Annotated in this window: 41 protein-coding genes, 2 tRNA genes, 2 pseudogenes and 1 other annotated feature; of the genes and pseudogenes, 21 read left to right on the forward strand and 24 right to left on the reverse strand. The window is 58.5% G+C overall.

What is annotated here, in order from left to right:
- Positions 1–1,334 (forward strand): glycoside hydrolase family 3 protein (locus tag BN1130_RS03495; protein ID WP_042040359.1); only part of this gene is annotated, 1,334 nt, incomplete at its 5' end.
- Positions 1,335–1,458: 124 nt separating this feature from the next.
- Positions 1,459–3,636, forward strand: coding sequence for a carbohydrate-binding protein (locus BN1130_RS03500; protein WP_232301920.1), 2,178 nt, complete (start codon positions 1,459–1,461; stop codon positions 3,634–3,636).
- A gap of 94 nt (positions 3,637–3,730) precedes the next feature.
- On the opposite strand, the gene BN1130_RS03505 is transcribed toward BN1130_RS03500, so the two are convergent.
- The 8 genes from BN1130_RS03505 to BN1130_RS03540 form a co-directional block, all read right to left on the reverse strand.
- On the reverse strand, positions 3,731–4,342 hold the full coding sequence (locus BN1130_RS03505) for a LysE family translocator (protein ID WP_042040361.1): 612 nt from the start codon (positions 4,340–4,342) through the stop codon (positions 3,731–3,733).
- 189 nt (positions 4,343–4,531) lie between these two features.
- Entirely contained in the window at positions 4,532–7,831 is a 3,300-nt protein-coding gene (gene mscK / locus BN1130_RS03510; RefSeq protein ID WP_042040363.1) for a mechanosensitive channel MscK, read from the reverse strand.
- Positions 7,832–7,977: 146 nt separating this feature from the next.
- Positions 7,978–9,390, reverse strand: a complete 1,413-nt coding sequence (pykF, locus tag BN1130_RS03515) for a pyruvate kinase PykF (RefSeq protein ID WP_042040364.1) — start codon at positions 9,388–9,390, stop codon at positions 7,978–7,980.
- 307 nt (positions 9,391–9,697) lie between these two features.
- Positions 9,698–10,909: a transporter family protein gene (locus BN1130_RS03520; RefSeq protein ID WP_052448167.1), complete on the reverse strand. Its 1,212-nt coding sequence runs from the start codon at positions 10,907–10,909 to the stop codon at positions 9,698–9,700.
- 80 nt (positions 10,910–10,989) lie between these two features.
- A complete protein-coding gene (locus BN1130_RS03525; protein ID WP_042040365.1) occupies positions 10,990–11,649 on the reverse strand; it encodes a hypothetical protein in 660 nt (219 codons plus the stop codon).
- 7 nt (positions 11,650–11,656) lie between these two features.
- Positions 11,657–12,334 carry a C39 family peptidase gene (locus BN1130_RS03530; RefSeq protein WP_042040366.1) on the reverse strand — a complete coding sequence of 226 codons (678 nt, stop codon included), beginning with the start codon at positions 12,332–12,334 and terminating at the stop codon, positions 11,657–11,659.
- A 53-nt stretch (positions 12,335–12,387) separates the two neighbouring features.
- On the reverse strand, positions 12,388–13,491 hold the full coding sequence (locus tag BN1130_RS03535; protein ID WP_042040367.1) for a FapB/FapC family functional amyloid domain-containing protein: 1,104 nt from the start codon (positions 13,489–13,491) through the stop codon (positions 12,388–12,390).
- 123 nt (positions 13,492–13,614) lie between these two features.
- Positions 13,615–14,196, reverse strand: a complete 582-nt coding sequence (locus tag BN1130_RS03540; RefSeq protein ID WP_232301921.1) for a FapB/FapC family functional amyloid domain-containing protein — start codon at positions 14,194–14,196, stop codon at positions 13,615–13,617.
- A gap of 366 nt (positions 14,197–14,562) precedes the next feature.
- Between BN1130_RS03540 and BN1130_RS03545 the strand changes: the two genes are divergently transcribed.
- Entirely contained in the window at positions 14,563–15,864 is a 1,302-nt protein-coding gene (locus tag BN1130_RS03545; protein ID WP_042040368.1) for a sigma-54-dependent transcriptional regulator, read from the forward strand.
- 98 nt (positions 15,865–15,962) lie between these two features.
- On the forward strand, positions 15,963–16,151 hold the full coding sequence (locus tag BN1130_RS03550) for a hypothetical protein (protein ID WP_042040369.1): 189 nt from the start codon (positions 15,963–15,965) through the stop codon (positions 16,149–16,151).
- Positions 16,152–16,255: 104 nt separating this feature from the next.
- Here the strand turns inward: BN1130_RS03550 and ggt are convergent, their stop codons facing one another.
- Entirely contained in the window at positions 16,256–18,037 is a 1,782-nt protein-coding gene (gene ggt, locus BN1130_RS03555) for a gamma-glutamyltransferase (protein WP_042040370.1), read from the reverse strand.
- Between the two features lie 136 nt (positions 18,038–18,173).
- Between ggt and BN1130_RS03560 the strand changes: the two genes are divergently transcribed.
- The gene (locus tag BN1130_RS03560; protein ID WP_042040371.1) at positions 18,174–18,770 is read left to right on the forward strand and encodes a GDSL-type esterase/lipase family protein; all 597 of its coding nucleotides are present in this window, start codon (positions 18,174–18,176) and stop codon (positions 18,768–18,770) included.
- 106 nt (positions 18,771–18,876) lie between these two features.
- Here the strand turns inward: BN1130_RS03560 and rdgC are convergent, their stop codons facing one another.
- On the reverse strand, positions 18,877–19,788 hold the full coding sequence (gene rdgC / locus BN1130_RS03565) for a recombination-associated protein RdgC (RefSeq protein ID WP_042040372.1): 912 nt from the start codon (positions 19,786–19,788) through the stop codon (positions 18,877–18,879).
- Positions 19,789–19,968: 180 nt separating this feature from the next.
- Between rdgC and BN1130_RS03570 the strand changes: the two genes are divergently transcribed.
- The 3 genes from BN1130_RS03570 to BN1130_RS03580 all read left to right on the forward strand — a co-directional run bounded on the left by BN1130_RS03570 (position 19,969) and on the right by BN1130_RS03580 (position 25,493).
- Positions 19,969–20,397, forward strand: a complete 429-nt coding sequence (locus BN1130_RS03570) for an N-acetyltransferase (RefSeq protein ID WP_042040373.1) — start codon at positions 19,969–19,971, stop codon at positions 20,395–20,397.
- A 114-nt stretch (positions 20,398–20,511) separates the two neighbouring features.
- A complete protein-coding gene (locus BN1130_RS03575) occupies positions 20,512–21,738 on the forward strand; it encodes an exonuclease SbcCD subunit D (RefSeq protein ID WP_042040374.1) in 1,227 nt (408 codons plus the stop codon).
- Positions 21,735–25,493, forward strand: a complete 3,759-nt coding sequence (locus BN1130_RS03580; protein ID WP_042040376.1) for an AAA family ATPase — start codon at positions 21,735–21,737, stop codon at positions 25,491–25,493. Before BN1130_RS03575 ends, BN1130_RS03580 begins: the two co-directional genes overlap by 4 nt.
- Positions 25,494–25,775: 282 nt before the next feature.
- Here BN1130_RS03580 and crr read toward each other — a convergent pair whose 3' ends face one another.
- The 4 genes from crr to cysK all read right to left on the reverse strand — a co-directional run bounded on the left by crr (position 25,776) and on the right by cysK (position 29,769).
- Positions 25,776–26,285 (reverse strand): PTS glucose transporter subunit IIA, encoded by a 510-nt coding sequence (gene crr, locus BN1130_RS03585; RefSeq protein ID WP_005906805.1) that lies wholly within the window; start codon positions 26,283–26,285, stop codon positions 25,776–25,778.
- Positions 26,286–26,328: 43 nt separating this feature from the next.
- Entirely contained in the window at positions 26,329–28,056 is a 1,728-nt protein-coding gene (gene ptsI, locus BN1130_RS03590; RefSeq protein WP_042040377.1) for a phosphoenolpyruvate-protein phosphotransferase PtsI, read from the reverse strand.
- A gap of 45 nt (positions 28,057–28,101) precedes the next feature.
- Positions 28,102–28,359, reverse strand: coding sequence for an HPr family phosphocarrier protein (locus BN1130_RS03595; protein WP_005303128.1), 258 nt, complete (start codon positions 28,357–28,359; stop codon positions 28,102–28,104).
- Between the two features lie 441 nt (positions 28,360–28,800).
- Positions 28,801–29,769 carry a cysteine synthase A gene (cysK, locus tag BN1130_RS03600; RefSeq protein ID WP_042040379.1) on the reverse strand — a complete coding sequence of 323 codons (969 nt, stop codon included), beginning with the start codon at positions 29,767–29,769 and terminating at the stop codon, positions 28,801–28,803.
- Between the two features lie 276 nt (positions 29,770–30,045).
- On the opposite strand from cysK, the gene BN1130_RS03605 reads away from it, so the two are divergent.
- Entirely contained in the window at positions 30,046–31,167 is a 1,122-nt protein-coding gene (locus BN1130_RS03605) for a beta-ketoacyl-ACP synthase III (RefSeq protein WP_042040380.1), read from the forward strand.
- Between the two features lie 81 nt (positions 31,168–31,248).
- Here BN1130_RS03605 and tsaA read toward each other — a convergent pair whose 3' ends face one another.
- Positions 31,249–31,953 (reverse strand): tRNA (N6-threonylcarbamoyladenosine(37)-N6)-methyltransferase TrmO, encoded by a 705-nt coding sequence (gene tsaA, locus BN1130_RS03610; protein WP_042040381.1) that lies wholly within the window; start codon positions 31,951–31,953, stop codon positions 31,249–31,251.
- Positions 31,954–32,123: 170 nt separating this feature from the next.
- Between tsaA and BN1130_RS03615 the strand changes: the two genes are divergently transcribed.
- Positions 32,124–32,513, forward strand: a complete 390-nt coding sequence (locus BN1130_RS03615; RefSeq protein WP_042040382.1) for an MAPEG family protein — start codon at positions 32,124–32,126, stop codon at positions 32,511–32,513.
- A 60-nt stretch (positions 32,514–32,573) separates the two neighbouring features.
- On the opposite strand, the gene rcsF is transcribed toward BN1130_RS03615, so the two are convergent.
- The 3 genes from rcsF to cydD form a co-directional block, all read right to left on the reverse strand.
- Positions 32,574–32,945, reverse strand: coding sequence for an Rcs stress response system protein RcsF (rcsF, locus tag BN1130_RS03620; RefSeq protein ID WP_042040384.1), 372 nt, complete (start codon positions 32,943–32,945; stop codon positions 32,574–32,576).
- Positions 32,946–33,069: 124 nt separating this feature from the next.
- Positions 33,070–34,800, reverse strand: coding sequence for a heme ABC transporter ATP-binding protein/permease CydC (gene cydC, locus BN1130_RS03625; protein ID WP_042040385.1), 1,731 nt, complete (start codon positions 34,798–34,800; stop codon positions 33,070–33,072).
- Positions 34,793–36,562 (reverse strand): heme ABC transporter permease/ATP-binding protein CydD, encoded by a 1,770-nt coding sequence (cydD, locus tag BN1130_RS03630; protein WP_042040386.1) that lies wholly within the window; start codon positions 36,560–36,562, stop codon positions 34,793–34,795. Before cydD ends, cydC begins: the two co-directional genes overlap by 8 nt.
- A gap of 201 nt (positions 36,563–36,763) precedes the next feature.
- Here cydD and BN1130_RS03635 point away from each other — a divergent pair.
- Together BN1130_RS03635 and BN1130_RS03640 are read left to right on the forward strand one after the other, a co-directional pair.
- Positions 36,764–36,837 (forward strand) — tRNA-Gly (locus BN1130_RS03635).
- Positions 36,838–36,931: 94 nt separating this feature from the next.
- A tRNA-Gly gene (locus BN1130_RS03640) sits at positions 36,932–37,006 on the forward strand.
- Positions 37,007–37,188: 182 nt separating this feature from the next.
- Here the strand turns inward: BN1130_RS03640 and arcA are convergent.
- Positions 37,189–37,908 carry a two-component system response regulator ArcA gene (gene arcA / locus BN1130_RS03645; RefSeq protein ID WP_042040388.1) on the reverse strand — a complete coding sequence of 240 codons (720 nt, stop codon included), beginning with the start codon at positions 37,906–37,908 and terminating at the stop codon, positions 37,189–37,191.
- 775 nt (positions 37,909–38,683) lie between these two features.
- Here arcA and BN1130_RS03650 point away from each other — a divergent pair.
- Entirely contained in the window at positions 38,684–39,163 is a 480-nt protein-coding gene (locus BN1130_RS03650) for a putative 4-hydroxy-4-methyl-2-oxoglutarate aldolase (RefSeq protein ID WP_042040389.1), read from the forward strand.
- A 3-nt stretch (positions 39,164–39,166) separates the two neighbouring features.
- Here BN1130_RS03650 and BN1130_RS03655 read toward each other — a convergent pair whose 3' ends face one another.
- The gene (locus tag BN1130_RS03655) at positions 39,167–39,649 is read right to left on the reverse strand and encodes a hypothetical protein (protein WP_042040390.1); all 483 of its coding nucleotides are present in this window, start codon (positions 39,647–39,649) and stop codon (positions 39,167–39,169) included.
- A gap of 156 nt (positions 39,650–39,805) precedes the next feature.
- Here BN1130_RS03655 and BN1130_RS03660 point away from each other — a divergent pair, with 156 nt between their 5' ends.
- Positions 39,806–40,201, forward strand: a complete 396-nt coding sequence (locus BN1130_RS03660) for an META domain-containing protein (protein ID WP_042040391.1) — start codon at positions 39,806–39,808, stop codon at positions 40,199–40,201.
- A gap of 137 nt (positions 40,202–40,338) precedes the next feature.
- Here the strand turns inward: BN1130_RS03660 and aceK are convergent, their stop codons facing one another.
- A complete protein-coding gene (gene aceK / locus BN1130_RS03665) occupies positions 40,339–42,114 on the reverse strand; it encodes a bifunctional isocitrate dehydrogenase kinase/phosphatase (protein WP_042040392.1) in 1,776 nt (591 codons plus the stop codon).
- A gap of 155 nt (positions 42,115–42,269) precedes the next feature.
- Between aceK and BN1130_RS03670 the strand changes: the two genes are divergently transcribed.
- The 7 genes and pseudogenes from BN1130_RS03670 to BN1130_RS22085 all read left to right on the forward strand — a co-directional run.
- Positions 42,270–42,962 carry a tRNA/rRNA methyltransferase gene (locus BN1130_RS03670; RefSeq protein ID WP_042040393.1) on the forward strand — a complete coding sequence of 231 codons (693 nt, stop codon included), beginning with the start codon at positions 42,270–42,272 and terminating at the stop codon, positions 42,960–42,962.
- 67 nt (positions 42,963–43,029) lie between these two features.
- Positions 43,030–43,164, forward strand: a sequence feature (Thr leader region).
- Between the two features lie 25 nt (positions 43,165–43,189).
- Positions 43,190–45,682 carry a bifunctional aspartate kinase/homoserine dehydrogenase I gene (gene thrA, locus BN1130_RS03675; protein ID WP_042040394.1) on the forward strand — a complete coding sequence of 831 codons (2,493 nt, stop codon included), beginning with the start codon at positions 43,190–43,192 and terminating at the stop codon, positions 45,680–45,682.
- A 40-nt stretch (positions 45,683–45,722) separates the two neighbouring features.
- Positions 45,723–46,691, forward strand: a complete 969-nt coding sequence (gene thrB / locus BN1130_RS03680; protein WP_157013884.1) for a homoserine kinase — start codon at positions 45,723–45,725, stop codon at positions 46,689–46,691.
- The gene (thrC, locus tag BN1130_RS03685) at positions 46,688–47,962 is read left to right on the forward strand and encodes a threonine synthase (RefSeq protein ID WP_042040396.1); all 1,275 of its coding nucleotides are present in this window, start codon (positions 46,688–46,690) and stop codon (positions 47,960–47,962) included. Before thrB ends, thrC begins: the two co-directional genes overlap by 4 nt.
- Before the next feature lie 117 nt (positions 47,963–48,079).
- On the forward strand, positions 48,080–48,481 hold the full coding sequence (locus BN1130_RS03690; RefSeq protein WP_042040397.1) for a YybH family protein: 402 nt from the start codon (positions 48,080–48,082) through the stop codon (positions 48,479–48,481).
- Positions 48,482–48,844: 363 nt separating this feature from the next.
- Positions 48,845–50,419, forward strand: coding sequence for an ATP-binding cassette domain-containing protein (locus tag BN1130_RS03695; RefSeq protein WP_042040399.1), 1,575 nt, complete (start codon positions 48,845–48,847; stop codon positions 50,417–50,419).
- Between the two features lie 46 nt (positions 50,420–50,465).
- Positions 50,466–50,639: pseudogene (locus BN1130_RS22085) on the forward strand (IS481 family transposase); the annotation flags it as partial.
- A gap of 81 nt (positions 50,640–50,720) precedes the next feature.
- Here the strand turns inward: BN1130_RS22085 and BN1130_RS03700 are convergent.
- The 3 genes and pseudogenes from BN1130_RS03700 to BN1130_RS22550 form a co-directional block, all read right to left on the reverse strand.
- Positions 50,721–51,857, reverse strand: a complete 1,137-nt coding sequence (locus BN1130_RS03700; protein WP_157013882.1) for a tetratricopeptide repeat protein — start codon at positions 51,855–51,857, stop codon at positions 50,721–50,723.
- A gap of 47 nt (positions 51,858–51,904) precedes the next feature.
- Complete coding sequence (locus tag BN1130_RS22090) at positions 51,905–53,347, reverse strand: hypothetical protein (RefSeq protein ID WP_157013883.1); 1,443 nt, start codon at positions 53,345–53,347, stop codon at positions 51,905–51,907.
- Between the two features lie 380 nt (positions 53,348–53,727).
- Positions 53,728–53,945 (reverse strand): annotated as a pseudogene (locus tag BN1130_RS22550) (BCCT family transporter); the annotation flags it as partial.

Consider the following 53,945-nt stretch of genomic DNA (forward strand, 5'->3'; position numbering starts at 1 on the left):
TGCTGGTGGGGGAGTCCACCACCGGGCCCGGCAACCTGGCCCTCGGCGTGGCCGAGACCGGACAGGGCACAGAACTCATGTATAAAACCATGGCCGAGGAGATGCGCTTTGCCGGGTTCAACTGCATCCTTGGACCCTGCTGTGACGTCAACTTCAATCCCAGCTCTCCCATCATCGACAGCCGCGCCTTCGGCGACCGACCGGCCAAGGTGGCACTGCACTCGGCGGCGGCGGTGCGCGGCCTGCACCAGGGCGGGATCTGCGGCAGCGGCAAACACTTCCCGGGTCACGGGGATACCCATGGTGACACCCACAGGGAGATCCCCAGGGTCGACAAGTCCCTGAATGAGCTGCGCGAGCAGGATCTGCGCCCCTTCCAGGCGGCCATCGATGCGGGGGTGGATCTGATCATGACCAGCCACATCCTCTACCCGCAGATAGATGCTCAACACCCGGCCACCTTGTCATCGATCATCTTGCAGGATCTGCTGCGCGACGAGATGGGCTTTGAGGGCATCATCATCTCCGACAGCATGAACATGGGCGCCATCGTTCATCACTACTCCCCCGCCACGGCGGCGGTGCAGGCGCTCAAGGCAGGCATCAACATGATCATGCTCTCCGAGGAGCATTACGATCACAGCGACTCCTACCTCGACAAGCAGTTCGCCATGATCCACGGCATCATGGCCGCGGTGGCGGCGGGGGACTTGGACGAGGCGCTGATCGATGCCGCTCTGGCGCGTATCGTCGCCTTCAAACTCGCCAAACTGGTGCCCATGGCGCTCTATCAAACCATCGACATGGCCGCGAGCCAGAAGGTGGCCAACACTTGCGCCAACCAGGCGTTGACCTGGCTGCGTCAGGTGCCAGAGCTTGGCGAGGGGCCACTCCATGTGCTCAATGCTACACCGGCCGCCAGCTATCACAACCTCACCAATCCCCGTGGCATAGGCCCCAATCAGCGCGAACCTGCCTTCGATCACTTCCTCGCAGCCCTGGACAACGGCACTCGCCTGGTGCGACCCCTGACCCTGGATCAGCTTGGGGCGGTGGGAGATGGCTGGCTGCTGGTGGTGACCGAAAATCACCCTCTGCCCGGCGAAGACTTCGCCCAAGAGGAGGCTCAGGCCCTGGTGCGCCGACTCAGCCTTGACGTCGAGAAACTGATCGTGGTGGCGCTGCGCAGCCCCTACGACCTGCTCGGTTATCCGGATGTGCGCTACTACCTGTGCAGCCACTCGGCCCGCCCCGAGAGCGCTCGCGCCGCGGCGCAGGTATTGAATGGCACCCTGGTGACCCAGCAGAGCCGGGCGGTGAGCCTGGTCAGTTAAGTTTTTGCTTTTCCCGCCATGAGAATGGCGGGGGATTTCTCCTAGGAGTCTGTGGTTGGGAGCTCATGGGCGATTGCCCAGTTATTAATGGACTAATACGAGGGTTCGGGATTTGAAAACCACCATGAAAATAGTGTCGGCAACCGTGTTGCTGGTATTGGCTGCCCCCGCCTTGGCGGCGAAGGGCGGTACCCAGGATTTCCTGGATGCACTGCGCAACTTTGAATCAGGTATCAATCCGGCACTGGCCGATTTCTATCTGCAAAACCTCGACAACCCCGTCTACACCTATGCCCAGGTGACGGCGCCGGGTCGTCTGGTGCGGGATTGCTCCACCGGCACCATGCTCTCCGAGCCGACCACCATCAGCGGCTTCTTCAACAAGCTGGGGGTGGGCAATATTTATAACTCCTCCACCCCGACGAATGCGGCCATGTTCAGGACCATGCAGTACAACTCCTTGAACGCGTGGGGCTTTATCGGTTATCAGTTGGGTGAGGCCGTGTTGATCGATGCCGGCTACTACAGTCCGAAACAGGTGACGGTAGATGGCAAGGAGTACGACAGCTTCTACATGTTCGTGCCGGATTCCACCTGGGCGGGTTGCAAGACCGAAGCCCTGGCCGAGATCGAGGGCTCGGGCGGCAACAAGGTCTATGTGACCGATGTCAACCGCTGGCAGGGCACCTTCGTCGGCAAGAATGGCATCAACTCCCTGGCCGACTTGCGCCTGCCCGAGAAGCAGGAGCTGGTGATGCGCGATGCCATGCACTTCAACTATCAGGTGATCAGCAAGCTGCTCAAGGACGCCAACATGACCTGGGCCCAGGCCCTTGCCAAGAGCTGGCCCGACACCGATGACAATGGTCAGCCTATTCAGGTGCAGGCCACCATGTCCGGCATCCTGGCCGCGGCGCATCTGCGTGGCGCCTGGGGCGTGGGCTCCCTGCTCACCAAGAACCAGATCACCTGCGATGAACTCGGTACCTGCATCACCAAGTACGTCTACAAGTTTGGTGATTACAACAGCCTGTTCGATACACCGGGCAACAGCACGACCCAAGGCTCGCCCTATGATGAGGTGCTGACGGCGGGCTGGGGCAATGACACCGTCATCACCGGCGGTGGCAAGGATCAGATCCTGCTCAACGAGCAGGCGAACGGTTTGACCACGGTCAACGACTTCACGGTCGGCGACGATCTCATCGTATTGCGTGGCTGGAGCATGGCCGAACCCTTGGCCGATCTGGTCATTGGCGATGTAGCCGATGGCGCCGAGTTGCAATTCGCCGGTCAGCGGGTGGTGCTCAAGGGAGTCAGCGCGGCCTCTGTGCAGGCCAATCCGGCCGCGGTCATCACCAAGTCCGACATCTATACCCTGGCCTGGAACTCGGGCAAGCAGGTGGTGCAGGGCTTCGATCCGGCGGTCGACAAGATAGCGGGCAGTGCCGGTATCGGCTTCAAACACCTGAAAGCCTATGAGACGGCCACCTCGGTGGTGATGGGCCCGCAGGCGGAAGATGGCGGCATCTACTCCTCCTACGAGCTGGTGGGACTGACCCTCAACGACATCAGACCCGAGATGTTCAGCAATGTCACCGGCAGTTACGATCGCCTCGGCTACATAGTGCCGCTCAGCTCGCTGAACTGGGGCTGGAACATGACGCTGGTGGCCAATCGCTTCGATCCGGCCAAGACGGTCATCACCACTCCGAGCAATCAGCCGGTGCCCTTCTCCGGCATCAAGCTGACTCAGGAGGGGAGTGATGTGGTCATCACCCTGGTGGAGCCTTATGCCAAGGGCGATGCCAAGAAGATAGTGCTGAAGAACACGGCGGTGAACACCATCACGGCCGCCAACTTCGCCGGCTTTAGCGGTAATTACAGCGAAGCCACCATCGACATCCCTGTCTTCTTCGACATCAGCGTCAACATAGGGGCGGGCGGTACTGTCTCCCCTGCACCGGCGAACGGCATTTTGAAAGGAAAAGGCGGCACCAACTTTACCGTCACCCTGCTGCCCAATACCGGTTACAAGGTGAAATCCCTGAGCGTCGATGGGGTGGCTCAGGCCGTGGCCGGCAGCTACACCTTCAATGCCTTGAATGGTGCTCATAGCCTGTCGGTCAGCTTCGAACCTGGCAGCAGCACCACCTGCCCGGCGAACTGGGCAACCGGCTCCGTCTACACCACGGGTAACAAGGTGACCTACAACGGCAATATCTATGAGGCCAAGTGGTGGAGCAGCGGTAACCTGCCCACGGCCGGGGATCCCTGGAAGCTGATTGGCCCCTGCAGCTAAGGTGGCATCAACCAGCATCAGGTGATGGCAATCACCCCTATGAAACAGGCCCCGCTTCGGGGCCTGTTCTTTTTGATGGCGTTGCCGCAGGGGCTTATCCGAGCTGTGCCAGCAGCTCGCCGAGCACCGGCACCACCGAGAGGACGAGCAGGAGTGCCATGGTGTAGTTGAACCACCGGCGGGCCTGGTCATGTTGTAGCCAGCGTTTTAGCAGGGAGCCAAACAGCATCCAGATGCCGACACTGGGGAAGGAGACGATGAAGAAGGTGAGGGCTATGGTGAGATTCTGGCTGTAAAAGCTCGCACCCACAGTGGTGAATGCGGCAATGGCGCCGGTGGCAACCACCCAGGCCTTGGCATTGACCCACTGGAACAGGGCCCCCTTGATGAAGGAGAGCGGTTGCTGTTGCTCCTTGCCCGTCGCCATCCCGGCCGAGCGGGCGATCAACCAGGCGAGATAGAGCAGATAGAGGGTGCCTGTGACCTTGATAAGCAGATGCAGGTCAGGCCACAGGCGAAACAGCTGGCCAAAGCCCAGGCCAACCAGCAACAGCATGATGGCGAAACCGACGCAGATCCCGGCCAGCAGTGGCAAGCTTCTCCTGACACCGAAATTGAGCCCCGAGGTCATCACCATGATGTTGTTGGGGCCGGGGGTGATGGAGGATGAGATGGCAAACAGCACCACGGCGTAGAGGTAATCCATGACAGCATCCTTTTAATAGTCCTTTTTGAATCCATTAGATGGGGGCCCATTTCGCAAATGCAATGGTGGCGCCTGTCCTGGCATTGATTGCTGAGGCGCGGGCAAGCCATGGCATGACCCGCTGAACGGCCACAAAAAAGGGAGGCCCTGCAGCAGGGCCTCCCTTGGTCAGTGATCCACCCGTCAGGATCAGACGGCTTTGCCATCTTCACGGGGGAGGGCGGGGTGAGAGGCAATCTTCTGCTCGTCCCCTTGCAGGTTCTTGATATAGACATCCATCTGGTTGAAGGAGATGTCTATGCCATTCTCCTTGAACAGGCGGTCTATGGTGCGGTTGAGCTCATCGATGGCGGGGTTGCGATCGCCGAGTTCACTCACGAAGAAACGCAGCTCATGATCCAGGGTGCTGGCGCCGAAGGTAAGGAAGTAGACCAGGGGTTCGGGATCCTTGAGCACCCGACTGTTCTCCTGGGCAGCCTGCTTCAGCAAGGTACGGGTCAGCTCCAGATCCGAGCCGTAGGCAACCCCGACCCGGGCGATGACCCGGGTGACGGTATCGGACAGGGACCAGTTGATCAGCCGCTCTATCATCAGCTGCTGGTTCGGGATGATCACCTCTTTGCGGTCAAAGTCGGTGAGGGTGGTTGAGCGGATCCGGATCTTGTTGACCGTGCCGGATATGGTGCCAATGGTGACCGTATCGCCGATCCGCACCGGGCGCTCGAACAGTATGATGATGCCGGAGATAAAGTTGGAGACTATCTGCTGCATACCAAAGCCGATACCGACCGAGAGCCCCGCGGCCAGCCACTGCAACTTCTCCCACTGCATGCCGAACATGGCCAGTGAGGTGAGGGTACCCACCCCAATCAGCACGTAGTTGAGCATGGTGGTGATGGCGTAGGCCGAGCCCTGGGCCAGCTTGAGTTTGGAGAGTACCAGCACCTCCAGCAGACCGGGCAGGTTGCGGGCCAGGGACCAGGCGACCCCCAGCAAGAAGAGGCCGGTGAGGACATCGCTCAGGCTGACGGGATATAGCACGGCATTGGCGCCAGTTCCCTCACTCTTGTGCCAGAGCACCACGCTATCGAGGTAAGTAAATACCGCGATAAGATCGGACCAGAGCCAGTAGAAGGCGACCCCGAAGATGCCAAGCAGCACGATGCGGGTCAGGCGCAGGGATTGCTGGCTCACCTCTTCCAGTGCCATGGGTTGCTCTTCGATGGCGTCGCCCCCTTCCGCATCTTCTTGCGCCCTGTGCTCACGCTTGGCCACGGCACGGCGCCAGGCGAGACGGCGGGCTGCCAGTTCCAGACCGCGCAGGGCGGTACGATAGACCAGGCTCCATATCAGCAAGAGATAGAACGACTCGATGAGCCGGCCGGTCAGCTTGAGTGCCGTGTAGTAGTAACCAAACAGCACCAGGCCTATCAGCACTATGGGGGTGAGCAGTAGCAGGAAGGAGAGCATCGACTGCAACATGCTGACACCGCTCTTGATCCTGGCCCTGAACAGGGGATAGAGCATCCAGGCGGTGGCGCCCAGCAGGATCAGGGTCAGCGCCTGGCCCAGGGCGTCATTGCCCAGGGTCGAGGGCTCGATCACGGCCTTGGTCGACAACATGATGAGTGGCATCAAGGTGAACCAGAGATAGCGAAAATGCTTGCGCTTGCTCGCCAGCTCTTCCCTGGGCAGTCGGAAGTGACTCTCGGCGATGCCCCCCGGGCGCATGACCCCGAGATAGACGCTAAATACCAGATAACCCAACGCCAGATTGAGGGTGATCTGCATGGTCAGGTTGATGCTGAGCAGACCATTGTAAGCGAGCAGCAGCCCGGCGGCGCAGATGAAGAGGGCGCCCGGCAGGGAGAGCAGGGTCATCATCAGCAGCGCCTTGGGAGTGTGCAACTGGCTGTCCTGACGGAAACGACCAAGATCCTTGTTGATATTCTGCAGGCGGGTCTTGATGGCCTGACGCTTCCACAGCAGCAGCCAGCCGATGACCAGCAGCGGCAGGGCCAGCAGGCTGACGGCAACCAGCACATCCAGCCAGGCCTTGGGGGTCAGGGTCCAGTCGCTGATCTGCTTGGCCACCTGGCTCGGCCAGGAGAGGAGCCATTTACTGTCGATTGGCTTGTTGCTGCTCACCCAGAAGATGTGTTGCTGCAGGGTCAATTCGATGGAGTTATAGATCCGTTTGATCTGCTGCTGGGTCAGCTGCAGGCTGATGGCGTTGGTCAACTGCGCATCGAGCTGGCGATTGAGCTGGTCGAGCAGCGAGATGCGGGTGTCGAGCAGGAGGGAGAGGTTCTCCCTGTCTTCGGCACTGACGGCCAGGCCACTGGTCTCGATCAGCTTGTCGAGGAACTGGTTCTTCTGGAACAGCTGATCCCGCTGCTGGCTCAGTTCGAATTGGGCAAGGTGCAGATCGGCTATCTGCTCCTCCAGGTTGCTGACCGCACTGGTGGGGGCCGCCTCCAGTTGCTGATAGAGCTGATACAGGATGCGGGAGAGCAGCAGGTTACCCTTGAGCATCTCAACCTGTTCATTGAGGTTGCGCTCGGTCTGAGTGCCCCGTTCGAGCCAGCTCTTGGCCTGCAGGTTTTTCTGCATCAGGGTGTTGAGATTATTGGTGGCGGAGATCAACTGCTTGCTGAGCTGGTGATTGGCCTCCTGCTCTTTCTGGATCAGCGGGTTGTTCAGACTGGCGACCAGCTCGCCAGTCTGCTCTGCGGTTTTTTCAGTGTTGCCGAGGCGCTTGCTACTGACTTCATTTTGCAAGGACTGCAGTTTCTGCTCTTCCAGTGCCAGGCGAGCGTTTTGATAATCCCGTTGCTTGACCGCGAGATCCTGCATGCTGGTTCTGTTATCCAGCTCCTTTTGCAGGTAGGCGAGTTGCAGGTCGAGCAGTGCTTGCTCCGCGTTGAGCTTGCCCCGTTCGGCACTGCTCACGGCATCCCCGGCATTGAGGCGGGAACGGATCTCCTGGCTACGTTGATACGCCTTGCTCATGGTGCTCTGGGCACGTTCTGGCAGGGTTTGCAGGTTGGTTATCTGGCTGGCAATGGTGCCGAGGGATTCCTGGGCATCCTGCATGCTGGCCATCACTTCTGGCTGGCGGCTCTCGAGTGCCTCCAGGCTCATGGTCGCATATTCTTGTGCGATCTGCTCCGGGCTCTTGCTCTTGTTTAGTTCATCGATCTTTGCCGAGATCTCCTTGAGATCCGAGGGGAGCGTCCTGAGACGTTGGCTCTGTATCTTGGCCTTGGCATTCTCCTTGTCGATGCTGTCGAGCAGGGAGAGGGTTTCACTGAGAAACGTCTTGTCAGCCTGTTGGCTGACCGTCAGGTTGTCCGATTTGGAGAGGGTCTCGAGCTGGCGCTGGATCGTTCCCTGTTGGGGAAGATCCTGAGCCAGGGCCTGGCCCACGGCGAGGGTGGAGAGCAGGCACAACAGAGTGGCGACTCGTTTGAACGTGAGTGAGAGCATAGGGGTTCCGTTGGTGACCATATGACGGGATGGGTCCGATCACTGATAAATTGCGCGAGATTCTAGCACTCGCCTCGGTCATCAAGCAGAGGGGATGATAAAAAAAAACGGCGCCCGCAGGCGCCGTTTCATCGGTTCAGCACGGATTAGAGTACGTGAACGGAGGCAGTGTTGGTGGTACCGCTCGGTACCAGGGCACCGGAGACCATGACGACCACATCACCCTTCAGACCCATGCCGCTTTGCAGCGCCGCGTCTTTGCCGATGCGATAGAAATCGTCGGTGGAGGCGATGCTGTCAACCACATGAGCCACCACGCCTTTGGTCAGCACCAGCTGGGCAGCGGTCTTCTTGTTGGTGGTGATGGCCAGGATCCAGGCTGTCGGGAAGTACTTGCGAATGGCCTTGGCTGACTTGCCGCCTTCGGTCGCGACCAGGATCAGCGGGGCATCCAGCTTCTGGGAGGTCTCGACAGCGCCCTTGCAGACGGCTTCGGTGATGCGCAGCTTGTTGCTGTCATTGGCAGCAGACAGGTTGGACGGCATCACGGCGTCGGTACGTTCGCAGATGGTGGCCATGATGGTCACGGCTTCCAGCGGGTACTTGCCCTTGGCAGACTCACCGGACAGCATGACGGCATCGGTACCATCCAGGATGGCGTTCGCCACGTCACCGGCTTCGGCGCGGGTCGGACGCGGGTTCTTGATCATGGAATCGAGCATCTGGGTCGCGGTGATAACGACTTTGCGAGCCTTGTTGCACTTGGCGATGATCATCTTCTGGGCGAAGATCACTTCTTCAACCGGAATTTCGACACCCATGTCACCACGGGCGACCATGATGCCGTCGGAGACAGCAAGGATCTCGTCGAAGTTGTCCAGGCCTTCCTGGTTTTCGATCTTGGAGATGATCTGGATGTTCTCGCCACCGTGGGCTTTCAGGTGCTCACGGATTTCCAGCACGTCTTCTTGCTTGCGGATGAAAGATGCAGCAACGAAATCAACGCCTTGCTCACAACCGAAGATGAGGTCGCGCTTGTCTTTCTCGGCCAGGGCTGGCAGCTTGATGGAGACACCCGGCAGGTTGACACCCTTGTTCTCACCCAGGTCGCCGTTGTTGAGCACCTTGCAGATGACGTCACGCTCGGTGATTTCGATAACATCCATGCCGATCAAGCCATCATCAACCAGGATACGGTTGCCGACGCGCAGGTCGTTGGCAAAACCGGCATAGGTCACGGCGACCTTGTCTTGATTGCCGACTACGGTCTGATCGATGGTGAAGGTGAAGGTCTGGCCGGCGACCAGAGAGACATCGTTGCCACCTTCCAGCTTCATGGTACGGATTTCCGGACCCTTGGTGTCGAGCAGGATAGCGGCTTGCTGGCCGGTTTCTGCCATGACTTCGCGCAAGTTGTTGATGCGGCCGCCGTGTTCGGCGTAGTCACCGTGAGAGAAGTTCAGGCGCATGACGTTCATGCCGGCATCCAGCATCTTGGCCAGCATTTCTTTGGATTCGGTCTTGGGACCTATGGTGCAGACGATTTTGGTCTTTTTCATGTCAGTCTTCATGGTTAAGGAGTTTCCGCCGAGTAATATACACCAGTTTCTGGATACTTTTTATGATCCAGAAACAACGTTTTGAGCCAAAAATGCCTCATTTTGCGCGATAACGTTTTCGTAGCCATAAGATTTTAGGGCCTAAAATAATGGCGTTTTTGGGGTCTAGCCCATACATGACAGATGCGTCACGGATCTGGCTGATGGGGAGTATGTAGTTAAATGACTAGCTGGCCCGACCTCTCCCCAGGCCGGCGAAAGCGTACTTTCCCCGGCCTGGGTGGGTGCGATAACCGCGATGTTGGTGCTAGAAACGATAGGGGAAACGTATCCCTATGTTGTAATCAGGAGCATCAGTCGTCAGCCCTGCCGACCAGTTGACGGCCATGGAGAGCTTGTCTGTCATGGCCCAGGTCGCCCCCATGCCAAAGCTGGCGGCATTGGCATCAGACCCCGTGACTTTCTCCATGGGGAAGCCTTCGGCGCCTTGCTCGGATTCTTGGGTGATGCGTTGGTTGATGTTGAATGAGAGGCTGAAACGCTCGTTAAGGGCAAAGGCAACCCCCAGACCATATTCGTACCAGTCACCAATCTGTATGCTGCCGGGCTGATCGCCAGGCAGATAGGAGACATCGTCAAAGTCGCCTTTGAGGCTATGGCCATAGTTCAGGTTGGCAAACAAGATGGCAGGGTCCAGGGTTCTGACCACGGAGAAGCCGGTAGAGAGTTGCCATAGGCCGTTGCCGGTGGCGAGCTCTTTGGGGGTGATCAGGTTGCCAGACTCCGATGTATCCACTCCTATGCCATAGGGATCTCGGCCGGTCGGTGCCTTGGCCCGTATGTTCCAGACCAGATCGGGCCAATTTTCATCCTCCGCCAGCACCCGATAGTAGACAGCCATGCTCAGATCGCCCAAGCCGCCATCCGTGACACTCTGCTCTTCGAAATCGCGGCTGGAATTCTCCTTGCCCGTGGTCTGGTAGTTGGTGCTGCGCAGCATGTAGGGTACGGCCAGCTCCAGTTGCCAGCGATCGTTGAGGGTATAACGAGTGACGAGATCGGCGACCCATTGATCGGAACGTACCCGATCGAGATTGATCTCGCCGAGGAAGATGGCATCAAGGGCAAGGAAACCACGCAGGGCCAGGTCTTTGCGGTTGTAATGCTGATAGGAGAGCCCGAAGTCCAGCACCCAGGCACGATCGAACACATTATGCTGCTCGATCATCAAGTCTTCCGTGCTGCGCCCCGCCTCCGGGGTACGGCGAGTCGCTTCATTTTGGGGGGCTGATGCGGTGGCGGCCGTACCAGCCACGGCCCCCGTGGCGGCGGCTGTGCCCGCTGTCTTGCTGGTTTTAACGGCCTCCAGACGCGCTTGTAGCTGATGAAGCGCCTGATTTTGCTGGATAAGTTGTTGGCGTAGCAGATCGAGTTGCTGTTGCAGTGCCTCTTCTTCCGCACTGGCCGCCCAGCAGCTGAGCGGTGCCAGCGCAATCAACACCATGGCAGACTGTTTCATCGGATCCATCCTTGTTGTTTATTGTCTTTGTATCAGCGCCATCCAATGGAGCAGAATCAATCAGCAAGGGTTTACTTACTTTAACGGGAGAGCCAGATCCGAGTCTGATTGAGTGCCCGTAAACCATCTCCTCTGACGCGATTAAGCTGCAATAAGCCCCGGCTGAAGTTGTCTCCTCGCAGACTCTGTTCCAGTTGAACATGCCCATCGGCCGAGTTTAGTTGCAGTCCCGCATAATTTCCCGAGACCCGGTAGCTAGCCGTACCAAGAGATCCCTGACTTTCATAATTGCCACTGTTTACGCTCTGGCCCGTCACCGGTGGCGCTGTCAAGGTGATGCCGGTCTGGTTGACCGAGCTATTACCACTACCTTGAAGCTGCACCACTTGAACCAGACCCGAGCCATTGATGTTGCTGGCGGCAGGCGCGGACACAGCCGCTTTTGCATCATTTTTGATGCGGATGTCGAGATTGGGGTGATTCTGGATGACGCTCAGGGTCAGATTCATGGCTGCCGTCTGCTGTGCCTGAGCGGTGGTCAGGGTCGAGATAAACTCGATGCCGAAATAACGGATCCCCTGAGGCCCGGCGTAACGACCGCGCAGATTGGCGAGTTCACTGTCGCCAAGCTCGGGAGCGAAATGCTCCGACAGGTTGGCCAGTGGATCCGAGGCTGCCAGCGCAGGGCCGGTCATGCCTGCAAGCAAGCAGGCGAGCCAAACGGAATGTAGGTTGCTCATAACTGCCTCACATTAGCTCCCTGTGCTGAAAACCAAACTCCAGCAGGGAGGTCTCGTTGATGGGCGCAAACAGGCCATCTTTTCCTCGCACTGACAGAGGGGGGGATGGATTGGCCAGGGGAGCGTCCGGACGATATCCGGATCCAATCACCGCCAGCAGGATCCCGTTCCAGCTCTTCTTGAACTCATCAAACGAGATAATGCGATTTCCCAGGGCGGGATCGGCCAGATAGACGCGATCTTGTCGATCAATGGCGCGCAGTACGGCGAAGTGCTGATAGCCACGAATATTGAGTAACACTATGGTCGGCACTCTCACCTGGCGCAGCTTCTCGTCACCAAGTCGATAGCCCCTGACCCGCATGCCGAGCATTTGCAGATACTGCTTCATGTCGAGCATGGAAAATCCATAACGCTGTACCAAAGCCGGATCGGCCATGGCCATCATGCCATCCATGACCCAGCGTTCATTGGTCACCTGGCCGTAGGAGTAACGCAATATGGTTGCCACGGCAGCGGCGCCGCAGCTGAAATCCGTATGTTGACGCTCGATATTGGCGAAGCGCCGTTCCATGATGCTCTGCACCGGCTTGTTGAAGTCGCCAAGGGCCGGGAGATGTTCCCCTATGGGCAGATTGGCCGCCCAGGCACCCTGACAGAGACACAAGATTAGTAGCCAGCGCATCGTCTCCTCCTCGCGTGTAAAAAAGGGGGCCTGAAGCCCCCTGTGCAGACTGATTACTTGGCGAAACCTGCGGCCAGCGAGAGGTTGTTCGCTTGCAGATTGTTGGTGCCAGATGCCACGTTCACCCCAATGTTGCCCACGGCGCCATTGAAGGCCCCACCATTGATGTTGGCGTGGTTGAAGGTCTCACGACTGGTGTAGGTGTTGACCACAGGAATGTAGCCAGACACAGAACCGCTCAGCTTGATATCACCCTCTTCCTCGAACTCGAACTTGCCAGGGTTTTTCTTGTTATCGTTATCGAAGTCGATATGACCAAGCTGTTTTTGTGCCCCGGGGTTGTGATCCCCGTCTATCCATACTTCCGGATAGACATCATTGGACTGCTTGCTATCGCCCTCATAGCTGCCATGAGCGTTGAGCTTCAGGTAAACAGGGTTGTAGGCCACTGTTTTGGTTGCACTCAGGCTGGTGTTGGAGGTGGCGTTGTGGGATACGTTCTGGCTATTGGCGACTGTGGCCACGGCCATGTTGCCAGTGGAGACAGTGGCGGCCATGTTATTGGCCTGGACGTTACCCGAGCCGGAAACCACGTTCACCCCGATATTGCCTGCAGCGTCTTTGAAGGCGCCATCGCCGATGCCAGATTTGTTCTGATGACCCATGTTGGTGGTCAGGTTATGACCGGCACTCTGATCGGAGAAGATCTCTGCATCAGATGATCCACCGGCAGAACCGCTTTGGCCCGGGTAACCACGACCCATGACGAACTCGGCGTCAACTGAATCGTAGGCTGCAAGGGAGGCGCTGTTGCCCTGCACGTTGGAGTCACCGGCGGCCACGTTGGCGCCGACGTTACCTGCCGCCCCTTTGAAGGAGTTATCGATCTGGCTCTTGTTTTCGGTTCTGTAGTTGGAGGTGCCAATCATAGAACTGGATTGCTGGTTATCCACCACCGCCATACCCAGCTTGTTGACATTGATGGATCCGCCGACGTTGACCCGTCCTTCATATTCAACATCCACTTCAACCTTGACCTTCTTGGTCAGGGTGGCGCCCGTTTCGTCCCTGTCACCGCCTCTTTCATTGGCGAATGCGGTACCCGACATGGCCATGACGACCGCGGCGGCTAATGAGCTGTATATAAGTCCACGCATAATGAGTCTCTCCATTGAGCTTGCCATGGGGGCCTCACCTGTGACTCCTGTATCCGCGCTCCGATCTCTTGAGCATCGGGCATGGCGGTGAAGTGTCAGGTTTAACCTCCTGTCCCTGCGGCATCAAGGCGATGCCGTTACTGCACCTGTCAAAGGCAGGGAAACCATGTTTACCGCTTGATTCCCTAGTCCCGTGACCTGATTGACCTGAATGACTCCCTTGCTTCCTGCGAGGGCGTTGCCATCCAGATAAATACTGCTTGTCGTATTCGCCGGTACCTTGCCAGTGGGCAATGTCGCGACGCTGGTACTGAGATTGATATCGGTCACCGCGCCTACCCCAGTGTCATCCCCAAGGGATAGTGCAAATGCGTTTACCTGTTGATTGGCTTCCCCTGCTCCTTGGTTGATGCCAATGAGCCCCTTGCTTTGGGTCAGTGCGGAGTCGTAAATGGCAACGCGCTGGTTTCCATTGAGGGCAGAGATAGCCTGGGTTTGCTGACTGAACTGGATGATGGCAGGACCCGAGATTGCGATGGCGGCAAGATTTCCTTGTTGGTTATTGTTGCCGGACACCATATTCACCCCCATGCTTCCTCTGATATTACTCAGAGCCTGCTGGCCTAAATTGACCTGGTTTTCAGCTCTGGTTGGGGCTGTGAATAGCAATAAAACATAAGCAGCCAATGCAATATATTTTTTCACTCTTTCTCTCCATGCGATAAGAGGGGCGAAAGAGGTAAAGCAATGCTTGTGCCACAACGTAAGCTATTGTTTTTTAATTTGTAATTTATTGTTTGTTATGTCATTTAATCTCACCAGTGAGATATGGTTTTTTTTATAATGAATAAGCTTTTGTTTATTTTGGAATTTATTGTTTCTCAGTATTAAATCTCGATTCTCATTGTTGTTGTGTCATGAGCCTATATCCGGAGTAGGTTATAGTTATCCCGTTTCAGTTCATCTAAATGGTGCCGTTTGATATCAGATTTTTTATTTCTACCTGTATACCGATAGCAAGGTGGTTGCAGGTTAGCGTCACAATCGGCACGAGCGACAGGAGGGTTCAACATGCAGGAGGAAGCACTGCTGGTTATCAATCCGTGTGCTGCGTTGGAGTCGTTGCTTGCTCAGGGGGAGTGGCGTTTATCTCGGGCCCGCTCGTTGAGCGCGGCGGAGGAGAAGTTGCATCATGGTAATTTCCCTCTGGTATTAGTGGCGATTGTTCCACAGCAGAATGAGGCCCTGCGTGCGCTCATTGCCCAGCACCCAAACCGTCTCTGGATAGGGCTGGTCGATAGGGATCTCTTGGCATCTGAGCCGGTGCGCAATCTGCTGGCGGCCTGTTTTCATGATTTTCATACCTTCCCATTGGATCCGACCCGCCTTTGTCACAGCCTGGGTCATGCCTTGGGAATGGCTCGACTCATCGAACGGCAGCGACCCAAATTGCCAGACAAGATGCGGTGTATTCAGGGACAAAGTGACGTCATCCTCCGGCTCAGGGAGCAGATGGGCCGTCTGCAACACTGTCGTCTGCCGGTGCTGGTGACAGGGCCAAGCGGTACGGGCAAGGAGCTGGTGGCGCGCGAGCTGCACTACGGCATCTTTGGGGAAGAGAGCCCCTTCGTGGCAGTCAACTGTGGCGCCATGCCTCATCAACTGATCCAGTCCGAGCTGTTTGGTCATGTGAAAGGGGCTTTCACAGGGGCTCAGGCTCACAAGATTGGCAAGATAGAGGCGGCCGATGGTGGCACCCTGTTTCTTGATGAGATTGGCGAGCTGCCCCTGGAGGATCAAGTCACTCTACTGCGCTTCTTGCAGGAGCAGTGTATCGAGATGGTCGGCAGCCACGCCTCGCGTAGCGTCGATGTCAGGGTGATAGCCGCGACCAATATAGATGTAGAGCAGGCGGTTGCGCAGGGGCGTTTTCGTGAGGATCTCTACTATCGATTGAATGTCGTGCGTCTGAGAACCCCTGCGCTGCGGGATCGCAGAGATGATGTGCAACTGCTCGCGGATGAGATACTGGCAGAGGTGCGCGGTGCGCGGCCGCTGGTCTTTTCTCTGCAGGCGCGTCATGTCATGCAGGCTTATGGCTGGCCCGGCAACGTGCGTGAGTTGCACAACAGGATACAGCGTGCCGCCGTCATGTGCGAAGGCTCGCTCATTGAAGCGCAGGATCTGGAGCTTTCCCACACTGATACCCTGCTGTTTGATGGTTCGCTCAAGGCGGCTCGCGAGGCGGCCGAGCGCCTGGCTTTGCAGCAAACACTCGCCCGTTTTCCCGATCGCCTTGAGGAGGTTGCCCGCCAGCTTGCCATCTCTCGGGCAACCCTCTATCGCCTGCTGGATAAGCACGACCTGCTGTAACACTGCCGTCACAGGGGAGAGGCATCATCATGAGGTAACCTTGAGGGTGTGCTGCAACAGGCTCCCCAATCAGAATCCGCGTCATACAGGAGCCTCCCATGGCCTGGTATCTTGCTAGCCTGTTTGTCTTGTTGTTGACCCTGCCCTGGTGGCCGCTGCCCAATTGGTCCGTGGCGCCCGTCCTCCAAGGGGATATGCAGCCCGCTGCCATGGAGCGTATCGAGCGCCAGCACTGGCTGCTGGCCCAGACAACCGCCCCGGCCGCATTGACCGCCAGCAACCCCTGATGCCTTTGACCTCCCGATAAACAGCGAGGCCACCCTTTGGGTGGCCTCGTTGGTATGGGGTCTCGTTAGCCCGCATGATGCATGGATGGGGTCATGATCCTGCGTCACTCACCCTTGGCTATCCCTTCCCGGCGCGGATCGGCGGCGCCAAACCAGCCCAGGGCATTGCGCTCTACCCCCTGCAATCCGGAGGTTTGCTCGTTCAGCACCACCTCATGACCCCGGGCCCGCAGTGCATCGACCACAAACTGAGGGGTACGTCCCTGCTCCAGCTCGGTGGGGCCATTGCGGCTGCCGAAGTTGGGCAGATTGATGGCCTGCTGCAAGTTGAGCCCCCAGTCCTGAGTGCCGAGCAGCGTCTTGCCCACATAGTTGATGATGGCCGAGCCACCTGGAGAACCCAGGCTCATCTCCAGTTGTTTGCTCTTTTTATCAAAGACCAGCAAGGGCGACATGGAGGATCGCGGCCGCTTGCCTGGCTCGACCCGGTTGGCGACCGGCAGTCCGGCGGCGCCCACCGAGGTGAAGGAGAAATCAGTCAGCTCGTTGTTGAGCAGATAACCATTCACCATCAACCTTGAGCCAAAGCCGTCTTCGATGGAACTGGTCATGGAGACGGCCATGCCTTGTTCATCGACGATGGAGATGTGGCTGGTGGAGGGCAACTCCGGGGTCGCATCCAGGCCACGGGCAATGGCCATGGGCGGTGTGCCGGGTTTGGCCATGCCCATAGACTTGTCGCTGATAAGTGCTCCACGCTGCGCCAGGTAGCCCTTGTCCAGCATGCCAGCCACCGGCACGCTGACAAAATCCATGTCTGCCACATACTGGTTGCGATCGGCGAAGGCGAGGCGCGCCGCTTCGCTATAGAGGTGAATGGCTTGCGGACTGGCGCTCAGTTGGCCATCGGCGCCCTGCACGGGTTTGAGGGCTGCCATGTCACGGCTCTCCAGCATGCCGAAGATCTGTCCCAGCGCCAGGGTGCCGGAGGAGGGGGTCGGGAAGCCACAGACTTCACTCTGGCGATAATCGAAGCAGAGACCCTCCCTGAGCTTGGCCTGGTAGCTGGCGAGATCGCTTGCCGCCAGCACCCCCGGGTTATCCGGGTGCTGATGCACCTTGGCGACCATGGCGTCGGCGAGCGGGCCGCGATAGAAGGCGTCGGGCCCCTCACTGGCCAGGGTGCGCAATACCTTGGCCAGGGCCGGGTTGGTGAGCCGGGTCCCCACAGGCTTGGGTGTGCCATCGGCCTGATAGAAGTAGGCGCGGGCCTCCTTGTCCCTGGCAAGATAGGGCTCCTTGGCCAGCAGGGTGCCCAGTCGTGGACTGATGGCAAACCCTTGCTCTGCGAGGGTGATGGCTGGCTCGAACAGGCTGGCCCAGGGCAGCTTGCCATACTGCTGATGGGCCAGGGCCAGCGCGCGTACCGTGCCGGGTACCCCGACAGAGCGTCCGCCGACGACCCCCTCATAGAAGGCCATCGGTTTGCCATCCTTCATAAACAGCTGGTCGGTGGCGGCCGCTGGCGCCGTCTCCCGGCCATCCACGGCGCTGACTCGTTGGCCGTCCCAGACCAGCATGAGGGAGCCACCCCCTATGCCGGAGGATTGCGGCTCGACCAGGGTCAGCACCAACTGTACGGCGATGGCGGCATCCACCGCCGAACCACCGGCCTTGATCACCTGATAACCGGCGTCCACCGCCAGCGGGTTGGCGGCGGCGACCATGAAGGATTTGCCTTGCCAGCCCTGCTTGTCGGTCCAGCCACTGGCGGCCTCGGGGGCGAGCAGGGTCTGGGGGGGCACTGAATAATGGAAGGCTTCCTGAGAGGCGCAACCGGCGAGCAGGCCGAGGGCGACCAGCAGGCTGAGGGGTTTGAGGAACATGACACTCTCCTTGTCTGTTTTTCCTACAGGGATAAAGAATGTGGCACAATCGAGGCTCTATGGAAAGTTTGTCTTTATACTCAAGTGGTTACAAATCTATCAATGAACCAGGGTGGCGGTGGTCAGGGAGGAGAGGATGAGAAGAGGCGTGATAGGGCTGCTCTGCCTGCTGTTGGCCGGTTGTGGTGAGCCCCAGTTCAGACCCCTGGCGGCCGGGGAAACCATACTGGCCTTTGGGGACAGTCTGACCGAGGGGCGGGGTGCGAGTCCCTCGCAGAGCTACCCCAGTGTGCTGGCGAGTCTCAGTGGCCGCCCCGTCATCAATGCCGGGGTGTCGGGGGAGCTGAGCCAAACGGGCCGAGCACGGCTACCGGCCTTGCTGGCAGAGCACAGACCGGGCCTGGTGATCCTGCTGGAGGGGGGCAATGACATCTTGCGAAACAGTGGTGAACCCGCGCTCAAGGCCAATCTCGCCGCCATGATAGAGGCGGTGCAGGGCAGCGGTGCCCAGCTGCTGCTGGTGGCCGTGCCGCGCAAGTCGCTGCTGAGTGACGGCGCTCCCCTCTATGGCGAGCTGGCGGAACATTATCAGCTGGTGCTGGACGACAGCAGCATAGGTGAACTGCTGCGCAGTCCGGGTCTCAAGTCCGATACGGTGCACCTCAATGGCGAGGGATACAGGGTGCTGGCCGAACGGCTCCATGGTTTGTTGCAGGATCGCGGCGCCCTCTGAATGGGCTCGGTTGCCAGGCGCTGCCGATTTCATGGACAAAAAAACCGCCCGAGGGCGGTTTTTCATCATCTGGTCGAGGGTTTGCGACAGATACTGGCAAGTGCGCTCAGATGGACTGCTCTTCACCACCTAGCACCGCGAACAGCGCCGGGATGAACTGGGCCAGCTCGGCGGTCACCAGGGCGAAGTCGGCATCCAGACGAGCGGCCGGATCCTCGCTGGTCACATCGTCGTTCTGCTCGCGCAGCTCCTCGCTGAACTTGAGGCGCTTGATGGAGAGATCGTCCCCCAGCACGAAGCTCAGGGTCTCCCCCCAATTCAAGGCCAGCTTGGTGACCAGCTTGTCGTTGGCGAGGTGATTCTTGATCTCGTCAGTCATCAGATCCTGCTGCTTGCAGCGGATGATGCCACCATGTTCCATGGCGCTGCGCAGCTCTGCTTCATCTTCCAGGGTGAAGGGGGCGGGCAGGTTCCCCTCGCTGAGCCACTCGGTCATGGTGATTTCGGGCGGATTCTTGAGGGCTACCGGCACCACCGGCAGGGTGCCGATGCTCTTGCGCAGCAGGGCCAGCAGATCGTCAGCCTTCTTGGCGGAGCCTGCATCGACCACCATCAGGTTATCGGCCGGGTTTATCCAGGCGAAGGTCTGGCTGGTGCGGCTGAAGGCGCGCGGCAGCAGGGTATGCATTATCTCCTCTTTCAGCGCCTCCTTCTCTTTCTTCTTCAGGGCGCGGCCCTGCTCGAATTCGATCGCTTCCACCTTCTCGGCCAGCATCTCCTTGACCACGTTGCCGGGCAGCATCTTCTCTTCCTTGCGGGCGCAAAGGAGGATGTGGCCAGCGGCCGAGTGGGTCAGGGTGGCGCCGAACTTGCCGAGGGGCTTGACCCAACCGAACCGGGAGATGTCCTGGCTGCCACAGGGGGTAAAGGCGCAGGCCTCAAGCTGGGTCTCCAGCTCGTCGACACTCAGCTCGAAGGGGCGGGTAAAGCGATAAATCTGCAGGTTTTTAAACCACATGGCGTCCTCGGTCGTAAAGATTGTCCGGCGGGCATTGTACTGCAAAGCGGCGCTTTGTGATCGACCAATCACTCCGGTGAGAAAAATCGGACGGCGCTCACAGGCCAGGGTGCTGGCCGAGCAAGGGGCAGTCGAGGTCTCCTAGACTGCCAGAGTTGGCTGACGGATAAGGATGAAGAGATGCTCAGAGCGAGTCGGGCGCAGGACATGGATGCCATTATGGACATCTGGTTGCTGGCTTCCCTGCAGTCCCACGATTTTGTCGATGCCTCCGTCTGGTGGCAGGCTCAGGAACTGCTGCGCAGCCGTTACCTGACCCGGGCCGAGGTGTGGGTCTATGAAGACGATGGCGAGCTGCAGGGATTCATCGCCCTGGTCGACGATTATCTGGCCGCTCTGTTTGTGCGCCCGGATAGCCAGGGGCGGGGCATAGGCCATGCCTTGCTGCAAAATGCCAAGACCCAGGTCACCAGCCTGCATGCCAGGGTCTTCACCGAGAACGATCCTGCGGTGCGCTTCTACCGCCAGCATGGCTTCGTCATCGATGGCGAGGAGCCGGATCCCCTGACCGGTCATGGCCAATACCGGATGCACTGGTTCGGGGCTTGAGCCGTTTTTCTTTATGGCACCCTTGAGTCCCACCCTTGCCGAACAGGCATGGGCTAAGGCACCATGACGTCAATATGGGCGCCTGACGCCTTCGCTTAATTGAGCCGCAACGCCATGAAAATCCTGCATACCGCCGATTGGCATCTGGGCCATCAGCTCCATGGCCATGAGCGCCGTTTCGAGCATGATGCCTTCCTCGACTGGTTGGCCGATACCATCAAGACGCGGCAGATAGATGCCCTGCTGGTGGCCGGGGATCTGTTCGATACCGCCAATCCCCCCGCCAGTTCCTGGCAGCAGCTGTATGGCTTTCTGGCAAGATTGCGCGCCGATATGCCCAGGCTCAACCTGGTGCTGGTCGGTGGCAACCATGACTCCCCCTCCAAGCTGGATGCCCCCCATGAGTTGCTGCGGGCCTTCAACTTGCATCTGGTGGGCAGCATCAGTCGGGATGAGGGTGGGCAACTGGAAACTGACCGCCTGCTGGTACCACTGCATGACAGGGAGGGCAAGGTGGCCGCCTGGTGCGCCGCCGTGCCCTTCTTGCGCAGCAGCGACCTCAGACCCGAGGCCTTGGGGGAGGGGCAGGACAGGCTGATCGAAGGGGTGCGCCAGATCTATGATGAGCTGCTGGCCGAGGGGCGGGCCCGCTGCGAGCCCGAGCAGGCCCTGATCGCCATGGGCCATGCCTATCTGGCCGCGGGTCAGCTCTCCGAACTGTCCGAGCGGCGGGTGCTGGGTGGCAACCAGCATGCCCTGCCTGCCGACATCTTTGCCGGTGCCGATTACACGGCGCTCGGTCACTTGCATCTGGCCCAGCGTCTGGCCCCCGGCGTGCACTACAGCGGCTCGCCGCTGCCCCTCTCTCTCAATGAGGCCAACTATCGTCATCAGGTGCTGGAAGTCACACTGGAGGGTGGCAAACTGGTGGCGGTCGAGCCCATCTTGGTGCCACGAAGCGTCGAGATGATACGGCTGCCCGAGAGCGAATTGCATGTCGCTCTGGAGGCGATCGCGGCGCTGGACCTGGCCGATGCCCCCCAGCAGGCGCAACCATTCCTGGAGGTGAGGCTGCTGCTACCCAAGCCAGAGGCCCGCATTCGCGAGCGCATCCTCGCCGCTCTGGCGGGCAAGCCGGTACGCCTGGCCAAGATCAGCACCCGCTATCAGGGCAGCGGGCAGGGGCTGGCCGATGGCGGCCAGCGGCGGCGCCTGGATGACATCGCGCCTCAGGAAGTCTTTACCCTCTGCTATCAACGTCAGTTCGAAGGGGAACCAAGCGAGGCGCTGCTCGCCTCCTTCGACGAGATCCTCACTCAGGTCAGGGAGGCGAAGTCATGAAGATCTTATCCCTCGCCGGGGAGAACCTGGCCAGCCTGACCCAGGCTTTTCACATCGATTTTGACAAGGATGCCCTGGGCGCTGCCGGCCTGTTTGCCATTACCGGCAATACGGGCGCGGGCAAGAGCACTCTGCTCGATGCCATCTGTCTGGCGCTCTATGACAGGATGCCGCGTTTGATAGGAATGCGTCAGAATGTCGAAAAAATTGGTCGAGCGGATGAAGACGAAAAAGAAAAATTAACAGCAAATGATGTTAGAAACATCCTCAGTCGCGGCCACGCCAGCGGTTTTGCCGAAGTGCAGTTTCGCGGCTGCGACGGCCGCGTCTATCTGGCCCGCTGGGCGGTGCGCCGGGCGCGTAATCGCTCCGAAGGGCGATTTCAGACCCAGGAACGCAGCCTGACCGACGTGGCGTCGGGCCAGGTGTTTTCCGGTAGCAAGCGCGAGCTGCAAGAGCGGATCGACGAGTTGGTTGGGCTCTCCTGGGAGCAGTTCCGCCGCGCAGTCATCCTGCCACAGGGGGAGTTTGCCGCCTTCCTCAAGTCCGATGCCAACGAACGCTCCGCCTTGCTCGAGCGCATGACCGGCACCGAGCTCTACTCAGCCATCTCGGTACAGACCTATGAGCGGGCCCGGGCCGAGCAGCAGATGCTGGCGACGCTGAGGGAGCGGCTTGGCGACATAGCGCTGATGGACGAGGCAACGCGCACGCAGTGGGCCGCGCAGCAGCAGAGTCTCTCCGCCAGCCTCACGCTCGCCCAGCAAGAGCGCCAGCTGTTGCAGGATTTGCGCGATCTCAACGATCGTATCGCTGCCCTGCGCCAAGCCTGTCTGGAGGGGGAGGCCTCACTGGCGGATGCCGAGGTGGCTCATGCTCAGGCGGCGCCCGAGCGAGAGGCGTTTGGCCGCGCCGAACAGGCTCAGGTGGCCCGCGCCGACCACGACGAGCTAGCCCGTCTCGATCTGGAGGCGCAGCAGCAGGAGCGGCTCATCGACCAACTGAGGCCCGAGCTCGAACGGGCCGAGCAGGCGCAGCAGCAAGCCGCCCAGCTCGAACAGCAGCTTATTACGCAAAGAGCGGCCGCCGAGCGGGAGTGGGGGGCGTTGCAGCCCGAATTCAAGCGGGCGCAAGATCTTGATACCCGTATCCGGGAGAAGACCAGCCAGTTGCAGGAGATCCAGCAGCAGGGCAAGCCGGCGCGCGAGCAGCAACTCAAGCTGCAGCAGGAGTGGCAGCAACAAAACGAGCAGAAGCAATCCCTCGAGACGCGCCGTCAGCTGCGAGCAAGCTGGCTCGAGGAACGCAAGGGGATGGCCCCCTTGGCCCGTCAGTGGCAGCCCTTGCTGGCCGCCATGCAAGACTGGGCCGAGAGCCGGGGGCAGTTGCAGCGCGTGATCCAGCGTCGTGCCCAGGGAAGCGAGACGCTGTGCGAGCTCAATGCTCGCCTGGAGCAGGGACAGCAGGAGCGCGATCGCGGGCAACAGGAGTGCGCGGCCTTGCAACGGCAGCACGATGAGTTGCAGGCTCAGGAGTGGGACGCTCAGGTCGCCAGGGCGCAGGAGTTGCGCCAATCCCGGACCGAGCAGTTGGGGCAGGTGCGCGCATTGTTGGCGCTGACGCAAGAGGGCCGCCACCACAGCGAACAGCAGGCGCGGCTGCAGCAAGAGACGAGCCTGCTCGAGCAGCAACTGGCACGGCTGGCCGCGCAACATGGGGAGCGGGAACCCGAGCTGGCACGGCTCGTCATCCAGCGTGATGAGGCGCGCCATGCCCTGGAGCGGGCCCGTGCCGTGGTCAGTTTCGATCAGCATCGCCATGTGCTTCAAGATGGTATTCCGTGCCCGCTTTGTGGTTCAGAGGCTCACCCTTACCGCCAGAGTCAGCCTCAGGCTGCGGGTATCCTGGCCCAGCAGAGCGAACGGGTTCACCAGCTGGATCTCGAATGTGAGCGGCTCAACCGTCAGCATCTGCAAGGGGAGATCGAGCGCGCCGAACTGACCCGTCAGCTGGCCGCCCACCAACAACGTCATCCCGAGCTGGCCGCGAGAGCCACACAGCTCAATCAACGCTGGGGAGAGCTGGGAGGGCGCAAGCTGCTGGGGCACGACCTGCCGACTAACCCCAGTCCAACCGAATGGGGCGAATGGCAGACGCAACTGCTGACCCAGGAGAAGGCTCTGGCGCTGAGCCTGGCGACTGGCCTGGCGCAGTTGCAACAAGCCCAGCGGGAGCAGCAGCGACTGGCGGAGCTGCGGGATCAGCTGACCAGACTCAATGTTCGTCAACAGCAGTGTGAACAGCAGCTGCACGAAGCCGAGCGCCAGAAGATAGCGCTGGAGGGCGAGCTGAAGGCGCTGGCCGAACAGGAAAGCGCCCTGGCACAGCGACTGGTGCAGGGGGAGGCGCGGCTCGATCAGCAGATGGGCGTCGAGCCCTGGCGCCAATGGGCGGAGGCGGCGCGTTGGCAGGAGTGGCAACAGACTTGCGAGGCCTATTTGCAGAGCCAGAGCGAGTGGGAACAACTGGGCAATGAGCTTGCCAGCCTGACCCCCATCCTCAGTGCACAGGCGGTGCGGGTGCAGAGTCAGAACGATCTGCTGCACAAGCTGACGCTTGACTATAAAGAGGGCGATCAGCAACGCCAGGTGTTGCTGGCCAGCCGCGAGGCGTGCCTCGATGGTCGCGCCATCGCCGTGGTGGAAAGTGAGTGGCAGCAGCGATTGCAACAGGGGGTCACTCAGCTCGAGGAGGCGATGGCTGCCCTGCATGCCTCAAGGGAGCGTCAGACCGAGCTAAAGACCCGGTTGACCCATCTCGAGCAGGACAGGCAGCTGAGTCGCCAGCGGCAGCGTGAGGTGCAGGGGCGCTGGTCGGCCCGGGCCAGCGCGTTGGGCATCCCGGAAGATGATCTGCGCCAGCTGCTGGCCATCACGCCGGATGAGCTAAAGGCTCGCCGTATCGCATTGCAGCGCCTGGACGATGCCCTGGCCGAGGCACGTACCCGGCTCGGCGAACGCCAGCGGGCACAGGCTCAGGAAGAGGCGAAGCTGGCGCGCTATCGCGTGCATCATGGGGAGTTGGCGGCGCTGAGTGCCGAGGCCCTGAGCCAGCGGCTTGCCGAATGTGAGACCCGCTGCCGCGAGCTCGATGAGCAGCTGTTTGAGTGCCGCAGTCAACTTGCCCAGGCCGAGGTGGCTCGCCAGAAGGCGGGTGAGCTGCAGGCGGCGTCACAGCATCAGCAGGGGGTGGCGGATCATTGGCAACAGCTGTCGGATCTCATCGGCCAGGCCAATGGTGCAAAATTCCGTACCTTCGCCCAGAGTCTGACCCTGGAGCGCTTGCTGCTCGAGGCCAACGCCCAGCTGAGCGACTTGTCACCACGTTATCGGCTGGAGCGGGTACCGGGTACCGATCTGGCGCTGCAGGTGGTCGACCTCGACATGGGAGATGAGGTGCGTTCGGTCGACTCCCTCTCAGGCGGCGAGAGCTTCCTGGTCTCCCTGGCTCTGGCCCTGGCGCTCTCCAGCCTCTCCTCGAAGCAGACCCAGATAGAGTCGCTGTTTATCGACGAGGGGTTCGGTACCCTGGATCCGGACAGCCTGGACCTGGCCCTGGCCAGTCTGGACTCCCTGCAGGCGGCGGGGCGCCAGATCGGCGTCATCTCCCATGTCCAGACTCTGGTTGAGCGCATCGGGGTACAGATCCGCATCGAGGCCCTGGGTGGGGGAGAGAGCCGGGTAGTCTTGCCCTGAATGGTTGCCAGCCGCGACGATTGCTGGATCAACATGGCGTAGTGGAGGTGGAAGTGGAAGTGGAAGTGGAAGTGGAAGTGGAACCGTGGAGCAATGCGCCGGTTTGCCATCAGGGATGCCAAACCGGCGGTGTGACTCCCACAGGCTGGCATCCGTGCTGTCTGGGGGGAAGGTGGGAAGTCGGGGAGCCATGTCGAGTGCTAGCCTGGTTGGGGCTTGGCGAACAGATATAAAAAAACCGACGCCTTGGCGTCGGTTTTCATCGTCAGGCCTGGGCCAGACTTATTTCTTGATGCGGATCACCGGGGTCTCACCGACGGTCACGGCACCAGTCATCTTGATCAGCTCTTTGATCTCATCCATGTTGGAGATGACAACCGGCGTCAGAGTAGACTTGGCTTTCTCTTCCAGCAGGGCCAGATCGAACTCGATGATGGTGTCGCCGCGTTTGACCTTTTGGCCTTCCTGGGCGATACGAGTGAAGCCTTCGCCTTTCAGTTCAACGGTATCGATACCGAAGTGAACGAACAGCTCGATACCAGTGTCAGACTCCAGCGAGAATGCATGGTTGGTCTCGAAGATCTTGCCGATGGTGCCGTCGCAAGGGGCAACCATCTTGTTACCGGCTGGCTTGATGGCGATGCCGTCACCAACGATCTTCTCGGCGAATACTACGTCAGGCACGTCTTCGATGGGGACGATCTCGCCAGACAGGGGGGCAAAGATTTCGATGCCGCCGGTGTCAGAGCTGTCATCGGAAACTAGCTTCTTCAGTTTATCGAACAGACCCATAGTAAAAGCTCCTAAAGATGATTATCGCTGTTTGCAGCCGATCTTAGCAGACTGCTTTCTGCTTTATAAAGTTATCTACACAGGCTTCGATTTCGGCGGCGGTGGCATAGCTCAATGCTTGATCTGCCATGGCCTTCACATCTTCGAAGTTAGTGTTGCGAATGAGCTTCTTGATGCGCGGTACAGAGATGGCGCTCATGGAGAATTCATCCAGACCCATACCCAGCAGCAGCAGGGTGGCGCGTTCGTCACCAGCCAGTTCACCACACATGCCAGTCCACTTGCCTTCGGCGTGGGATGCATCGATCACCATCTTGATCAGCGTCAGGACGGAAGGCGACAGCGGGTTGTACATGGCGGAAATCATTTCGTTACCACGGTCGACGGCCAGGGTGTACTGGGTCAAGTCGTTGGTACCGATACTGAAGAAGTCCACTTCCTTGGCCAGATGATGAGCCATCACGGCGGCGGCTGGGGTCTCAATCATGATACCCACTTCGATGGATTCATCAAAGGCTTTACCGTCGGCACGCAGTTCGGCTTTGAGCTGTTCCACGGTGGCTTTGAGGCTGCGGAACTCTTCAACCGAGATGATCATCGGGAACATGATGCGCAGTTTGCCGAAGGCAGAGGCACGCAAGATGGCCTTCAGCTGAGCGTGCATGATCTCTTCGCGATCGAAGAAAATGCGGATGGCACGCCAGCCCAGGAAGGGGTTCATCTCTTTCGGGAAATTCATGTATGGCAGTTCTTTGTCGCCGCCAATGTCCATGGTACGGACGATGATCGGCTGATCCGGCATGGCCTCTGCCACTTCTTTGTAAGCCTTGAACTGCTCGTCTTCGGTCGGCAGCGCATCGCGATCCATGAACAGGAACTCGGTGCGGTACAGACCGACGCCCTCGGCGCCATTGCGGATGGCACCCTCGGTATCCTTGACGGTACCTATGTTGGCGCAGACTTCGACCTGATGACCATCAAGGGTGATGGCGGGCAAGTCTTTGAGCTTGGCCAGCTCATCTTTCTCGGCCTGGAACTGGGCCTGGAACTTCTTGGCGTCGCTCAGCTGCTCCGGGCTCGGATTGATGATGACCTGGTTATTGATGGCATCCAGCACCAGCATGTCGCCATTGTTGACTCGACGGGTGATGTCATTGGTGCCCACGATGGCCGGCAGCTCGAGGGAGCGGGCCATGATGGAGGTGTGAGAGGTACGGCCACCGATGTCGGTGACAAAACCCAGCACATATTTCAAATTGATCTGGGCAGTTTCAGACGGGGTCAGGTCGTTGGCGACCAGGATCACCTCTTCGTCTATGGTGCTCAGGTTGACCACGGCGATGCCCAGTGCGTTCTTCACCAGACGGGTGCCGATGTCACGGAAATCGGTGGCGCGCTCACGCAGATAGGGGTCATCCAGGTCGGCCATCATCTTCGCGTATTGCTCGATGACCTCAAAGATGGCCTTGTCAGCATGGGCCTTGTTGTCCTTGATGAAGGATCTGATATCCCCTTCCAGCTCCTCATCTTCGAGCAGCATGATGTGGCCTTCGAAGATGGCCTCTTTTTCCTCACCAAAGGTGCGACCTGCCATCTCTTTGATGGCTTCCAGCTGGGTAGCTGACTTGGTGCGAGCTTCGAGGAAGCGGTTGATCTCGGTATCTATCTGTTCGGCAGAAATCTTGCTCTGATTGATAACGATTTCATCTTCTTTGAGAAGAAGCGCCTTGCCGAATGCGATGCCGGGGGACGCAGGAATGCCAGATATCATAATCCTTCCTATTAAAACGACTGTGGGGGAGGAGTGTGAGCCGGATTACTCCAGCTCGTCCATCAGGGCGACCAGCTTCTCAACGGCTTTCTGAGCGTCCGGGCCATCGGCCTGGATGGTGACGTTGGTACCCTTGGTCAGACCCAGAGTCTGCAACTTGAACAGGCTCTTGGCGCTGGCGGACTTGCCACCGGAGACCACAGTGATCTCGCTTTGGAATTCTTTGGCTTCTTTCACGAATTGCGCTGCCGGACGGGTGTGCAGGCCGTTTTCAGCAGTGATAACTACAGACTTCTCGTACATGGTTCACCCCATATTATTGATATTTTATAGTCTGAAGGCCGCTTTGAGGCTGCTCTTTCAGACCGTTTAAGTATGCATATGTTGTAAAGTAACGAAATCAGACCTGCAATAGCTTAATCCAGGTCAATTTTCTGTTCAGTATTTGTAGTCTTGGTCGGATTTCCTGGAACGCTGTGCTGCAAGCCGCGCTATACCTAGCTTGTCGTTATTTTATAACGAAAAATAACACTTTGTTACTTTGTGAAACCTGACCCGCAAAAAGTGCGTGACGCCGCACAGGATATGAGATTTATCACAGAATGTCTGCTTTTTTTGTGGCGCGCTTATTTGTTATTTTACCCCAAAAAATAAGGGGGTCGAGTGGCGCTGTTTGGCGATAAGTTTAGCGCAAACAAAAATGGCGCCCACTGTGGGCGCCATTTTTATGGAAAACAACATCATTTACTGTTGCAGCTCTTGTTCACTGAACACACCCGCAAACAGGGCGCTGGAGAGATAGCGCTCGGCAGCACTCGGCAACACGACCACTATGGTCTTGCCTGCAAATTCGGGCAGTTCTGCCAGACGGGCGGCGGCCACGACGGCGGCGCCTGAGCTGATCCCCGCCAGAATGCCTTCCTCTTCCATCAGGCGGCGAGCCATCTCGATGGCATCATCGCTACTGACTTGCTCGACTCTGTCCAGCAGGGCCAGATCCAGGTTGCCCGGGATGAAGCCGGCGCCGATGCCCTGGATCTTGTGGGGACCAGGCTTGATCTCTTCTCCAGCCAGTTTCTGGCTGATGACTGGGGATTCGCTTGGCTCGACCGCGACCGAAATGATGGCCTTGCCCTTGGTCTGCTTGATGTAGCGGGAGACCCCGGTGATGGTGCCGCCGGTACCGACCCCGGCCACGAACACATCGATGTCGCCATCGGTGGCTTCCCAGATCTCGGGGCCAGTGGTCTGCTCGTGGATCTCGGGGTTGGCCGGGTTTTCAAATTGCTGCAGCAGTACAAACTTGCCTGGTTCGGATTCGAGGATCTCATTGGCCTTGGCGATGGCGCCCTTCATGCCAAGCGGCCCCTCGGTCAGCACCAGATTGGCACCGAGGGCCTTGAGCAGCTTGCGGCGCTCAAGGCTCATGGTGGCTGGCATGGTGAGGGTGATGGGATAGCCACGGGCCGCAGCCACGAAGGCCAGAGCAATACCGGTATTACCGCTGGTGGGCTCGATGATCTCTTTGCCCTTGGTCAGTACACCGCGCTTCTCTGCATCCCAGATAAGGTTGGCGCCGATGCGGCACTTGACGCTGAAGCTGGGGTTACGGCTCTCGATCTTGGCCAGCACTCGGCCTTTGGTAACACGGTTGAGACGAACCAGCGGGGTCTGACCTATGGTCTGGCTGTTGTCCTCAAAAATCTTACTCATGGTGCTATCCCTGTTTGTTACGGCGATGAAACAAGATTACTCTGAGATTCCTGAATGAGAAGTGACGTTTTGTTATAACAATATGTTATTACAAGATATAGAGCTTATACCCTCTTATCTGAATTAATCGCCGACCATCATCCGATGGTCAGTTATAACGAAACCCTGAACGATAGCAGAGTGTCGCGCGCTGGCGCCTGTTCTTCCGTCGGCCCGGCTCTGCCTCACCTCGACCCTACCCGATAAGCCGGGACTGCACCCGGCACAGGAGCAAAGATGACCCAGATAGTGATCAGTGGCAGCGGCCTCTATACCCCGCCCCACGCCGTTAGCAACGAGGAGCTGGTCCAGGCCTTCAACCAGTATGTGGATCTCTACAACGAAGAGAATGCCTCCGCCATCGATGCGGGCCAGCTCGATGCCAAACAGCACTCCAGCAGCGATTTCATCGAGAAGGCCTCCGGCATCAAGAGCCGCTTCCTGGTGAGCCGGGAAGGGGTGCTGGATCCCGACATCATGCAGCCGCTCTTGGCCGAGCGCCCCGATGAGCAGCCCTCCATCATGGTCGAGATGGCGGTTGCCGCCGCCGAGCAGGCGCTGATCGCCGCCGGTCGCAAACCCGAAGAGATAGACCTGGTTATAGTGGCTGCGTCGAACATGCCGCGCCCCTATCCGGCACTGGCTATCGAACTGCAGCACTATCTTGGGGCAAGCGGCATGGCATTTGACATGAATGTGGCCTGCTCCTCCGCCACCTTCGGCATCAAGACGGCGGCGGATCTGCTGGCGGCAGGGACGGCCAGGCTGGCCCTGGTGGTCAATCCGGAGATCTGCTCGGGTCACCTCAATTTTCGCGACCGTGACAGCCATTTCATCTTCGGCGATGCCTGTACCGCCGTCTTGCTGGAGCGGGAGACCGATTGCCAGGTAGCGCAACCCTGGCGGCTGGTGGGCAGCACGCTGACCACCCAGTATTCAAATAACATCCGCAACAACTTCGGCTTCTTGAACCGGCTCAGCCCCCGCACCCGTTATGGCGACGACAAGCTGTTTCGCCAGCAGGGGCGCAAGGTGTTCAAGGAGGTATTACCCCTGGTCTGCGACCAGGTTGAGAGACAGTTGGCGGCTCAGGGCTGGCAGGCCGGGGAGCTTTCCCGCCTCTGGCTGCATCAGGCCAATCTCACCATGAACCAGTTCATTGGCCGTAAATTGCTGGGCCATGACGCCAGTCAGGAGGAGGCTCCCGTCATCCTGGACCGCTACGCCAACACCAGCTCGGCGGGCTCTGTCATCGCGTTTCATCTTCATAACCAGGATCTGCCCAGCGGCGCCCGCGGGGTGCTCTGTTCATTTGGCGCCGGTTACTCCATCGGCAGCCTGCTGCTCGAGCGGGGATGATCCGGCGCCTGAGTCGACTGTTTCAGCGCAGCAAAAGGGGCCCTCGATGGGCCCCTTTTTATCAGGCAGAGATCCTGAGAGTCAGATTGCCTCGATGGAGAGGACCTCGCACTCGGGCTCTGTGATACGAAAACGCACCTCGAGGTCGAACAGGCGCACCCCGTACAGTTTCTCATCGGCTTTGCCTCGCTTGTAGGTGGGGCGGGGATCCTGTGCCAGCACTTCGGCGATCAGGGTCTCAAGCTCGGGATGCACTTGCTGCAAGGCGGACAGCGCCGCCCGGGCCTGCTCGGCAAAGTGCACCGAGAGCAGCCCTTGGGGCGCGTCAGGGGCAAAGCCTCCCCGGGCATCGGGCAGGCTGTCGGCATAGGGGATGTAGGGTTTGATATCGACGATGGGGGTGCCGTCGAGCAAGTCGACGGCACCGAGCTCGAGCCAGAGTTTGCCGCGTGCGCGGCCGACGCCAAGCAGTTCCACCACGGAGAGACCCAGCGGATTGGGGCGGAAGGTGGAGCGGGTGGCGAAGACGCCGACGCGCTCGTTCCCGCCAAGGCGAGGCGGGCGCACCGTCGGGTGCCAGCCCTGGGCCATGGTCTGGTGGAACACGAAGCTGAGCCAGAGGTGGGAGAACTGCTCTATGCCGCGCAGCACATCGGGCTGATCGTAGGGGGGCAGCAACTCGAGCCGGGCGCGGGCCGATTTGACCAGACCGGGCTGGCGAGGGATGGCGAACTTCTCCTTGTAGGGGGAGTGGATCACCCCCAGGGTATCTATCTCAAATTTCACGCGGCGCGCCCCTGCATGGTGGAAAACCGGGGCAATCTAGCATAATCCGCCGATAAAGGCATGGATGCGGCAGGAAGCCTGGCCCGGCGCTGGGCGCCATTGGCGCAAGCACCGGACCCGGCTATAGTGCTGGCACCGCTGATCCCCAGATCCTGCTTCGAGGAGTGCCCATGATCATTGCCCCTTACGCCGCTTTGCTGGCTTGCCTGTTCATCTATCTGAGCCTGAGGGTGGTGCGGCTGCGTCACCGCTTCCAGGTGGCGGTGGGAGATCATCAGGAGCCGCTGCTTACCCGTGCCATTCGCGCCCATGGCAACTTCGCCGAGTATGTGCCGCTCTGTCTGCTGCTCATCTTCTGCTTCGATGGCCTCGGTGGCCCCATTCCCCTGATCCATGGCCTCTGTCTGTCGCTGTTGCTGGGTCGCGCTTTGCATGCCTATGGCATCAGTTCGCCAAAAGAGAATTTCAAGTTCAGGAGCAGTGGCATGGTGATGACCTTCATCGCCCTGCTGGGAGCGGCACTGGGCATCTTGGCGCTGACCCTGATAGACCTGCTGTGATCGCGGTCTCGATAAGGGGGAGGGGGAATGCAATCACCCCGGCGAGGCCGGGGTGAGGTGTCATTTCTGTTCGGCCACCTTGAGGGCCTGGCCGTAGCAGATGACCTGCTTGAGGCAACCGGGGATGTCGCTGTACTCGGCACACTTGTCGATGGCGATGCCATTGCCACCCATGTCCGCAGCCCGGCGCCGGGCCAGAGTGCGCGCTTCCCCGGCGTTGGGGACGGGCTGGTTGGCATCGGTTTGGCAGGATTCGCCCTCGACGGTGCCAAGGTAGAGATAGTTCAGCTCGGCAAGATCGGCCTGCTCATAAATGGTGACACTGCCCGGTTTGAAGTACTCGTCAAAGTTCTCCTTGTCCAGGTTGCTATTGAAGGCGTAGTTGGCGCAGCCGGAGGCGAGCAGGGGCATCATCAGGATCAGGGGTTTCATGTCGATATCTTGTTGACCAGTGAGGCAAACATTATAGGGGCCAGTCGCCACCGGCGACCAGTCCCTATTTCTCGGTGTGTGACCAGGATGGCGACGCCAGTCACCCGCTGGGTCCCTCAAAGAGTCAGACCGGCGCCAGGCGTCGATGCAGGCTCTGATAGTAATCATCGGCCAGCAGTGCTTGATGCGGGGCACACAGACGGATTTGACCCTCCTCCATCAGCGCTATCCTGTCCATCTGCTCCAGGCCAATCAATCGGTGGGAGATGAGCAGCATGGCGCGATCGGCACCCAAGCGCATCAGCAGCGCCATGATGTCGCGCTCGGTCTGGCTGTCGAGCCCCTCGGTCGGCTCATCCAGCAGCCAGAGCGGGGCATCATGCAAGAGGGCACGGGCAATGCCGATGCGGCGCCGCTCCCCACCAGACAGGGGGCGGCCACCGTCGCCGAGCCAGGCATCCAGCCCCGTCTCATCTTCTAGCAAGGCGCCAAGCCCGACCTGTTGCAGTACCTCGGCCAGACGCCCGTCACTGGCGGCAGGCGCCGCGAGCTTGAGGTTGTCGCGCAAGGTGGCGGCAAACAGGTGCACCCGCTGGCTGACCACAGAGAGCGAAGCGCGCAGAGCCCCTTCGCTGTAATCGGTCAGCGGCTTGCCGCCCAGCAAGATCTCGCCAGATTGCGGGTTCCACTCCCGGGTCAGCAAGCCCATCAGTGTCGATTTGCCGCAGCCCGTCTGGCCCAGCAGCGCCAGCTTCTCACCGGCCTGCAGCTGCAAGGTGCAACCGCGCAGTACGGCTTGACTACTACCCGGATAGCCGAAGGAGAGATCGTTTATCTGCAAGGCGCCACCCTGGGCAGGTTCGCTCAAGGTGCCCCATTCCGGCGGCTGGGCATCTTGCAATATCTCGTTGAGGCGGCGGGCCGAGGCCAGGCTGGTGGAGAGATGCTGGAAGGCGCCAGCCAGGGGCAGCAAGGCCTCGAAGCTTGCCAAGGTGGCAAACACCATCAGCGCCGTGATGGGATCCGGCGTCGCGCCGCCCACCCCGTGGCTGGCGAGCCAGAGCATCAGGGTCAGGGTCCAGCCGCTCAGTAGCTGAACACTTGCATTGGCCAGACCGCTCACCCTGGCCATGCGCGCCTGGGCAAGGATCAGGTCCTGCTCGGCCTGTTGCAGCTCGGTGAGGGCGCGGGGGGCGGCGGCAAACATCTGCAGCTCGGCCTGACCATCCAGATAATCCACCAGGCGGGTACGCAGTTGGGCCTTGCCGAGGATGAGCGCCTGACCGGGCTTGCGACCGGCGAAGAAGAACACCAGGGGCAGGGCTATCATGCCAAACAGCAAGATGGCGCCCAGAGTCAGGGCGAGCCGGCCGTCGAAGAAGGAGAGGAAGAACACCAGGCCGGCTGTGCTGAGCAGCGCCGCGCCAATCGGGGTGATCAGGCGCAGATAGACGTGGTCCATGGCGTCGATGTCAGCCACCAGGCGATTGAGCAGATCCGCCTGGCGAAAGCCTGCCAGGGCCCCGGTGGAGAGGGGGGAGAGTTTCTGCCAGAACCAGACCCGCAGCCGGGTCAGTACTCGGAAGGTGGCATCGTGACTCACGACTCGCTCACCCCAGCGACCCGCGGTGCGAACGATGGAGAAGAAACGCACCCCGCCAGCCGGGGTCATGTAGTTGAAGGTGTCACGGCTGGCGACAGCCATGCCTGCCACGGCCGCGGCGGAGAGGAACCAGCCGGAGAGCGACAGCAGGCCTATGCCGGCGGCCAGGGTCACCAAGGCCAGCAGCAGGCCGACACTCAGGCTCAGCCAATGTTGGCGGTAGAGCCGCAGAAAGGGCAATAAATCAGTCATCGAGAGAATCCCCCGCACGTTGGGACAAGAGGTTGGCGAAGGGCCCCTGGCCCTCGCTCAGCTGCCGGTAATGGCCCTGTTCGACCAGCTGACCCTTGGCCAGCACCAGGATCTGATCCATCTCGCTCAGTTGATCGAGCCGGTGGGTGATCATCAGCAGGGTCTGGCCCGCCGTGGCTTTTTCCAGGCTTCCCATGATGGCGCGCTCCGAGAGCCTGTCCAGGCTAGCGGTGGGTTCATCCAGCACCATCAATTGGGTCGACTTGAGCAGGGTGCGGGCCAGGGCCAGACGTTGTGCCTGACCGACGGAGAGGCCGCCCGCCTGATCGCCAAGGGGATAATCCATCCCTTTTTCCATGGCAAACTCCCACGCCTGGGCGCCCTTGAGTGCCTCGCTCAGCTCGGCATCGCTGGCATCCGGTTTGGCGAGCAGCAAGTTGTCGCGCAAGGAGGCATGAAACAGCTGCGGGTTTTGAGAGAGCCAGCCGAGGCGTTGTCGCCACTGACTCATGTCGAGACTGGCCAGCTCCAGGCCATCGACTTTCAGCTCCCCGCGATAGGGGGCAAAGCCGAGCAGGGCATTGACCAGGGAACTCTTGCCCGCACCACTGATCCCCACCAGGGCGGTGCGTGAGCCGGGTTCCAGAGTGAAGTCGATGGGGCCGACCAGCACCTTGCCCTCGGCGCTCAATACCTCCAAGGCACGGGCCTCGACCCGAATGGGGTGGTTGGCCGTGAACGGCTGGCTGCCGTTGGCAGGTTCAGCCACCTCGGCTTCCAGAAACTCCAGCAGCTGTTCGGCGGCGCCGATGGCCTGGGCCTTGGCGTGATAGTGCGCGCCGAGCTCGCGCAGGGGAGCATAGAACTCGGGGGCCAGGAAGAGCACGAACAGGCCGGTAAACAGCGTTACCTTGGCGCCGTAGTTGCCGAAGTTGAGGTGATCGATATAAGAGAAACCAAAATAGACTGCGACCAGGGCGACCGAGAGGGCGGCGAAAAACTCCAGCACCGCCGTGCTGAGGAAGGCCAGCCGCAGCACCTCCATGGTCCTGACCCGAAAGTCTTCCGACGCCTCTTCTATCTCCTTGCCCTCGGCCTGAGTTCGCATGAACAGTTGCAGGGTGCGTAGTCCCTTGAGCCGGTCGAGGAAGTGACCCGAGAGGCGAGCCAGGGAGTGAAAGTTGCGGCGGTTGGCATCGGCGGCGCCGACCCCGACCAGGATCATGAACAGGGGGATGAGCGGCGCCGTACCGAGCAGTATGATGCCTGCCGCCCAGTTGACCGGGAAGACAGCGACCAATATCACGATGGGAATGAAGACGGCGATGGCCATCTGCGGCAAATAGCGGGAGAAGAACTCCTGCATATTTTCGATCTGTTCGAGCAGCAGGCTGGCCCAGCTCCCGGCCGGACGACGTTGTATATAAGCAGGGCCGAGGCGACTGAGACGGGTCAGCACCAAGTTGCGTATGGTCTGGCGCACGGCGGCACCGGCCTTGAAGCTGGTCACTTCGCGGCCATAGGCGAGCAGCGCCTTGCCGAGGGTGACGGCGAGCAGGGTGATAAACAGAGGGATCTGCTGCTCGGGCAAGATGCCCTCTATGATGAAGCCGTGCAGCAGGGTGGCCAGCAGCCAGGCTTGGGCGACCATCAGGACTCCCTGACCCAGGCCGAATGCTATGGAGAGACCGATCCAGCGTCGGCCGTGACTCGACTGCATGCGCAACCAGCCATAAAGATGTTTTTGGGTATTCTTGTCCATCACCAGCTTCCTCATTTCGAGTGGCGCAAGACTATCCTCGCCCCCAGGCAATGGCAACCTTGTAAATGCCATGGCATCACGCGGGGCGGTTGAAAATGCGGCGCCCTGTTCATTAGTTGGTCGAACAGTTTGATTTGCGGTAAAAAATCGAAAGGGTGCCATTGCGCTTGGCGGCAAAATGCATATAGTAGAGCCCCTGACGCGGGTGTAGTTCAATGGTAGAACGGTAGCTTCCCAAGCTGCATACGTGGGTTCGATTCCCATCACCCGCTCCATATTCCGATGGCAAGCTGCTTGATTTGTCTCAAGGCAACAAATTGCTTGAACAGGTGGGTTTGGTTGTCCTCCCACTGTAATTTCTGATGCCAAGCGGGCATCGTATAATGGCTATTACCTCAGCCTTCCAAGCTGATGATGCGGGTTCGATTCCCGCTGCCCGCTCCAGCTTCACAGCAAAAAGCCCACTCTCACGAGTGGGCTTTTTGCTTATGTGGCTCTTCCATCAACCGTTGCCGCGCCTTCATCCCCAAGCACTAATCATGTCCGGTGTGGCCACGACTTCTCTGGTGCGGCCAGCAAAAAGGCGCCTGATGGCGCCCTTATTTGTGCGGTGAGGTCGAGCTCGCTTATTCCTGCTCGAGCTCGCCGCAGAAGCGGTAACCTTCGCCATGGATGGTGGCGATGATCTCGGGGGTGTCGCCCACGCTCTCGAAATGCTTGCGAATGCGGCGAATGGTCACGTCCACGGTGCGATCATGGGGTTTCAGCTCACGGCCAGTCATCTTCTTGAGCAACTCGGCACGGGTCTGGATCTGGCCCGGGTTCTCACAGAAATGCAGCATGGCGCGAAACTCTGAGCGAGGCAGCTTGAACATGTCGCCGGTCGGGCTGACCAGAGCGCGGCTGTTGATATCCAGGGCCCAGCCGTTGAACAGGTAACGTTCGACTTGCTTCTTCTCCTCGCCACCGGGCAGCACATTCATGGTGCGGCTCAGCAGGTTGCGAGCGCGTATGGTCAGCTCACGAGGATTGAACGGCTTGGTGATGTAATCGTCGGCGCCGATTTCAAGCCCCAGGATCTTGTCGACTTCATTATCGCGACCGGTCAGGAACATCAGAGCGATGTTGTCATCTTCACGGAGTTCGCGAGCCAGCAGCAGGCCATTTTTGCCCGGCAGGTTGATATCCATGATCACCAGATTGATGGTGTGGTTGGTCAGCGCTTGGTGCATCTCGTCACCATTGTTCGCTTCCAGCACGACATAGCCTTCGGCTTCGAAGATGCTCTTGAGGGTATTGCGGGTAACCAGCTCGTCTTCGACGATCAGAATGTGTGGTGTTTGCATGAGTTTTCCCAGATTCTTATCAGTTAATTAGCTAAATTTTAACACTTTTGGCGTTACCCGACCCATCAAGGACGTATCCTGAAAATTTATTACATCATCCAGGGTATGAACTCAGGATCGAGTCATCGCGAATTTGGTATCAATGCTGGCCAACATCCCTGCGCCATATGAAGGCTCTCGACCCTGGCGGGAGAGAGGAGCCGGAAAGGTAGTCCATTACGAAAGTTGCCGCATTTTATCAGTTAACAGGCGCATAACAACAGTCTTTGCTGTCAGATAGCAACTTTTTAACTCTGGTTTGATGTAGGTCAAACCCTGAACTGGCAGCATAATAGTGGGGTCAGCCCCCTTTTTAGCCACTTATTAATGTAATTAAATGTAACATGTGATTGACATGGTTTTGTGGGAAAACTACAAAATTTCGTGCGATCCCCCTCCTTGTCCCGCCAGCGTAGTCCAGTTACGCCAGGTTAATCGCCAATCATCCCGCTCACTGCGCCGCGCTCAAAGTGCGATGACCGAACACTCCCTCTGTCCTGCCAAAATGATCAAATTTTTCATCGCGCAGTGCAGGCTGGCATCGGTTCAAGCCAGCCCGCACTGACCCCTTGACTGTGTAGCCAACGATGCGGCTATAGACAGAGGTAAAGCCGCGGAGTCGGTGCTTGCGGACTGTGCCTTGGGGTCGGTCGAGGGGATGGACTCATTTTGGATTGTCAGCTCGTTATCTTGATGAAAGAATGAGCGACATCATATCCAAGGAGAGGAGTGAATCATGCTGGATCTTTTGCCGGATCTCTGCGACCTGCACGGCGACAGTTTGCAGGTCGCCGACCCCATGTTTCAACACTTTGGCGCCAATGCCATTTTCTATGGGGAGGCGGTGACCCTCTCCTGTTTTGAAGACAACAGCCTGGTGCGAGATCTGGTGGCTCGTCCCGGTCATGGCCGAGTCATGGTGGTTGATGGCGGTGGCTCTGTGCGTCGAGCCTTGCTCGGGGATCAGTTGGCCATCAAGGCGGTCGGATCTGGATGGGCTGGTTTCATCATCAATGGGGCTGTGCGTGATGTGGGGACGCTCAATACCTTGGCCCTTGGCGTCAAGGCGCTGGCGGCCTGTCCCGTCAAGACGCAAAAGTTGGGGGCTGGAGAGGAGGGAGTTGTGTTGAGCTTTGCCGGGGTGACCATAGCGCCGGGGGATTTCGTCTATGCAGATCTCAATGGCGTCGTGATCAGTGCCAGTCGGCTGATCTGAGTGTCAGAAGTGAAAGCCCATGCCGATGCTCAGAGACTGTTCGGCGGTGAGCGGGCTGATGCCAAGGTTAGCGGTCAGCGCCAATTGAGGGGCCAACAGCAGCCGGCTATTGAGTTCGACTTGAGTCGTTGTATTGCCAATATCTAGCTGGCTTAACTGGCTGCCAATGTTGAGCGCCGGGGTGAGCTGGTAGCGCAGCCCTGAGGCCAGATTGAAGCCTGCCTGTGCGGATCGGCCAGAGCCTGCGGGGCCCCCCTCCATGAAGAGGGCAACATCATCCATGATGTTGTACTGATAGCCGGTGTTGATGAGCCAGGTGTCGAAAGGGTCGGTTCGGCTATCTCCCCGTTTGTCCTGCAACACCCCTGAATAGCTTCTCAGATAGAGCTCTCCCTCGCCGGGATCCTGTTCAAGGAAGTCCCAGTCGGCGGCGATACAGTTGAGGCTACAGGCAGATAACAGCAGACAGATGAGTGAGTTAGCCATTCATTTCCCCTCCATGGGTCCCGAACAGGATCACAAGCATGGCACATGCTTGCATGCTGTAAAGGGACTCATTTAAATTTCCGAGGCTTTGCTTCGCGGGCTCATCGTGGTAAACAGAGCGGTTCATTTTACTGCATATGACCGAGAGGGGATCCCATGAACAAGAATCTGATGCTGTTGGCCGCCCTGGCCCTGGGAGGCTGTGCCATGACATCCGGCTCCAACATGACTCAACTGGAGGCCAATACCTGGCAACTGCAAGGGGCGAGCGCCGATGCCTTCACCCTGCAGATCGTCGAGGGCAAGGTGGCTGGCAAAGGCGGCTGCAACCGCTACTTTGGTGGCATTACCAAGCTCGATGATCAGACGCTGACCCTGGCTGGCCTCGGTTCAACCCGCATGGCGTGCATGGGCGATCTGATGGCCAAGGAGGGTGATTACCTCCAGAAGCTGACCCAGGTCGCCAGCTATCAGGTGAGCGGCAACCAGCTGGTATTGAAAGATGCCAGTCAGGCAACCCTGCTCACGTTCGACGCCAAGTTGGCCGAGTAAGCACCCGTTGCGGGTCAAGGGTTGTCGCATCCGGCACACGGCTGCACCTGCGAGGCAAGCTGTCTGAGAGAGAACTGACCCAATAGAGAGGGGCGCCGCGGCGCCCCTCTCGTTTTCCAGCCGGATGCGCTTCGAACTTATGGCACGCTGCTCCCGTCAGGAGATGGCGGCTTGGCTTGTGCGTCTCTCTCTCCCTGTTGATAGCGAAAGCGTTTCTTGCGTCTATAGGGGTAGACATCTTCGAAGCTGCCCCCCTGGATATTGGCCTGCAACCCTTGCCAGTAGCTGGCATCGAACAGTTCACTGTGCACTTGCATCATGATCTCCCGCACCTGGCGCTTTTGCAGCAGGAAGGTGGCGAACTCTTCGGGGAAGATATCGTTCGGGGCGACCGAATACCAGGGCTCGGCACTCAACTCATCTTCCGGGTAGCGTGGCGGCGGGATCTGGCGAAAGTTGCACTCCGTCATGTAACAGATCTCGTCATAGTCGTAGAACACCACCCGGCCGTGGCGAGTCACCCCAAAATTCTTGAACAGCATGTCACCGGGGAAGATGTTGGCCGCCGCCAGTTGCTTGATGGCGTTGCCGTACTCTTCCAGCGCCAGTCGGGTCTGCTGCTCGTCGGCGTTATCCAGATAGAGGTTGAGCGGGATCATCTTGCGCTCGGTATAGAGGTGTTTTATCACCAGCTTGTCCGAGGTCAGGGTCAGCGCCGAGGGGGCGACCCGTTGCAGCTCGTCCAGCAACTCGGGAGAGATGCGGTCCAGGGGAAACTCGAAGTTGGTGAACTCCTGGGTATCGGCCATGCGGCCCACCCGGTCGTGCTGTTTGACCAGCCGGTATTTTGCCTTCACCTGTTCATGGCTCACGTCTTTGGGGGGGGTGAACTCATCTTTTATTACTTTGAACACCACGTCATAGGAGGGGAGGGTGAACACGCTCATCACCATGCCCTTGATGCCGGGGGCGATGACGAACTGATCCCGGCTCATGGCCATGTGTTGGCGATAGTGACGGTAGAACTCCGTCTTGCCGTGCTTCTGGCAACCGATAGCGTTGTAGAGTTCGTAGTCGGGTTTGTGGGGCAGTATCTGCCGCAAGAAGGCAACAATGAGCGCAGGCTCGGGGGCATAGACCATGAAATAGGCGCGGGCGAAGCCAAACACGATGGAGGCAAGCTCGGGCTCGAAGATGAGGGTATCCACATAGATGTGCTGCCCCGTGCTCAGCAGCGGCAGGATGAAGGGATAGACCCGATCCTGGCAGCGAACAAGTCCTACCAGGTAGGCGCCCTTGTTGCGATAGAACACCTCGCGCAGCAGTTCCAGGGTGAAGGGTGCTGTGCGCAGCACCGCCGGGCCGCTCTGGGCCAAGTGGCGGCAAATGTGCGCAATGTCGCGCTCCTTGTCCTCATAGGGCAAGGTGAAGGGGTAGTCGGCAAACAGTTGACGCAAGGAGTGGGGCAGCTCTGCCAGGCTGCCGGGATAGATACGCAGTTGGGCCGACAAGTCAGGGTGTTCACCCCGGCTGCGAAATGGGTGGATATAGAGGTTCTCGTCGCGGATGTTGCGATGGCGGAAGATGCGCCGGTAGACGGAGTTGAAGAAGGACTCGGCCACCTCGAAGTTGGCACAACCCGGCAGCAGATCGCTAAAGGCGCTCTTGACGCGCTTGAGCAGGTCCTGGGTCGCAACCTGCTCCCCCATCATGGTACGGATGAGCGCCGTGGTCGCGCCCACATGGTGGTCGTAGAGGCGGATCCGCTCACGCCCGGCGAGTTGCACCCCGAGCCAGTCGCCATGCTCGAATCGGCTCTTGCTGCCTTGGGTGATGTCGAGAAAGCGGCTATAAAATGACTCGAACCGCTGCAAAATAGTCTCTGCGACTGCCTGTCCCAGTGCCTTGTCCATCGCCACCTTCCTTGTGGTTACCTGGCCTCTTCTGGCCATTATTTCGCCGATATTTCTGGCCACTATCGCAACATTCAAACATCTGTTCAAGTGGCATTTTGCGGGGATAAGCGGTAGATTTCGCCCCTTTGCAGCCTGCCCGCGAGGAATAATCCATGAAGCTCTATTTTGTCCTGATGGCGCCAGCCCGCCCACAGAATGTCGGGGCCGCCGCCCGCGCCATGAAGACCATGGGGTTTGACGCCATGCGGGTCGTGGCGAGCCGGGTTCACCAAGAGGATGAGGCGAGCTGGGTGGCCCATGGGGCGCAGGAGATACTGGCCAATGCCGAGTCGTTTGATACCTTGCCAGACGCCTTGGCCGACATGGATCTGGTGATCGCCACCACGGCCCGCCAGCGTGGCCGTTATCAGCACTACCTCACCCCGGGGGAAATTCGTGATCAGATCCGCGCCAAGCCTTCCCTTGGGAAAGTGGCCATCCTGTTTGGCTGCGAGGAGTCGGGTCTCTCCAACGAACAGCTGGCCCATGCCGACCTGCTCAGTTACCTGCCCCTCAAGGTGAGTTACCCCTCCTTGAATCTGGGGCAGGCGATCATGCTGTATGCCTATGAACTGAGTCCGCTGCTCGATGAGTCGACCGCAGTAGACGAAAATTCGGACAACAGTGGGCAAGTTCGAGTGCTAAAAAGTAAAACAGCAGAAATTCTTGCTGAAGTCGGGGTTTCGCAGGATGAAAAACTGCATCAATGGGTAATGGACCGAGTACCTATGCTGCCACAGCGGGATCTGAATATGCTGCATCTGCTCTGTAAAGACCTGATGAGGCGGCTTGGCAAGTTGCTTTGAGTTGACAGCGTCCGCCGTGCAGGGTATTGCTAGAGGCCAGTCTCGTAGCAGAGTGTTCGTCATGCAGTTAATCATCAACGTCATCACCACCACCATTATTACCGGTACCACCACAGGTGGCACTGGGGCCGGTTGATGCGCTGACGAACAAGCACAGAAATCAGAAAAAGGCCCGTACCCACCCAGTACGGGCCTTTTTGTTGCGCAGTTTACAGGGAGAGAAAGCGATGAGAGTGTTGAAGTTTGGCGGGTCGTCACTGGCCGATGCAGAGCGTTTTTTACGGGTTGCCGATATTGCGGTCAACACCCATGGCCAGTCCCAGGTGGCCCTGGTGTTGTCAGCACCGGCCAAGGTGACCAATCACCTGGTGGCGCTGGTCGAACAGACCAGCCGTGGCATGGATGCCAGCCCCACCCTGTTTGAGATAAACGGCATCTTCTCCCGTCTGTTGGCGGGTCTCAAGGCGGCCTATCCGGCCCTCGATGAGAAAGCATTGCAGGCCCGGCTCACGGCCGAACTGGATCAGGTCGAGCGCCTGATGCAGGGCATCCGCCTGCTGGGTCAGTGCCCGGACAATGTTCAGGCTCACATCCTGAGCCGGGGGGAGAATCTCTCCATCGCCTTCATGCATGAGCTGCTGCGGGTGCGCGGCCTCGAGCTGGACGTGATAGTGCCCGAGCAGATGCTGGTGACCGATGGCGGCCATCTTGAGGCCCATGTCGACATCGAAGCTTCCCGGGTGCGTTTCGCCGCCAAGGGGCTTCGCCCGGTTGTAGAGGGGCAGGGCCCCTCTGGAAAAGCGTCATGCCTCTACCTGATGCCGGGCTTCACCGGTGGCAGCGACAAGGGCGAGACTGTGCTGCTGGGCCGCAACGGTTCGGATTACTCCGCCGCCGTCTTGGCCGCCTGCGTGGACGCCGAGTGCTGCGAGATCTGGACAGACGTGGAAGGTTGCTACAACTGCGACCCGCGCCTGGTGCCGGATGCCTACCTGCTCAAAACCCTCTCCTATAAAGAGGCGATGGAGCTCTCGTACTTCGGCGCCAAGGTGCTGCACCCGAAAACCATCGCCCCCGTGGCCCAGTTCCACATTCCCTGCCTCATCAAGAACAGCTTCAACCCGCAAGGGCCGGGCACCCTGATCGGTGCCGAGCAGGGGGATGATGACCTGAAGGTAAAAGCCATCTCGGATCTCTCCGGCATGTGTATGGTCAACGTCTCCGGCCCCGGCATGAAGGGCATGGTCGGCATGGCTGGTCGCATCTTCTCCGCCGTCTCCCGCGCCGGGGTCAGCATAGTGCTGATTACCCAGTCATCCTCCGAGTACAGCGTCAGCTTCTGTATCCACAGTTACGATCTGGACAAGACCCGCAAGGTGCTGGAGCGTGAATTCGAACTGGAGTTCAAGAACCAGCTGCTTGAGCCGTTGGAGATAGTGCGCGAACTCGCCATCATCTCCCTCATCGGGGATGGCATGCGCACCAGCAAGGGGATGGCGGCGCGCTTCTTCACCTCCCTGGCCCAGGCCTCCATCAATATCGTCGCCATCGCCCAAGGCTCGAGCGAGCGCTCCATCTCGGCGGTGGTGCGGGATCGCAAGGTGGCGGAAGCCATCAAGGCGTGCCACCAGAACTTCTTCGGCAGCCAGCAGTTCATCGATCTCTTCGTGGTCGGTGTGGGCGGCGTCGGTGCGGCCCTGGTGGATCAGATTGCCCGCCAGCAGCCGGTGCTCGCCGAGCAGGGCACCGGCCTGCGGGTGGTCGGCATCGCCAACAGCCGCCAGATGGCGGTCAACAAGGATGGCCTGAGTCTCGCCAACTGGCGTGAACAGCTGGTGGAAGCCCGTGACAGCTTCAGCCTGGAAGCGGTGAAGAAGCTGGTGGAAGAGAGCCACCTCATCAACCCGGTGATCGTCGATTGCACCTCGAGCGAGGCGGTCGCCGTCCAGTATGCTGACTTCCTGGCTGCCGGTTTCCACGTGGTGACCCCGAACAAGAAGGCCAACACTGGGTCGCTGGATTACTACAAGGCGCTGCGCCGCACCGCTCGCCAGACCCGCCGCAAGTTCCTCTATGAGACCAACGTGGGCGCGGGCCTGCCGGTCATCGAGAACCTGCAGAACCTCATCAAGGCCGGTGACAAGTTGCGCGCCTTCGACGGCGTCCTGTCCGGGTCGCTCTCCTTCATCTTCGGCAAGCTGGACGAGGGCATGAGCTTTAGCGAGGCCACCAAGATAGCCCGTGGCAACGGCTTCACCGAGCCGGATCCCCGCGATGATCTCAACGGCATGGATGTCGCCCGCAAGCTCTTGATCCTGGCCCGCGAGGCCGGCATGGCACTGGAGCTTGCCGATGTCGAGGTCGAACAGGCCCTGCCACCCGGTTTCGATGTGAGCGGCGATGTGGAGTCCTTTATGGCCCGTCTGCCCGAGGCCGATGGCTGGTTCCGCGATCAGTTCGCCCTGGCTCAGAGCGAGGGCAAGGTGCTGCGCTACGTGGGCTCCATCGAAGAGGGGCAGTGCAAGGTCGCCATCAAGGCGGTCGGTGCCGACGAGCCGCTGTTCAAGGTGAAAGACGGGGAGAACGCCCTGGCCTTCTTCTCTACCTATTACCAGCCCATCCCCCTGGTGCTGCGCGGCTATGGCGCCGGTACCGAAGTGACCGCCGCCGGTGTCTTCGCCGACGTGTTGCGCACCCAGAACTGGAAGCAGGAGCTGTAACATGAGTTCAGCGATGAACCCCGATTTTGAACAAGATGCCATGGTGCAGGGCGGCAGCGTGGTCGCCTATGCCCCGGCCTCCAGCGCCAACCTGAGCGTGGGATTCGATGTCCTGGGGGCGGCGCTCGCCCCCGTGGATGGCTCCCTGCTCGGGGATCGCGTCCAGGTAAAGGCTGCCGATGTGGCGTTCGCCCTCTCCTCCGTGGGCCGCTACGCCCACAAGTTGCCGGACGATCCCAAGAAGAACATCCTCTATGACTGCTGGCTTGCCTATGGGGAGGCCCTGGAGAAACGCGGCCTGACCCTCAAGCCGCTGGCGATGGTGCTGGAGAAGAACCTGCCGGTGGGCTCCGGTCTGGGATCGAGCGCCTGCAGCGTGGTGGCGGCGCTTGAGGGACTCAACGCCTTCCACGGCGCGCCCCTCGATGAACACGCCATGCTGCTGTTGATGGGGGAGATGGAAGGCAAGATTTCCGGCTCGGTCCACTACGACAACGTCGCCCCCTGCTATCTCGGCGGCATGCAGCTGGTGCTCGAAGAGCACGGCGTCATCAGCCAGGGCATTCCTGTGTTCGAGCAGTGGTACTGGGTGGTCTGCTACCCGGGCACTGTGGTTTCCACCGCCGCCGCCCGCGCCATACTGCCGGCCCAGTATCGCCGTCAGGATTGCCTCACCTATGGCCGTCGCCTGGCCGCCTTCGTCCACGCCAGCTACACAGGTCAGGAGGGATTGGCGGCCAGCGTGCTCAAAGACGTGATTGCCGAGCCTTACCGCGCGGCCCTCATCGAAGGTTTCAACGAGGTGCGGGCCCAGGCGGCCCAGAACGGGGCGCTCGCCACCGGCATCTCGGGCTCAGGCCCCAGCGTCTTCGTGGTGATGAAGGATCTGGCCCAGGCCGAGCGCATGAAGGATTGGATGGACGCACATTTTGTGCAGAACGAAGATGGATTTGCCCGGGTCTGCAAACTGGACATGGCCGGGGCACGGGTAACAGGAAGCGAGCTATGAATCTTTACAATATCAAGGACAAGAGTGAACAGGTCAGCTTCGCCCAGGCGGTGCGCCAGGGGCTGGGTCGCGAGCAGGGGCTCTTCTTCCCCGAAGCCATCGTACCCCTGACTGACGTGGATGCCCTGCTGGCGCTGCCGCTGGCCGAGCGCTCCGCTCGCATCATCAGCCACCTGCTGGGTGACGAGGTGCCCGCCTCCAAGGTGAGCGAGCTTATCGACGCCGCCTTCACCTTCCCGGCGCCCCTGGTGAAGCTCAAAGATGGCACCTATGCCCTCGAGCTGTTCCACGGCCCGACCCTGGCGTTCAAGGATTTTGGCGGCCGCTTTATGGCCCAGTGTCTGGCGACTTTCAGAACCAACGACAAGATCACCATACTCACCGCCACCTCCGGCGACACCGGCGCCGCCGTGGCCCATGCCTTCTATGGTCTGGAGGGGATCGAAGTGGTCATTCTCTACCCCAAGGGCAAGATAAGCCCCCTGCAGGAGGCGCTGTTCTGCACCCTAGGCGGCAACATCCGCACCATCGCCATCGACGGCGACTTCGATGCCTGTCAGGCGCTGGTCAAGGATGCCTTCGATGACGAGGCGTTGAAACAGGCGATTGGCCTGAACTCCGCCAACTCCATCAACATCAGCCGCTTGCTGGCGCAAGTGTGCTACTACTTCGAAGCCCTGGCCCAGTTGCCGCGATCCGAGCGCCATAAGGCGGTGATCAGCGTGCCGTCCGGCAACTTTGGCAACCTTACCGCGGGCCTGATTGCCAAGGCGCTGGGGCTGCCGGTGAAGCGCTTTATCGCCGCCACCAACGCCAACGACACAGTGCCGCGCTACCTGAAAACCGGTCAGTGGGAGCCGCACCAGACGGTCGCGACCCTCTCCAACGCCATGGACGTGAGCCGCCCCAACAACTGGCCGCGAGTGGAAGAGTTGTGCCGCCGGGAAGGCTGGGCGCTGGAGACCTTGGGCTCTGGCATGCGCAGCGATGCCCAGACTCGCGATGCCCTTAAACGCCTGCACCAGCTCGATTACCTGTGCGAGCCCCATGGCGCTATTGCGTGGGATCTGCTGGGCGAGCAGCTCGCAGAGGATGAAGTGGGGGTCTTCCTCTGCACCGCCCATCCCGCCAAGTTCAAGGAGTCGGTGGACGAGATCCTGGGGCTGGATGTGCCATTGCCAGCCCCGCTTGCCAAGCATGCCGCCCTGCCGCTGCTCTCCCACAACCTGCCCGCAGACTTTGGCCGTCTCAAGGCCTTCCTGCTCGGTTAAGCACCCATGAAAAATGAAAATCCCCCGCTTTTTTGCAAAGAGCGGGGGATTTTTTATTTCCGGCATAGGGCGGGGAATCCAGCCCTGGATGATCACCCTGAAACAAAGGAGCAGAGTATGAGTCAGCATCCCCTTCGCACATTGATCGAGACCTGTGACGCCGCCATCTCCCGGCGCGACTTCGACGCCCTGATGGCCTTCTATGCCGAGGACGCCGCCCTGGTGGTCAAGCCCAGCATGGTGGTGCTCGGCATTCCCGCCATCCGCCGCGCCTTCGCGGCCATCTCCGATTACTTTGACGGCCGGCTTGAGGTCACTCAAGGAGCCATGGAGGTGATTGAGGGGGCCGACAATGCCCTGGTGATCATGGAGACCCGGCTGCGTTATCCCGACGGGCATGGTAGCTGGATCGACGAGAACCGGCGTGCCACCTATGTATTTCGCAAGGAGGCCGATGGGCAGTGGCGCTGCACAATCGACAACTCCTATGGCACTGCGCTGTTGGTGGCAGTCCCATGACCCCAGCGGCTCAACGTCGCCACAGCTGGCTGGTTCCTTGGCTCGTTCGAGCCCACAGCTGATAGCCCTTGGATCGGGGGCTCCGGCTCGCTCTCCAGGCGAGTCGCCGTGGCGCACGGGTTGATCTTGTTGGGGCATTTAGTTACCGTTACCGCTCTTCTGATCCCAAGAGTACTTCCTCCGATGCGCATTTAACCTGTCCGCACCCTCCAGTTTTCTGCCCCTCTTCATTGAGGCCGGGTGCGTCTTTACCGTGACAGGTTGATGTTGATCCCTCATTGCATTTCTCGTTTGCAGGCGCTGCGTCCCTGTCATTTGGCTTCACTCTCGGCTCGTTGCTCCAGCGCGGCCTCAGGAGTTCAGATGACCCAACTCTCATGTCATATCAAACAGTTGCAACTGCCTTATCTGCCAGGCATTGCGCCCCTCACGTTTTCCCTGCCACGGGCACCCTGCGCCCTGATAGGTCGTAATGGCATAGGCAAGAGTCTGCTGCTGGAACTGCTGGCGGGCCAGCGTGCCCCAGCTTCGGGCAAGATAGAGTGGGCCCAGACCGTCGCCTGGCTACCCCAGTTTGTCCCCGCGAGCGACAGCTCTGTGGCTGACTTCATTGGTTGGGGGGAGGCTCTGGGGGCGCTTGGGCGCATCGAGCAGGGCAGTATCGACAGCCGGGACTTCGACCTGCTGGCCGATCGCTGGACATTGCGAGACGATCTCGCCGCCCTCTTGGCCGAGGCGGGGCTCAGGGTCGATGCCAAGCAGCCTCTCAATCAGTTGAGCGGCGGCCAGCTCACCCGACTAAGGCTGCTGGCACTCTTTGCCGAGCCCGAACACTTCCTGTTGCTGGATGAGCCGGACAATCATCTCGATGGCGAGGGGATAGCGTGGCTGGCGCGGCGACTGGCCAACCATAGCGGCGGCTACCTGCTGGTGAGCCACGACCGGCGCTTGCTCAATCAGGCCAAGCAACTGCTTGAGTTAAGCGAGCAGGGGCTGCAAAGCGCCCAACTCTCGTTTCAGGCCTTCTTGCAACAGCAGGCTCAGGAACAGGCTGCCCGCACCGCCCGGCTGGCCCAGGCTGTACGCAATGAGAAGGCGGCCGCCCTGGCGCTGCAGAGGGTGCGCGAACAAGCTGCGCAGCGCGCCAGTCAGGGCCGCCGGGATCGCGGCTCTCAGGCCAAAATCCTGCTGGATTTCAACAAGGATCAGGCGGGGAAATCCCTCGGCAAGGCGCTGGATCGCCATGAGCGCGGTCATCAGCAGCAACTGGGGCTTAAGGAGGATGCGGCCGCCGCATTGGCGGCGGTACAGCCCCTGCGCATGCAGTGGCAGGGGAGGGGCGATCCTAGCAAACAGGGCAGTGCCCAGCCCCTGGTGATCATGACCGCCAGCCATCCTCGCTGGCATCATCAGCGGGTCAGCCTGGTGCTGCAGCGGGGGGATCGCTGTCTGCTCAGTGGCCGCAATGGGGCGGGTAAATCCAGTCTGCTCAAGATGCTGCGCGGGGAGCTGGCCCCCGAGTCGGGTGCTTTCAGGCTAACTGGCCCCCTGGCTTGTCTGGATCAGGGCTTGAGCCTGATTGCGCGGGATCTCAGCCCACTGGCCAACCTGTTGGCAGTGGCGCCAGGGCTGGCCGAAAGCGATGCGAGAACACGGCTGGCGGGCATAGCCCTTCGCGGGGAGCGCGCCCTGCAACCGACCCACCAGTTGAGCGGTGGTGAGCGGCTGAAGCTGGGCCTCTTGATGGTATTGGCACAGCAACCTGAGCTGCTGCTCCTCGATGAGCCGGACAGTCACCTGGATAACGCCTCTCGCCAGCTGCTCACTCAGGTGCTGGCCGATTATCCGGGCACATTGCTGCTTGTCTCCCACGATCCCGAGTTTGTGGCCGGGGTCGGAATTGGGCGGGAGTATTGGTTGGAGGGGGATAAAACATGAGCCAGCCGAGTAATGGCTGGCTCAGAAAGGTGGGTGTCCCAGATTGTACTTCCGTATCAAGGGGAGGACGACCTGGTATGAGTCGGTGGAGCAGATGCAGACAGACCTGGATAGCTATCTGGAGCAGTACAACACCAAGCGGCCTCATCAGGGCCGAATGATGGAAGGGCAGACGCCCTACAGCATGTTCAAGAAGGGACTGAAAATGATACCGAAGTAAGTACGCGATAACGTAGCGTAAACAAGACACCGGTTTGAGGCCGGTGTCAGGTGATAACTAGATCTGTACAGGCTATCTAAATCACTCATGAAATTTTATTGCATTTTTTCTTTTCAATATTAACTGCTTGAATTTATCTATAGATCGCTTCGTTTTGGCCGCATAGGGGATTTGAGGGGCGAAACTTCTATCTGCAATTCTCAAATATTTATCTGCCATATCAAGAAATTGTAACTTTTCATTTCTATTGATTTCTTTAAATGTATAATGGTAACGAGCGATAGCCTTTCTTAAATTGCAAAATGATCTTGCTCTCCCTAGAGACTCTGCCATATCAATATAATGATCGCCTTTTATTGTATTGTCTTGTCTGTAATATATTAAAGCAACGTTTACCAATGCATCACAGTTTTTATTATTTAATTCTACGGCTTTTAGTGCAAGCTGTAGAGCTTTAGGTAAGTCATTAATTTTATTTGCTAAAAACCATGAGTAACGATCATGTAATGCTGAGTTAAAAGGATCATCCTCAATTGCCAAGTCATAATATTCAATTGCCTTAGGGAAGTCGTTGTTGTTGACGGCTACCTTTGCTACTTTACTAAATTCACTTCTAAAAGCTTCGGAGACTCTGTCTTCTTTATATTCTTGCTCTATTTTCACTCTTTCGCCAACATACTTGTCAACATTGTTTGCATATTCTATAATGCGTAGCTTTATATCGCCATTAAGTTCTGATAGCTTTTTTTCGAAAAACCTCTTAGAGAGTTCAACCAATTCCATTTCATAATGGCTACCATAATCTAGAATTGAAGCAAAATGAGTTTCTTTTAAACTATCCAAGAATACCGTATGAGGAATTTCAACTAACTGGCATGCTCTACTAATTGCTGTGCTATTTAATGGACTAGTAATAGAGACGATTATGTAAAAAAGCTCTTTACGAATTTCGCTTAGTCTGTCCCAAGCATCCTCATACAAAAACTCGAGAAGGTCTTCATTAGATTTTTTGAACAAATTCTCTACAGCAGAGTCAATAGACATATTGCTTCGTGATATATAAACAACTAATGCTTCTAACAAAAGTGGCTTGTTCATTAATTTGTTTGCTGTAGCAAGTAACTTTTTGTCTCCAGCCTGAAGGATCGGCTGGGCATTATAAAGTTCTGCCAATCTTCTTAGAAGCTTAATTGAGTCATCTTCATTGAGACCTTCCACTAATATATGTTCAGCCTCAATACTTTCTTGTCGTCTAGAGGTAATAACTAATCGACCAATTTTTTACCTGCTTGTTTTAAAAATTCAGCCAGTTCAGCATTTTTCTGTGGGCTGTCACTTAATGTTTCTGAGTTATCAATGATAAGAAGAACATCATCTCTGGAAATTTTTTTCTCCACAAGGTATTGAACTGTTTTATCAATTAAGCTGATTCCGTTGATTGTATACCATTGCTTATCTAAAGTCGGTGCGTAAAACTTTATGATTTCTCTTATACATTCATCCATGACTGGCTGTATTGAGCTAAATCGTTCTAAACCATCCTCAGTCCATCGGGTCATCTTCGCAGTATAAAAACATATCAGAGATGGAAAATTCTTAATAATATTCAAGTCACCTTCCAGTAACCTATTTACTGCCTCTAAAACTAGGGTGGTTTTCCCATACCCCCCATCACCATAGACTAAACATCTTCTAGAGTCATCATCATTGAACCAATCTACAAATTCATCTACCTCTTTGTGTCGTCCTTCAAAAGTTTCAGTTTGTCTGATAGGTACATTATGTTCGACAATGTATTCTTTTCCACAACAATTTACCTCAATTATCTTATAGCTTTCGTTGTTGTTATAGTCACCTAAACTGTTAAATATATTTTCCTCAGAAAGAGAAACTGTTTTTTCATCGGAATAATTGTAATCTAGAGGCTGTAGTTTTAACTTCCAGTTTCCTTGTCTCTGCGTGATGCTAGTTATTACGATAGCTTTTCCTTGGTATATTAGTGGAAAATCTATTTTTAATTTACCTGATGGAATTTCAATTAGCAGAGTTTTATTATCAAAAATAGGTATTGCAGTTGAAAATACAGCCAAGCATTGGTCAATTAATAACTCTATTCTATCGACCCAATTTGACATGGAAAATATATCAAGAACTCCATGCCCTGGCTTATTGTTTCTGAAGGTTACCCACTCTTGCAGCAGGATAGAAAGTGGCTTTTCCAACCCAGAGTTGTTTCTTTCATACCATCCACTAAATAATCGCTTTTCAAAATGAGAGCGTAAATGGGGTGTTAGTTTATCGATTATATCAACAGGCATTCCATCGGCAGGCCTGCGGAACCTATCCACAATTCCTGAAAGATCAAGTTCATCTGTACTTGTTTCATTTTTAGCTAATTCTAATGTGGCAATTGAAACTGTTTGGAGAATAGATCGGAGGATATTAGTTAGAGAAATAAATCTATCTGTAAGCTGCATCCTATTGGCTAGGTCTTTTTCTTTTAAATAGATAGTTTTCATACTTATCCTTGATAAATAATCTTTAATGTTAGGCTTTATGATATTCAATTCAACGCTATAAGCTGGATCGCTAGCCAAACCCCACGCTACCGCCCCTGGATTACAGCTTCCAATGTGCTCAATTAACCAGCAGGTGGGGTCCGGATGGTGCTGTGGGCGCCGAACGACAAGCATATCCTCAAGGCTCATACGCAAACCAGTCAGAAAGTGACGCAACCATCAGGAAGATCTGCGTTTCTTGCGCCAGCTCACCAATTGGCGCCTAAGTTGGATGGTGCTTGAGCAGATAGCTCGCGGGGCCATACGAATTTGGATGCAGGGCCGACGGTGGGCTGTTATCTCGATCGTTCGTTGAGGGGGTGGAGCGACTGAATGGAGGCGTCAAAGTGGCATCCCGCTGAGCGGGCGTGGCTCGCGTCAGGGCGAAGAGAGATGGTCGTTGAATTGCCAGCGACCGCCAATAAAAATCCCCCGTGATGGGGATTTTTATTGCTCGGGTTGGGCCCCTGCTCGGCGAATCTGGCGGGCTCAAGGTGTTGCCTGTTTGCCCGCCAGCGTCAGCGGGGCCATCAGGCCCCGGCTTCGGGCTGGGTGTGCTCGGGGGCGCCGCTCAGCAGATCCTGTCCTTCGTCCTGACTCAGCATCAGATAGCGCTCGTACTGGCGTAGCACATCGGCGCTCAGCTCGTCCCGGGTCAGGTACTGAATGTCGTAACCGGCACGGCCATCGGCAAAGAAGGTGATGGGCTCGAAGATGCGGGCGTCGGGGTCGTGGTTGTGGGTCGCTT

The sequence above is a fragment of the Aeromonas rivuli genome (assembly GCF_000820045.1).
Lineage (GTDB): Bacteria > Pseudomonadota > Gammaproteobacteria > Enterobacterales > Aeromonadaceae > Aeromonas > Aeromonas rivuli.

Bases quoted from the DNA above. Each gene is read 5' to 3' on its own strand.
- BN1130_RS03650 (WP_042040389.1), top strand. From the start codon at position 38,684: ATGCTGGATCTTTTGCCGGATCTCTGCGACCTGCACGGCGACAGTTTG.
- mscK (WP_042040363.1), bottom strand. From the start codon at position 7,831: ATGCTCTCACTCACGTTCAAACGAGTCGCCACTCTGTTGTGCCTGCTC.
- BN1130_RS03505 (WP_042040361.1), bottom strand. From the start codon at position 4,342: ATGGATTACCTCTACGCCGTGGTGCTGTTTGCCATCTCATCCTCCATC.
- BN1130_RS03695 (WP_042040399.1), top strand. From the start codon at position 48,845: ATGACCCAACTCTCATGTCATATCAAACAGTTGCAACTGCCTTATCTG.
- BN1130_RS03560 (WP_042040371.1), top strand. From the start codon at position 18,174: ATGAGAAGAGGCGTGATAGGGCTGCTCTGCCTGCTGTTGGCCGGTTGT.
- thrB (WP_157013884.1), top strand. From the start codon at position 45,723: ATGGTGCAGGGCGGCAGCGTGGTCGCCTATGCCCCGGCCTCCAGCGCC.
- cydD (WP_042040386.1), bottom strand. From the start codon at position 36,562: ATGGACAAGAATACCCAAAAACATCTTTATGGCTGGTTGCGCATGCAG.
- BN1130_RS03660 (WP_042040391.1), top strand. From the start codon at position 39,806: ATGAACAAGAATCTGATGCTGTTGGCCGCCCTGGCCCTGGGAGGCTGT.
- BN1130_RS03520 (WP_052448167.1), bottom strand. From the start codon at position 10,909: ATGAAACAGTCTGCCATGGTGTTGATTGCGCTGGCACCGCTCAGCTGC.
- BN1130_RS03575 (WP_042040374.1), top strand. From the start codon at position 20,512: ATGAAAATCCTGCATACCGCCGATTGGCATCTGGGCCATCAGCTCCAT.
- BN1130_RS03525 (WP_042040365.1), bottom strand. From the start codon at position 11,649: ATGAGCAACCTACATTCCGTTTGGCTCGCCTGCTTGCTTGCAGGCATG.
- thrA (WP_042040394.1), top strand. From the start codon at position 43,190: ATGAGAGTGTTGAAGTTTGGCGGGTCGTCACTGGCCGATGCAGAGCGT.
- ggt (WP_042040370.1), bottom strand. From the start codon at position 18,037: ATGTTCCTCAAACCCCTCAGCCTGCTGGTCGCCCTCGGCCTGCTCGCC.
- BN1130_RS03605 (WP_042040380.1), top strand. From the start codon at position 30,046: ATGACCCAGATAGTGATCAGTGGCAGCGGCCTCTATACCCCGCCCCAC.
- aceK (WP_042040392.1), bottom strand. From the start codon at position 42,114: ATGGACAAGGCACTGGGACAGGCAGTCGCAGAGACTATTTTGCAGCGG.
- BN1130_RS03500 (WP_232301920.1), top strand. From the start codon at position 1,459: ATGAAAATAGTGTCGGCAACCGTGTTGCTGGTATTGGCTGCCCCCGCC.
- BN1130_RS03655 (WP_042040390.1), bottom strand. From the start codon at position 39,649: ATGGCTAACTCACTCATCTGTCTGCTGTTATCTGCCTGTAGCCTCAAC.
- BN1130_RS03580 (WP_042040376.1), top strand. From the start codon at position 21,735: ATGAAGATCTTATCCCTCGCCGGGGAGAACCTGGCCAGCCTGACCCAG.
- cysK (WP_042040379.1), bottom strand. From the start codon at position 29,769: ATGAGTAAGATTTTTGAGGACAACAGCCAGACCATAGGTCAGACCCCG.
- BN1130_RS03670 (WP_042040393.1), top strand. From the start codon at position 42,270: ATGAAGCTCTATTTTGTCCTGATGGCGCCAGCCCGCCCACAGAATGTC.
- ptsI (WP_042040377.1), bottom strand. From the start codon at position 28,056: ATGATATCTGGCATTCCTGCGTCCCCCGGCATCGCATTCGGCAAGGCG.
- pykF (WP_042040364.1), bottom strand. From the start codon at position 9,390: ATGAAAAAGACCAAAATCGTCTGCACCATAGGTCCCAAGACCGAATCC.
- crr (WP_005906805.1), bottom strand. From the start codon at position 26,285: ATGGGTCTGTTCGATAAACTGAAGAAGCTAGTTTCCGATGACAGCTCT.
- BN1130_RS03545 (WP_042040368.1), top strand. From the start codon at position 14,563: ATGCAGGAGGAAGCACTGCTGGTTATCAATCCGTGTGCTGCGTTGGAG.
- BN1130_RS03615 (WP_042040382.1), top strand. From the start codon at position 32,124: ATGATCATTGCCCCTTACGCCGCTTTGCTGGCTTGCCTGTTCATCTAT.
- BN1130_RS03570 (WP_042040373.1), top strand. From the start codon at position 19,969: ATGCTCAGAGCGAGTCGGGCGCAGGACATGGATGCCATTATGGACATC.
- BN1130_RS03595 (WP_005303128.1), bottom strand. From the start codon at position 28,359: ATGTACGAGAAGTCTGTAGTTATCACTGCTGAAAACGGCCTGCACACC.
- BN1130_RS03550 (WP_042040369.1), top strand. From the start codon at position 15,963: ATGGCCTGGTATCTTGCTAGCCTGTTTGTCTTGTTGTTGACCCTGCCC.
- arcA (WP_042040388.1), bottom strand. From the start codon at position 37,908: ATGCAAACACCACACATTCTGATCGTCGAAGACGAGCTGGTTACCCGC.
- BN1130_RS22090 (WP_157013883.1), bottom strand. From the start codon at position 53,347: ATGAGCCTTGAGGATATGCTTGTCGTTCGGCGCCCACAGCACCATCCG.
- BN1130_RS03535 (WP_042040367.1), bottom strand. From the start codon at position 13,491: ATGCGTGGACTTATATACAGCTCATTAGCCGCCGCGGTCGTCATGGCC.
- BN1130_RS03530 (WP_042040366.1), bottom strand. From the start codon at position 12,334: ATGCGCTGGCTACTAATCTTGTGTCTCTGTCAGGGTGCCTGGGCGGCC.
- cydC (WP_042040385.1), bottom strand. From the start codon at position 34,800: ATGACTGATTTATTGCCCTTTCTGCGGCTCTACCGCCAACATTGGCTG.
- rcsF (WP_042040384.1), bottom strand. From the start codon at position 32,945: ATGAAACCCCTGATCCTGATGATGCCCCTGCTCGCCTCCGGCTGCGCC.
- thrC (WP_042040396.1), top strand. From the start codon at position 46,688: ATGAATCTTTACAATATCAAGGACAAGAGTGAACAGGTCAGCTTCGCC.
- rdgC (WP_042040372.1), bottom strand. From the start codon at position 19,788: ATGTGGTTTAAAAACCTGCAGATTTATCGCTTTACCCGCCCCTTCGAG.
- BN1130_RS03690 (WP_042040397.1), top strand. From the start codon at position 48,080: ATGAGTCAGCATCCCCTTCGCACATTGATCGAGACCTGTGACGCCGCC.